Source organism: Teichococcus coralli (genome assembly GCF_009829925.1).
Lineage (GTDB): Bacteria > Pseudomonadota > Alphaproteobacteria > Acetobacterales > Acetobacteraceae > Pseudoroseomonas > Pseudoroseomonas coralli.
In genome coordinates, this window is sequence record NZ_SNVJ01000010.1 from 1 (window position 1) to 54,101 (window position 54,101).

General features: G+C 72.8%; 55 protein-coding genes, 2 tRNA genes and 1 pseudogene (1 of these 58 running past the window's edge). 41 read left to right on the forward strand and 17 right to left on the reverse strand.

What is annotated here, in order from left to right; all coding sequences use genetic code 11:
- Positions 1-123: 123 nt before the first annotated feature.
- Positions 124-197: transfer RNA gene (locus E0493_RS12660), tRNA-Gly, on the reverse strand.
- 96 nt (positions 198-293) lie between these two features.
- Positions 294-376: transfer RNA gene (locus tag E0493_RS12665), tRNA-Tyr, on the reverse strand.
- 136 nt (positions 377-512) lie between these two features.
- Between E0493_RS12665 and rlmB the strand changes: the two genes are divergently transcribed.
- The 7 genes from rlmB (at position 513) to E0493_RS23120 (ending at position 4,652) form a co-directional block, all read left to right on the forward strand.
- Positions 513-1,412 (forward strand): 23S rRNA (guanosine(2251)-2'-O)-methyltransferase RlmB, encoded by a 900-nt coding sequence (rlmB, locus tag E0493_RS12670; protein ID WP_160937318.1) that lies wholly within the window; start codon positions 513-515, stop codon positions 1,410-1,412.
- A gap of 116 nt (positions 1,413-1,528) precedes the next feature.
- Positions 1,529-1,762, forward strand: coding sequence for a hypothetical protein (locus E0493_RS12675; RefSeq protein ID WP_160937319.1), 234 nt, complete (start codon positions 1,529-1,531; stop codon positions 1,760-1,762).
- Between the two features lie 12 nt (positions 1,763-1,774).
- Positions 1,775-1,963 carry a hypothetical protein gene (locus tag E0493_RS12680; RefSeq protein ID WP_160937320.1) on the forward strand — a complete coding sequence of 63 codons (189 nt, stop codon included), beginning with the start codon at positions 1,775-1,777 and terminating at the stop codon, positions 1,961-1,963.
- Positions 1,964-2,151: 188 nt separating this feature from the next.
- Positions 2,152-2,781, forward strand: a complete 630-nt coding sequence (locus E0493_RS12685; protein ID WP_160937321.1) for a hypothetical protein — start codon at positions 2,152-2,154, stop codon at positions 2,779-2,781.
- Positions 2,782-2,963: 182 nt separating this feature from the next.
- A complete protein-coding gene (fdhD, locus tag E0493_RS12690) occupies positions 2,964-3,854 on the forward strand; it encodes a formate dehydrogenase accessory sulfurtransferase FdhD (RefSeq protein WP_160937322.1) in 891 nt (296 codons plus the stop codon).
- Positions 3,844-4,509, forward strand: a complete 666-nt coding sequence (gene mobA / locus E0493_RS12695; protein WP_160937323.1) for a molybdenum cofactor guanylyltransferase MobA — start codon at positions 3,844-3,846, stop codon at positions 4,507-4,509. Before fdhD ends, mobA begins: the two co-directional genes overlap by 11 nt.
- The gene (locus tag E0493_RS23120) at positions 4,506-4,652 is read left to right on the forward strand and encodes a hypothetical protein (RefSeq protein WP_202397101.1); all 147 of its coding nucleotides are present in this window, start codon (positions 4,506-4,508) and stop codon (positions 4,650-4,652) included. The genes mobA and E0493_RS23120 overlap by 4 nt, the downstream gene beginning before the upstream one ends.
- Positions 4,653-4,708: 56 nt before the next feature.
- On the opposite strand, the gene E0493_RS12700 is transcribed toward E0493_RS23120, so the two are convergent.
- Entirely contained in the window at positions 4,709-5,545 is an 837-nt protein-coding gene (locus E0493_RS12700; protein ID WP_160937324.1) for an extracellular solute-binding protein, read from the reverse strand.
- A 113-nt stretch (positions 5,546-5,658) separates the two neighbouring features.
- Between E0493_RS12700 and E0493_RS12705 the strand changes: the two genes are divergently transcribed.
- Positions 5,659-6,534, forward strand: a complete 876-nt coding sequence (locus E0493_RS12705) for a helix-turn-helix transcriptional regulator (RefSeq protein ID WP_160937325.1) — start codon at positions 5,659-5,661, stop codon at positions 6,532-6,534.
- A 33-nt stretch (positions 6,535-6,567) separates the two neighbouring features.
- Here E0493_RS12705 and E0493_RS12710 read toward each other — a convergent pair whose 3' ends face one another.
- Positions 6,568-6,813 carry a hypothetical protein gene (locus tag E0493_RS12710; RefSeq protein ID WP_160937326.1) on the reverse strand — a complete coding sequence of 82 codons (246 nt, stop codon included), beginning with the start codon at positions 6,811-6,813 and terminating at the stop codon, positions 6,568-6,570.
- Between the two features lie 84 nt (positions 6,814-6,897).
- Positions 6,898-7,908 carry a trypsin-like peptidase domain-containing protein gene (locus E0493_RS12715; RefSeq protein ID WP_160937327.1) on the reverse strand — a complete coding sequence of 337 codons (1,011 nt, stop codon included), beginning with the start codon at positions 7,906-7,908 and terminating at the stop codon, positions 6,898-6,900.
- Positions 7,909-7,989: 81 nt separating this feature from the next.
- Between E0493_RS12715 and E0493_RS12720 the strand changes: the two genes are divergently transcribed.
- The 6 genes and pseudogenes from E0493_RS12720 to E0493_RS23385 all read left to right on the forward strand — a co-directional run.
- Positions 7,990-10,362 (forward strand): heavy metal translocating P-type ATPase, encoded by a 2,373-nt coding sequence (locus E0493_RS12720; protein WP_160937328.1) that lies wholly within the window; start codon positions 7,990-7,992, stop codon positions 10,360-10,362.
- Entirely contained in the window at positions 10,359-10,748 is a 390-nt protein-coding gene (gene cueR / locus E0493_RS12725; protein ID WP_160937329.1) for a Cu(I)-responsive transcriptional regulator, read from the forward strand. The genes E0493_RS12720 and cueR overlap by 4 nt, the downstream gene beginning before the upstream one ends.
- Before the next feature lie 224 nt (positions 10,749-10,972).
- Positions 10,973-11,506, forward strand: a complete 534-nt coding sequence (locus E0493_RS12730; RefSeq protein ID WP_160937330.1) for a hypothetical protein — start codon at positions 10,973-10,975, stop codon at positions 11,504-11,506.
- A gap of 108 nt (positions 11,507-11,614) precedes the next feature.
- Positions 11,615-12,787 (forward strand): CaiB/BaiF CoA transferase family protein, encoded by a 1,173-nt coding sequence (locus tag E0493_RS12735; protein WP_160937331.1) that lies wholly within the window; start codon positions 11,615-11,617, stop codon positions 12,785-12,787.
- Between the two features lie 2 nt (positions 12,788-12,789).
- Entirely contained in the window at positions 12,790-13,974 is a 1,185-nt protein-coding gene (locus E0493_RS12740; RefSeq protein WP_160937332.1) for an enolase C-terminal domain-like protein, read from the forward strand.
- Between the two features lie 300 nt (positions 13,975-14,274).
- Positions 14,275-15,255 (forward strand): annotated as a pseudogene (locus E0493_RS23385) (MFS transporter); the annotation flags it as partial.
- Between the two features lie 250 nt (positions 15,256-15,505).
- Here the strand turns inward: E0493_RS23385 and E0493_RS12750 are convergent.
- Together E0493_RS12750 and E0493_RS23900 are read right to left on the reverse strand one after the other, a co-directional pair.
- A complete protein-coding gene (locus tag E0493_RS12750; protein ID WP_160937334.1) occupies positions 15,506-16,285 on the reverse strand; it encodes an SDR family NAD(P)-dependent oxidoreductase in 780 nt (259 codons plus the stop codon).
- Positions 16,282-17,988, reverse strand: a complete 1,707-nt coding sequence (locus tag E0493_RS23900; protein WP_160937335.1) for a capsular polysaccharide export protein, LipB/KpsS family — start codon at positions 17,986-17,988, stop codon at positions 16,282-16,284. Before E0493_RS23900 ends, E0493_RS12750 begins: the two co-directional genes overlap by 4 nt.
- 330 nt (positions 17,989-18,318) lie before the next feature.
- Here E0493_RS23900 and E0493_RS12760 point away from each other — a divergent pair, with 330 nt between their 5' ends.
- Genes E0493_RS12760 through E0493_RS12780 form a run of 5 tightly spaced genes read left to right on the forward strand, consistent with a single transcriptional unit; the run spans position 18,319 to position 22,981 of the window.
- On the forward strand, positions 18,319-18,672 hold the full coding sequence (locus E0493_RS12760) for a hypothetical protein (protein WP_160937336.1): 354 nt from the start codon (positions 18,319-18,321) through the stop codon (positions 18,670-18,672).
- Positions 18,669-19,469: an ABC transporter permease gene (locus E0493_RS12765; protein WP_367614510.1), complete on the forward strand. Its 801-nt coding sequence runs from the start codon at positions 18,669-18,671 to the stop codon at positions 19,467-19,469. The genes E0493_RS12760 and E0493_RS12765 overlap by 4 nt, the downstream gene beginning before the upstream one ends.
- 6 nt (positions 19,470-19,475) lie before the next feature.
- Entirely contained in the window at positions 19,476-20,123 is a 648-nt protein-coding gene (locus tag E0493_RS12770; RefSeq protein WP_160937337.1) for an ABC transporter ATP-binding protein, read from the forward strand.
- Complete coding sequence (locus E0493_RS12775; RefSeq protein ID WP_235913749.1) at positions 20,092-21,276, forward strand: capsule biosynthesis protein; 1,185 nt, start codon at positions 20,092-20,094, stop codon at positions 21,274-21,276. Before E0493_RS12770 ends, E0493_RS12775 begins: the two co-directional genes overlap by 32 nt.
- Positions 21,266-22,981, forward strand: a complete 1,716-nt coding sequence (locus tag E0493_RS12780; protein ID WP_160937338.1) for a polysaccharide biosynthesis/export family protein — start codon at positions 21,266-21,268, stop codon at positions 22,979-22,981. Before E0493_RS12775 ends, E0493_RS12780 begins: the two co-directional genes overlap by 11 nt.
- Positions 22,982-23,121: 140 nt before the next feature.
- Here E0493_RS12780 and E0493_RS12785 read toward each other — a convergent pair whose 3' ends face one another.
- The gene (locus E0493_RS12785) at positions 23,122-25,266 is read right to left on the reverse strand and encodes a glycosyltransferase (RefSeq protein ID WP_160937339.1); all 2,145 of its coding nucleotides are present in this window, start codon (positions 25,264-25,266) and stop codon (positions 23,122-23,124) included.
- A gap of 114 nt (positions 25,267-25,380) precedes the next feature.
- Here E0493_RS12785 and E0493_RS12790 point away from each other — a divergent pair, with 114 nt between their 5' ends.
- The 4 genes from E0493_RS12790 to E0493_RS12805 all read left to right on the forward strand — a co-directional run bounded on the left by E0493_RS12790 (position 25,381) and on the right by E0493_RS12805 (position 30,400).
- Positions 25,381-26,745, forward strand: a complete 1,365-nt coding sequence (locus E0493_RS12790; RefSeq protein WP_160937340.1) for a glycosyltransferase family 4 protein — start codon at positions 25,381-25,383, stop codon at positions 26,743-26,745.
- 359 nt (positions 26,746-27,104) lie between these two features.
- Complete coding sequence (locus E0493_RS12795) at positions 27,105-27,782, forward strand: class I SAM-dependent methyltransferase (protein WP_160937341.1); 678 nt, start codon at positions 27,105-27,107, stop codon at positions 27,780-27,782.
- A gap of 171 nt (positions 27,783-27,953) precedes the next feature.
- Positions 27,954-29,510, forward strand: coding sequence for a phospholipase D-like domain-containing protein (locus E0493_RS12800; protein WP_202397102.1), 1,557 nt, complete (start codon positions 27,954-27,956; stop codon positions 29,508-29,510).
- 161 nt (positions 29,511-29,671) lie between these two features.
- Positions 29,672-30,400: a class I SAM-dependent methyltransferase gene (locus E0493_RS12805; protein ID WP_160937342.1), complete on the forward strand. Its 729-nt coding sequence runs from the start codon at positions 29,672-29,674 to the stop codon at positions 30,398-30,400.
- Positions 30,401-30,452: 52 nt separating this feature from the next.
- Here E0493_RS12805 and E0493_RS12810 read toward each other — a convergent pair whose 3' ends face one another.
- From E0493_RS12810 to E0493_RS12825, 4 genes are all read right to left on the reverse strand, one after another.
- Positions 30,453-31,874 carry an amidase gene (locus tag E0493_RS12810; protein ID WP_160937343.1) on the reverse strand — a complete coding sequence of 474 codons (1,422 nt, stop codon included), beginning with the start codon at positions 31,872-31,874 and terminating at the stop codon, positions 30,453-30,455.
- Positions 31,871-32,083 (reverse strand): hypothetical protein, encoded by a 213-nt coding sequence (locus tag E0493_RS12815; RefSeq protein WP_160937344.1) that lies wholly within the window; start codon positions 32,081-32,083, stop codon positions 31,871-31,873. The genes E0493_RS12810 and E0493_RS12815 overlap by 4 nt, the downstream gene beginning before the upstream one ends.
- A 343-nt stretch (positions 32,084-32,426) precedes the next feature.
- Positions 32,427-33,392, reverse strand: coding sequence for a CAP domain-containing protein (locus E0493_RS12820; protein WP_160937345.1), 966 nt, complete (start codon positions 33,390-33,392; stop codon positions 32,427-32,429).
- Positions 33,393-33,625: 233 nt separating this feature from the next.
- Positions 33,626-34,747, reverse strand: a complete 1,122-nt coding sequence (locus E0493_RS12825) for an RMD1 family protein (RefSeq protein WP_160937346.1) — start codon at positions 34,745-34,747, stop codon at positions 33,626-33,628.
- Between the two features lie 229 nt (positions 34,748-34,976).
- Between E0493_RS12825 and E0493_RS12830 the strand changes: the two genes are divergently transcribed.
- Both E0493_RS12830 and pdxA read left to right on the forward strand, forming a co-directional pair.
- A complete protein-coding gene (locus E0493_RS12830) occupies positions 34,977-36,233 on the forward strand; it encodes a four-carbon acid sugar kinase family protein (RefSeq protein WP_160937347.1) in 1,257 nt (418 codons plus the stop codon).
- The gene (gene pdxA, locus E0493_RS12835) at positions 36,230-37,273 is read left to right on the forward strand and encodes a 4-hydroxythreonine-4-phosphate dehydrogenase PdxA (RefSeq protein WP_160937348.1); all 1,044 of its coding nucleotides are present in this window, start codon (positions 36,230-36,232) and stop codon (positions 37,271-37,273) included. Before E0493_RS12830 ends, pdxA begins: the two co-directional genes overlap by 4 nt.
- Here pdxA and E0493_RS12840 read toward each other — a convergent pair.
- Together E0493_RS12840 and E0493_RS12845 are read right to left on the reverse strand one after the other, a co-directional pair.
- A complete protein-coding gene (locus E0493_RS12840) occupies positions 37,264-37,401 on the reverse strand; it encodes a hypothetical protein (RefSeq protein WP_160937349.1) in 138 nt (45 codons plus the stop codon). The two genes, pdxA and E0493_RS12840, sit on opposite strands and share 10 nt — an antisense overlap.
- Before the next feature lie 546 nt (positions 37,402-37,947).
- On the reverse strand, positions 37,948-38,688 hold the full coding sequence (locus E0493_RS12845) for an alpha/beta hydrolase (RefSeq protein ID WP_160937350.1): 741 nt from the start codon (positions 38,686-38,688) through the stop codon (positions 37,948-37,950).
- Positions 38,689-38,901: 213 nt separating this feature from the next.
- Between E0493_RS12845 and E0493_RS12850 the strand changes: the two genes are divergently transcribed.
- Both E0493_RS12850 and E0493_RS12855 read left to right on the forward strand, forming a co-directional pair.
- Positions 38,902-39,078, forward strand: coding sequence for a hypothetical protein (locus E0493_RS12850; protein ID WP_160937351.1), 177 nt, complete (start codon positions 38,902-38,904; stop codon positions 39,076-39,078).
- Between the two features lie 113 nt (positions 39,079-39,191).
- Positions 39,192-40,061, forward strand: coding sequence for a polysaccharide deacetylase family protein (locus E0493_RS12855; protein ID WP_235913750.1), 870 nt, complete (start codon positions 39,192-39,194; stop codon positions 40,059-40,061).
- On the opposite strand, the gene E0493_RS12860 is transcribed toward E0493_RS12855, so the two are convergent.
- Both E0493_RS12860 and E0493_RS12865 read right to left on the reverse strand, forming a co-directional pair.
- Positions 39,958-40,740 carry a glycosyltransferase family 2 protein gene (locus E0493_RS12860; protein WP_160937352.1) on the reverse strand — a complete coding sequence of 261 codons (783 nt, stop codon included), beginning with the start codon at positions 40,738-40,740 and terminating at the stop codon, positions 39,958-39,960. The genes E0493_RS12855 and E0493_RS12860 overlap by 104 nt on opposite strands.
- A 7-nt stretch (positions 40,741-40,747) precedes the next feature.
- On the reverse strand, positions 40,748-41,419 hold the full coding sequence (locus E0493_RS12865; protein WP_160937353.1) for a lysophospholipid acyltransferase family protein: 672 nt from the start codon (positions 41,417-41,419) through the stop codon (positions 40,748-40,750).
- 255 nt (positions 41,420-41,674) lie between these two features.
- Here E0493_RS12865 and E0493_RS12870 point away from each other — a divergent pair, with 255 nt between their 5' ends.
- The 14 genes from E0493_RS12870 (at position 41,675) to fabG (ending at position 53,996) form a co-directional block, all read left to right on the forward strand.
- A complete protein-coding gene (locus E0493_RS12870; protein ID WP_367614511.1) occupies positions 41,675-42,430 on the forward strand; it encodes a class I SAM-dependent methyltransferase in 756 nt (251 codons plus the stop codon).
- A 9-nt stretch (positions 42,431-42,439) separates the two neighbouring features.
- Entirely contained in the window at positions 42,440-43,114 is a 675-nt protein-coding gene (locus E0493_RS12875; protein WP_160937355.1) for a methyltransferase domain-containing protein, read from the forward strand.
- Complete coding sequence (locus tag E0493_RS12880; RefSeq protein ID WP_160937356.1) at positions 43,111-43,977, forward strand: MipA/OmpV family protein; 867 nt, start codon at positions 43,111-43,113, stop codon at positions 43,975-43,977. Before E0493_RS12875 ends, E0493_RS12880 begins: the two co-directional genes overlap by 4 nt.
- Positions 43,978-44,191: 214 nt before the next feature.
- Positions 44,192-44,458: a phosphopantetheine-binding protein gene (locus tag E0493_RS12885; RefSeq protein WP_367614512.1), complete on the forward strand. Its 267-nt coding sequence runs from the start codon at positions 44,192-44,194 to the stop codon at positions 44,456-44,458.
- A gap of 4 nt (positions 44,459-44,462) precedes the next feature.
- Positions 44,463-45,086: a COG4648 family protein gene (locus E0493_RS12890; RefSeq protein ID WP_160937358.1), complete on the forward strand. Its 624-nt coding sequence runs from the start codon at positions 44,463-44,465 to the stop codon at positions 45,084-45,086.
- On the forward strand, positions 45,079-46,440 hold the full coding sequence (locus E0493_RS12895; RefSeq protein WP_160937359.1) for an AMP-binding protein: 1,362 nt from the start codon (positions 45,079-45,081) through the stop codon (positions 46,438-46,440). Before E0493_RS12890 ends, E0493_RS12895 begins: the two co-directional genes overlap by 8 nt.
- Entirely contained in the window at positions 46,437-46,754 is a 318-nt protein-coding gene (locus E0493_RS12900) for a hypothetical protein (protein ID WP_202397104.1), read from the forward strand. Before E0493_RS12895 ends, E0493_RS12900 begins: the two co-directional genes overlap by 4 nt.
- Complete coding sequence (locus tag E0493_RS12905; RefSeq protein WP_160937360.1) at positions 46,751-47,647, forward strand: LpxL/LpxP family acyltransferase; 897 nt, start codon at positions 46,751-46,753, stop codon at positions 47,645-47,647. The genes E0493_RS12900 and E0493_RS12905 overlap by 4 nt, the downstream gene beginning before the upstream one ends.
- Positions 47,644-48,243: a LolA family protein gene (locus tag E0493_RS12910; protein WP_160937361.1), complete on the forward strand. Its 600-nt coding sequence runs from the start codon at positions 47,644-47,646 to the stop codon at positions 48,241-48,243. Before E0493_RS12905 ends, E0493_RS12910 begins: the two co-directional genes overlap by 4 nt.
- A gap of 207 nt (positions 48,244-48,450) precedes the next feature.
- The gene (locus E0493_RS12915) at positions 48,451-50,817 is read left to right on the forward strand and encodes an MMPL family transporter (protein ID WP_160937362.1); all 2,367 of its coding nucleotides are present in this window, start codon (positions 48,451-48,453) and stop codon (positions 50,815-50,817) included.
- The gene (locus E0493_RS12920) at positions 50,814-52,019 is read left to right on the forward strand and encodes a beta-ketoacyl-[acyl-carrier-protein] synthase family protein (RefSeq protein WP_235913751.1); all 1,206 of its coding nucleotides are present in this window, start codon (positions 50,814-50,816) and stop codon (positions 52,017-52,019) included. Before E0493_RS12915 ends, E0493_RS12920 begins: the two co-directional genes overlap by 4 nt.
- Entirely contained in the window at positions 52,016-52,846 is an 831-nt protein-coding gene (locus E0493_RS12925; RefSeq protein WP_160937363.1) for a beta-ketoacyl synthase chain length factor, read from the forward strand. Before E0493_RS12920 ends, E0493_RS12925 begins: the two co-directional genes overlap by 4 nt.
- A complete protein-coding gene (locus tag E0493_RS12930; RefSeq protein WP_160937364.1) occupies positions 52,840-53,280 on the forward strand; it encodes a 3-hydroxylacyl-ACP dehydratase in 441 nt (146 codons plus the stop codon). The genes E0493_RS12925 and E0493_RS12930 overlap by 7 nt, the downstream gene beginning before the upstream one ends.
- Positions 53,277-53,996 (forward strand): 3-oxoacyl-ACP reductase FabG, encoded by a 720-nt coding sequence (gene fabG / locus E0493_RS12935; protein WP_160937365.1) that lies wholly within the window; start codon positions 53,277-53,279, stop codon positions 53,994-53,996. The genes E0493_RS12930 and fabG overlap by 4 nt, the downstream gene beginning before the upstream one ends.
- Positions 53,997-54,032: 36 nt before the next feature.
- On the opposite strand, the gene E0493_RS12940 is transcribed toward fabG, so the two are convergent.
- Positions 54,033-54,101 carry the 3' portion of a hypothetical protein gene (locus E0493_RS12940; RefSeq protein ID WP_202397105.1) on the reverse strand. It continues 330 nt past the right edge of the window, so only the last 69 of its 399 coding nucleotides appear in the window; its start codon lies beyond the right edge, outside the window; its stop codon occupies positions 54,033-54,035.

The following is a 54,101-nucleotide window of genomic DNA, read 5'->3' on the forward strand; positions in this document are numbered from 1 at the left end:
TGTTCCGCTCAAACTTAGCTTTCGCCATCTATCGGTCACCCTGTCGGTCCAGCGCCGATACCGGCGCACGATAACTGGTCTGGCCCATGGTTCCGCGCCCGCTCCTGTTACCCCGGCAGGGCATGGAGCGGGTGACGGGAATCGAACCCGCACAACCAGCTTGGAAGGCTGGGGCTCTACCATTGAGCTACACCCGCACTGCACGGCATCCGAAACGTACGCCGCGCCGTGGCGCCTTACAACCGGGACTTAGCCCCGGCTGCATCGCGACGCCGGTCGCGAGCAGGCCGGTATGGAGGGGGTTGGATTCGAACCAACGTAGGCGTGCGCCAACGGATTTACAGTCCGTCCCCTTTAGCCACTCGGGCACCCCTCCGCGCTTTCCCCGGCCATCGGGAGCGCCGCGCTCTATCCCGTTTTCGTGGGGGCTGTCAACGCACCCTGAACGAACCGCGCGAAGAATCCGGCGTTCAACCGCTTGCGCCCGCGCCGCCGATCCGCAGGATGCCGCCATGTCACGCCCACCTCGCCGGCCCGCCGGCCCGCGCCCCCCGTCCCGCAGCCGCGCCGAAGGCCCGGCCCTCGCCCCGCATGCCCGCATGCCCTCTCCGGCCGGCGGCGAGCGACCCTCGCCGCGCGGCCCTCGCCCTGATCCCGCCGCCGCCGAGCGCCCCGGCACCCGCGAGCGCCCCGAGGCGGGCACGCACTGGCTCTATGGCCTGCATGCGGTGGCCGCCGCGCTGGGCAACCCGCGCCGCCGCCTGCGCCGGCTGCTGGTGACCACCGAGGCCGAGCAGGCGCTGCTGGCCCGGCGCCCGAAGCCGTGGCCGGTGCAGGCCGAGCGGGCGGAGCGCAACCGCTTCCAGACCTTTCTGCCCGAGGATGCCGTGCACCAGGGCGCCGCGCTGCTCTGCGAGCCGCTGCCACCCACGCCGCTGGAGGAGGCGCTGGCCCGCTCGCGCGGCCCGGTGCTGCTGCTGGACCAGGTGACCGACCCGCGCAACGTGGGCGCCATCCTGCGCTCCGCCGCCGCCTTTGGCGCCGCCGCGGTGGTGATGCAGGACCGCAACGCCCCGCCCGAGACAGCCGCGATGGCGCGGGCGGCCGCCGGCGCGTTGGAAGTTGTGCCGGTGGTGCGGGAGGTGAACCTGGCGCGCACCATCCAGATGCTGCAGCGCTCCGGCTACTGGGTGATGGGGCTGGCCGGCGAGGCCGCCGCCGAACTGGCCAAGGCCAAGCCGAAGAACCGGCCGGTCGCGCTGGTGCTCGGCGCCGAGGACAGCGGCCTGCGCCGCCTCCAGCGTGAGACATGCGACGAGCTTGTGCGGCTGCCGATTACCGGCGCCGTGGAAAGCCTCAACGTCTCGGTCGCGGCGGCGGTGGCGCTCTACGAGCTGGTCCGGGAGAAGTAACATAACGGGGAGGACACCCGGCTTCAGGGGCCGTTAAGACCTGCGCGCCATCCTGGCCGCGCCGCCACCAAGGCGGATCCGATGCCAGGATGGCCCAGCTTCAGGACTTCCTCCCCATGTCCAAACGGTCCACCCACTGGCACGACTTCTCCGAGCAGCAGCAGCTCGCCTTGTCGCAGGAGGCGCTGCGCCGCGCCGCCGAAACACTCGCCGGCCATGCCGAGCTGCTGGCGCGCGAAATGGAGGACGGTGCCCTGCTCGATCAGGGCGGCCCCGACGCCCTGCGCCTCTTCGCCGCGGTGGTGCGCGCCACCAGCGCCGACGCCTTCGGCCCCGTGCTCCGGGCCTGAGGCGCCGCCGCCATGCAAGAGGCCACCGAGATCCGCATCCTCACGCCCGCGCAGGAGCGCCTGGCGCGCGCCATGGCGCGGCAGCACGCGCTTGATGTCCGCTTCCGGCCGCTGGAAGAGTTCCTACCCGGCGAGGGCACGGGCTCCATCGTCGCCATTGCCCATGGCAGGGCCGCGGCGGCCTGGCTGCAAACCTTCTAGCCCAGCCGAACCGAACGGGAGAACAACACAGGCCCACTCACATCTGCAGCTTGCATGCCGCGGGTTGGCGTCCTACCGAAAGCCTGACAACAGGAGTGTCGGCCATGGACCCGATCACCGCCGCCAGAATGGCGCTGCCCCGCCACGCGCGCTCCACCTCCGGCCTGCGCTGAGCGCGGTCGCCTCCGATGGCAGGGATCCGCTGGCTGCTGCGCACCGCTTTCTGCGGCGCGTCGCTCGGGCTGCTCCTCTTCCTGGTGGCGCGGGTCATGGCGGGAAACGGCGGCAGCACGCCCTTGCCGCTCGGCGCGGCGCTCGACGACCTCGCGCTTCCCTCCCTCGCCCAAGCCGCCGGCCTGGGCGCGGGGGCGCTGGTGATGGCACGGCTGCTCCTGCGCCCGGTGCCTTTCTGGGCCCGTCGCGCCCTGGCGGGAGGGCTGGCGGTGGGGGCTGTCGCCATCCCCGCCTTTCATCAGTCCAGCCTTTTCGTGCTGCACCAGGTCTTCCACCTGGTGCCGGAGCGCGGCTTCCTTTTCGCGCCGCTGGCCGGCAGCGGCCTGCCGGCGCTCTACGGGCTGATGCTGGCCGGCGCCCTGGGCGGCGGCGTGCTGGCACTGGTGCTGCGGGCGGTTCACGCCCTGCCGGACCTGCTGACCGGCTTTCTCTTCGGCGCCCTGGGCCTGAGCCTGCTGAGTTTCCTGCCCCGCGTGCCGGGCTTCGGGGATCCCTGGTGGCAATGGCTCGTCATCAACGGCGGCTGGGGCTGGGGCACTGCCTTCCTGATGCGCCCCCTGGCCCTTCGCGGCGGCGGGAAGTGAAAAAGCCCCGGGGGAATGAGTTCCCCCAGACCTCCAGCCTTTTTCTTCGAGTTGCCGCCCGTGCAGCTGGCCGGCGCGGGGCCGGACCGACAGAAAAAGAAGGGGAGTGGAGAGGGAATTCATTCATCCCGCCCTTCGCGCCAGGGATTGAGTGCCGCCGGATGCGGACGCATCTCTTCCCCATGCCCGATTCCCTGCGCGTCCGCCCTGACCCGACCGATCCCCGCCTGACCCGCCGCCTGCGCGGGCTGGATCAGCATGGCGCGCAGGTCGAGGTCAGCGTCACCGTCGAGCGGCCGCTGACGCTTTACCTGAACGGCCAGGAGATCGTCACCATGATGACGATCGGCGACCGGCCGGAGGATCTGGCGCTGGGCTATCTTCTCAACCAGAACATGCTGCGCCCGGACGACACCGTCTCGGCCATCGACCACGACGAGGATCTCGGCGTCGTCGTGGTGCGCACGGAACGGCCGACCGATCACGAGGCCAGGCTGAAGAAGAAGACGCTCACTTCCGGCTGCGCCCAGGGCACCGCCTTTGGCGACCTGATGGAGAATTTCTCCCGCTCCCGCCTGCCGGCGGAGGCGGAGCTGCGGACGTCCTGGCTCTATGGCCTGCTGCGCGCCATCAACACCCTGCCGACGCTCTACCTGGAGGCCGGCGCCATCCATGGCTGCGCCCTCTGCCGGGAGGATGCGCCCATCGTCTACATGGAGGATGTCGGCCGCCACAACGCGGTGGACAAGATCGCCGGCTGGATGTTCCGCAACGGCGAGCCGGGCGCCGACAAGATCTTCTACACCACGGGCCGGCTCACCTCGGAAATGGTGATCAAGACGGTACGCATGGGCATTCCCATCCTGCTCTCGCGCTCCGGCTTCACCGCCTGGGGGGTGGAGCTGGCGCGCGAGGTGGGGCTGACGCTGGTCGGCCGCTGCAAGGGCAGCCGCTTCATCGCCCTGGCCGGCGAGCACCGCATCGTCTTCGACGCCGACCCGAAGCGGGACGGCGAGGAAAGCCCCCGCCACTGGCGCAAGAACAGCCGGGAGGCCGAGAACCATGATGCCTGACACCCTTGGCGTCGTCCTCGCCGGCGGCCTTGCCCGCCGCATGGGCGGCGGCGACAAGCCGCTGCGCCCGCTCGGCGGCCGGCCATTGCTGGGGCATGTGCTCGAACGGCTGCGCCCCCAGGTCGCCGCCCTGGTGCTGAACGCCAACGGCGATCCGGCGCGGTTCGCCGGCTGGAGCCTGCCCGTGGTGGCGGACGGCCTGCCGGATCACCCCGGGCCGCTCGCCGGCATCCTGGCCGCGCTGGACTGGGTGGCCGAACAGCGTCCGGAGCTTGCCTGGGTGGCCTCGGTGCCCGGCGACTCGCCCTTCATCCCCGCTGACCTGGTGGCGCGGCTGCACACCGCCCGCGCGGCGGCGGCGGTTCCGCTGGCCTGTGCCCGCTCGGGGGGCTGGGCGCATCCGCCGGTCGGCCTCTGGCCGGTGGCGCTGCGCGGCGAGCTTCGCGCCGCCCTGGAGGGCGGCGAGCGCAAGATCGACCGCTGGACCGCCCGGCTCGGCTGCGCCGAGGCGGAATGGCCGGCCTCGCCGATTGACCCCTTCTACAACGCCAACACGCCCGAGGACCTTGCCGTCGCCGAAGCCCTCTTGCAGCAGGGGGCGGCGCCGCCCATAGCTTCAGGCAAGCCATTCCGGGGAACGGAGCACCCGCCATGAAAGCCTTCATCACCGGCCTCGCCGCCGCCGCCGCGATCGCCGTCGTTGCCGCCCTGGTGCTGGAAGGCGAGGTGCAGCGCAGCGCCGCGGAAGCCTTCCACACCTCCGGCGTGCGGCTCTCGCCCACGACGCAGCCGGAGTAGCGGCGCCCGCGCCAGGGGCTGAGGGGCTCAGGGGAAGGAAGTCCCCTCCTGGAGCTTCAGCCTTCAGGTTCGTCGGCGTTTGGAAAGAAAAGCTGCTGCCCGTCGATCTTGTAGCCGGCGATGGCCTGCTGGCCGGGCTCCGAGATCAGCCAGTCGATGAAGTCCCGGCCTTCCTCGGCTTTCACCTGCGGATGCCGGGCCGGATTCACCAGCATCACGCCGTACTGGTTGAACAGCCGCTTGTCCCCCTCCGTCAGCACGGCGAGGTCCCGCCGGTTGCGGAAGCTGATCCAGGTGCCGCGGTCGGAGAGCAGGTAGGCATCGGCGGCGGCGGCGGTGTTCAGCGCCAGGCCCATGCCCTGGCCGATCTCGCGATACCAGTCTCCGCGCCCTTGCGCCGGGTCGATGCCCGCCATCTTCCACAGCCGCAGTTCCGCCGCATGGGTGCCCGAGCGGTCGCCGCGGCTGATGAAGGGTGTCTTCCTCTCCGCGATGCGCCGCAGCGCCCGCACGATATCGGAGCCGGCCGCCTTCACGCCGGCCGGGTCGTCCTTCGGGCCGACCAGCACGAAGTCGTTGTACATCACCGGGTGGCGGCTGGTCGCGAAGCCCTCGTCAAGGAACTTCCGCTCCGCCACGCGGTCATGCACGAAGACGACGTCGGCATCGCCCCGTCGCCCGACATCGAGCGCCTGCCCCGTGCCCAGCGCCACCACGCGCACATGAATGCCCGTCGCCCTGGTGAAGATCGGCAGGATATGCCCGAACAGCCCGGACTGCTCGGTGGAGGTGGTGGAAGCGACGGTGATGCTGGGTTCCTGCGCCGGCGCCGGCAGCGCCACCAGCAGGCCGAGCAACAAGGGAACAACCGCAAGGAAAGGACGTCGGCGCATGGCTCTGGTTCCGGGCTGGCATTGGTGCTTGGAGCAAGATGGCACGGCAAACGCCGCACCCAACCCCACTGCCCGGACTCCATAATGCACCACCTGCCGGATTCTGCCTCCGCATGCCAGATTTCCTGACGCTCAAGGAAGCGGCGCTTCTGCTCCGCCTCTCGGAACGCGCCCTTTATGATCTTGCCCGCCAGCGCCGCCTTCCGGCGGTGTTCCTGGCCGGCAAGTGGGTCTTTCCCCGCGCGCTGCTGCTGCGCTGGATGGCACGCGAGGCGGGTCCGCAGGCCACGCGGCTCGATCCGCCGCCGATCCTCGCGGGCAGCCATGATCCATTGCTCGACTGGGCCGTGCGGCAGTCCGGTTGCGGCCTGGCGATCGCCGGCGGCGGCAGCCTGTCAGGGCTGGAGGCGCTGGCGGAAGGCCGCGCCCTCGCCGCCGCCGTCCACCTGCCCGACCCCGACGGCGGCGCCTTCAACGAGGCCAGCGTGCGCGACCTGCTGCCCGATGCGCAGGCCGTCGGCCTGGTCTGGGCCTGGCGCGAGCAGGGGCTGATCCTCCCCGCCGGCAACCCGCGCGGCCTCACCGGCATCGCCGACCTGACCCGGCCCGAGATCCGCGTCATCGGCCGGCAGTCCCGCGCGGGCAGCCACCTGCTGCTGATGCACCTGCTGGCCGAGGCGGGCATCCGCCTGGAGACCATCCGCTTCGTGGCGCCGCCCGCCTTGGCGGAGGACGAGGTGGCCGCCGCCGTCGCCGAGGGCCGGGCCGAGGCCGGCTTCGGCATTCGCGCCGAGGCGATGGCGCGGGGCCTCTCCTTCCTGCCGCTGGTGCGCGAGCGCTTCGACCTGGTGGCCCGCGCGCAGGACTGGTTCAGCCCCCAGCTTCAGGCGCTGCTCACCTTTGCCCGAAGCGGCGGCTTCGCCGGCAGGGCCGAAAGGCTGACCGGGTACGACATCGGCACCACCGGCAGCGTCGCGTTCCGCGCCTGAGCGCCGGCGACGCGCCGCCCTGGCCTTCCGCCGTCATGTCTCCAGGGCGGCACGGATCGCGGCGCGCTCGGCCGCGAGGTCGCCACGCGCCACCGGCTGGCCGGCGCGGCGGTACCAGTAGGCGGCATTGCCTGCATCGCCTTCCCATCGGTGCAGGTGCGCATGGACCCAGTCGCAGGCCGCACTGCCCTCATGGGCCTGCACCACCTGATGCGCGGCCTCCCAGTCACCGCGCTCGGCCTGCGCCAGGGCCACCAGGGCTGTCTTCTTCGCGTCCATCGAGGTTCTCCCTGACTGATGCCGGGTCCGGGGGCCGCCTGGCCCCTGGCGGGGGAGCCCGAAAGGGCGGCGCCCCCTCGGCCTTCACCGTTCGCAGCGGATGAACACCGTTCCCCGGTTGGCGATCTCGCCCGCATCCGCCGCGCTCATCTCCTCGCCCCGGCTGGCTTCGGCCTGCGGCGCCAGCCCGGCGCGCTGCAGGAACGCCTGCGCCGCGTCGCCCTTCACCGCGAAGTTCACGTTCTGCGGGATGTCGCCGATGCGCTTCGCGATATTCTGCGCATGCAGCTTGCTGACCACCACGCCCACCACATGCCCGTGCAGGTCGAGCAGCGGCCCGCCGGAGTTCCCCGGCTGCACCTCGGCGCTGATCTGATAGTGGCTGGCATTGTTGCCGAGCCCGGCCAGCCCGTTCACCTCGCCGCGCGTCAGCTTGGGGTCGGAGGAGAGCAGCCCCGGCAGCGGGAAGCCGTAGGCGATCACACCCTCCCCTCGCCGCACCTCCGGCGCGCGGCGGAAGGGCAGCACCTCGCCGGGGTTGCCCGGCACCGCCAGCAGGGCGAGATCAAGCGCGGCGTCCACCTTGGCGGGCGGCACGGCCGGCAGCATCCGCCCGTCGGCGGTGCGGACGAAGATGCGGTCGCAGCCGCCGACGACGTGCTGGTTGGTCAACACCCGGTCCGTCCCCACCACGAAGCCCGTGCCGGAGGAGATTCGCGCGCGGGGATTCGGCGTGCCGGGCGCCGGCTGGCTGGGTGCCGCACGCAGGTCGGAGGCCTCCACCACCACGCGCGGCTGGGCGCAGATGTCACGGTCGCGCAGCACGGCCTCGCGCCGGTCGGCCATCACCATGCGGATGTCGAAGCGGCAGCCCGCCTGGGCGCGGGTGCGCAGGGTGAAGGCTTTTCCGGTCGGCATCGGGCGGGGCAGCGTGTTCTGCCCCCAGTTGGCGCGCCCGTCGCGCACGGCATGGAGGGCAACGGCGTCCTGGCCGGTGCGGTTGACGACCTGGATCTCGTGCTCCCCTGCCGGCGCCTGGGCAAAGGCGGCGGCCGGGGTGGCGAGAAGGGCGAGCAGCAGGGCGGCGCGGTGCATGGAGGAGATGTTCCGCGCCACGCGAGAAGCGTCAATCCACCCACTTGACCTTCCCATTGTGGGAATCCCCATCTTCGGCCCATGCCGGACCAGCATCCACCTTCCCAGACCCTTTCCCTGCCCGTCACGGGCATGACCTGCGCGAGCTGCGCCGGGCGCGTCGAGCGGGCCCTGAAGCGCGTTCCCGGCGTCACCGCCGCGCGTGTCAACCTGGCCAGCGAGCGCGTGGAGGCCGAGGGCACCGCCAGCCTGGCCGAGCTGGCGGCGGCGGTGGAGAAGGCCGGCTACGGCGTCGGCGAGATCACGCAGGACGTGGCCGTCGGCGGCATGACCTGCGCGAGCTGCGCCGGGCGCGTCGAGCAGGCCTTGCGCAAGGTGCCGGGCGTGCTGGAGGTCTCGGTCAACCTGGCCACCGAGCGGGCGCATCTGCGCACCCTGGCCGGGCTCGACCCCGCCCTGCTGGCGGCGGCGGTGGAGAAGGCCGGCTACAAGCCCCTCAGAACCGAGGCCGGGCCTGAGGAGACCGCCCAGCCGGCCCGCGCCCGGCGCGACGTGGCCGAGCTGGCGCTGGCCTTTGCCCTGGCCGCTCCCTTTCTCGTCGGCATGGCCGGGATGCTGTTTGGCCGGCACTGGATGCCGCCGGGCTGGATGCAGCTCCTGCTGGCGACGCCGCTGCAGTTCTGGCTGGGCTGGCGCTTCTACCGCGCCGGTTGGGCGGCGCTGAAGGCGCGCACCGGCAACATGGACCTGCTGGTCGCCATTGGCACCAGCGCCGCCTACGGCCTCTCGCTCGTGCAGCTCCTGCAGGGCGAGCCACACCTTTATTTCGAAGCCTCGGCGGTGGTCATCGCCTTCGTGCTGCTCGGCCGCTTCTTCGAGGCCCGCGCCAAGCGCGCCACCGGCGCCGCCATTGCCGAGCTGCTGGCGCTGCGCCCCCGCACCGCCCGTCGCCTCGGCGCCGATGGCCGCGAGGAGGAGGTGCCGATCGGTGCGCTGCATGCCGGCGACCGCGTGGTGGTCCGTCCCGGCGAGCGCATCCCCGCCGACGGCAGCGTCGAGGAGGGCGCCGCCGGCGTGGACGAGAGCGCCCTGACGGGCGAGAGCCGCCCCGTCGAGAAGAACCCCGGCGACCACGTCGCCACCGGCACCGTCGCGCTGGACGGCCGCCTGGTGCTGCGCGCCACCGCGGTGGGCGGCGACACCCGCCTCGCCCAGGTGGCCGCGCTGGTGCAGGCGGCGCAAGCCAGCCGCGCCCCGGTGCAGAAACTGGTGGACCGGGTGAGCGCCGTCTTCGTGCCGGCTGTGGTCGGCATCGCCGCCCTCACCTTCCTGGGCTGGCTGCTGGCCGGCGGCGGGGTGGCGCCGGCCATCCTGCACGCGGTGGCGGTGCTGGTCATCGCCTGCCCCTGCGCGCTCGGCCTCGCGACGCCGGCCGCCATCATGGCGGGCACCGGCGCGGCGGCCCGCGCCGGGATCCTGGTTCGCGACGCCGCCGCCATCGAACAGGCCGGACAGATCACTCTCGTCGCCTTCGACAAGACCGGCACCCTGACCGAGGGCCGGCCGCGCCTTGCCGTCCTGTACCCGGCGCCAGGCACCTCGCGGGAGGCGGCGCTGGCGGCGGCTGCCAGCCTGCAGGCCGGCAGCGAACACCCGCTGGCCCGCGCGGTGCTGGAGGCCGCCGGCGGGTACCCGCTGCCAGCCGAGGCCTTTCGCGCCCTGCCAGGGCGCGGCGTGGAAGGCGTGGTGGAGGACCGGCGCCTGGCGCTGGGCAGCCAGCGCCTGCTGGCGGAGAGCGGCGCCGGGCCTGGCGAGCTGGCCGCCGCCGCCCAGGCCGCCGCAGCCGAGGGACAGACCCTCTCCTGGCTGATCGACCCTGCCGGCCGGCGCGCCCTGGCGCTGTTCGCCTTCGCCGACATGCCGCGCGCCGGTGCCGCCGAGGCCGTGCAGGCGCTGGCGGCGCAGCATGTGCGCACGGCCATGGTGAGCGGCGACAGCCCGGCCGCGGCGCGGGCGGTGGCGCAGCAGCTTGGCATCGGCGCGGTGGCGGCCGAGGTGCTGCCGGAAGGCAAGGCGGAGCAGGTGGCCGCCTGGCAGCGGGGCGGCGCGCGCGTCGCCATGGTCGGGGACGGCGTGAACGACGCCGCCGCCCTCGCCACCGCCGATCTCGGCATCGCCATGGGCAGCGGCACGGATGCCGCCATCGCCGCCGCCCATGTCACGCTGCTGCGCTCCGATCCGCAACTGGTGCCCGCCACGCTGGCCATCACCCGCGCCACCCTGGCGAAGATCCGCCAGAACCTGGCCTGGGCCTTCGGCTTCAACACGCTGGGCATCCCGTTGGCGGCGCTTGGCTATCTCTCCCCGGCGCTGGCCGGCGCCGCAATGGCCTTCTCCTCGGTGGCGGTGCTGTCCAACGCGCTGCTGCTGACCCGCTGGAAGGCGCGGGCATGAACATCGGCGAGGCGGCGCGGCGTTCCGGCGTCAGCGCGAAGATGATCCGCCACTACGAGACGCAGGGGCTGGTGAGGCCGCAGCGGCTCGCCAACGGCTACCGCGACTATGCGGAGGCCGATCTCGCGGTGCTGCGTTTCATCCGCCATGCGCGGGCGCTGGCCTTTCCGCTGGAGGACGTGCGCAAGCTCCTGGCCCTCTGGGGCGACCGCAACCGCGCCAGCGCCGATGTGCGCCGCATCGCGCTGGCGCATGTGGCGGCGCTGGAAAGCAAGGCGCAGGCGATGCAGGCCATGGCCGCCAGCCTGCGCCACCTGGCGGCGCATTGCCACGGCGATGCCCGCCCCGATTGCCCGATCCTGGACGAGCTGGAGAAAAGCTCATGAGCGAGACCCACACCCTGAACGCGCAGGGCAAGACCGGGCGCGTCACCACCCGCCTGCCGCGCCAGCGCCTGACGGAACGGGTGACGGAGGAAGGCTACATCGTTGCGGCGTAGGCAAAGGCCGGAGGAATTCCTTCCACCGGCCTTTTTCCTGCGGCGCCTCCTGAAAACGACTCCTTCACCATTTCCCTGCCAGAAGGGAACCGCCAGCAGGAGGCAGGGCAAATGAGTGAGCTGTGGAAGGGTCCGGCAATGCCGGCAATGCCGGATGTGGTGCCGGGCGGGCCGCGCAGCGCATCGCCCCTGGCCGACTACAACCGGACGCGCTTCACCGGCTATGGCGGCACCGACGTCCACCGCGAGGTGGCGGAGCTGCCGCCCAGCCTCAACCCCATCGTCGCCCGCCTGCGCGCCGAGCTGGAGCGGCTGGCGGAGAGCCATGCCGACTTCTTCGCCCGTCACGCCGAAATGGACCCGCGCGCGCTGACCCGCACCAAGGAGGGCTGGTCGGTCGCCTGGCGTCGCTGGGCGCTCAACGACATCGCCGACAAGGCGGCGGATATGCGTGATATCTACGTGATCCACCGCGGCGACAGCTTCAGCCACCGCCTCTTCCTGGACCGCCAGGGCAAGCAGCTCCTCGCCGTTCAGCCGCAGGAGCCCTTTTCGGCCCTGCGCTACAAGCGGCTGACGGATGCGGCGGATCTCTGCGATCTCTACGGCCCCTTCGCCCGTCTTTCCGACAGCCCGCTCGGCTGAACCCGGCAGGGGTTTTCGCGGCGGCACACAGGGCTACTCTGCCCGCACGGCTCCGGGCGCCCGTCAGGGGCGCCGCCCGGGCCATGCCAGACGGAGGAACCCCAGGCCATGCTGCCGCTCGCCCGCTTCACCGTGCTCGACCTCACGCGGGTCCGCTCCGGCCCCACCGCTGTCCGCCAGCTCGCCGACTGGGGCGCCAACGTCATCAAGATCGAGGCGCCCGAGGAGATCGACACCGGCAAGGGCCTGGGCGGCGACACGCACGGCCCGGACTACCAGAACGTCCACCGCAACAAGCGCTCCATCACCCTGAACCTGAAGTCGCTCGACGGGCTGGCGGTGTTCAGGCGGCTGGTCGAGCAGGCCGACGTGGTGGTGGAGAACTACCGCCCCGACGTGAAAAGCCGCCTCGGCATCGACTACGAGTCGCTCGCCGCCATCAACCCGCGCATCGTCCTCGGCTCGATCTCCGGCTTCGGGCAGGACGGCCCCTACGCGAAGCGCCCGGGCTTCGACCAGATCGCCCAGGGCATGGGCGGGCTGATGAGCGTCACCGGCCTGCCGGGCCAGGGCCCGGTGCGCGCCGGCATCCCGGTGGCCGACCTCACCGCCGGCCTCTACACCGCCATCGGCATCCTGGTCGCGCTGCTGGAGCGCGAGCAGACCGGCAAGGGCCGCTGGGTGCACACCTCCCTGCTGGAGGCCATGGTCGCCATGATGGACTTCCAGGCGACCCGCTGGACCATGAAGGGCGAGGTGCCGAAGCAGGCCGGCAACGACCACCCCACCACCATCCCGACCGGCCTGTTCCGCACCAGCGACGGCGTCATCAACATCGCCGGCGGTGGCGGCGAGATGTGGCGGCGCATCGTCGCCGTGCTCGGCATCGAGCAGGAGGCGGCCGACCCTGAGCTCGCCACCGACGCGCTGCGCTCCAGGAACCGCGCCAGGACCAACGCCGTCCTCCAGGCCAGGCTGGAGACCGACACCGCGGCCAACTGGGTGGAGAAGTTCAACGCCGCCGGCGTGCCCTGCGGCCCGGTCTACAGCATGGACCAGGTCTTCGCCGACGCGCAGGTGCGGCATCTCGGCCTCGCCTGGCCGGTGCCGCATCCGCAGCTCGGCGAGATCACCCTGGTGCGGCCGCCGATGCAGCTCGAAGGCGTGGAACCGCCGCGGCGGCCGACGCCGGAGCGCGGCGAGCACACCACCTCCGTGCTGCGCGAGTTCGGCTTCGCACCCGAGGAAATCGATTCGCTCCGCGCCAGGAAGGCCATCTAGCCATGCGCATCACCGCCATCCGCGACGGCGTCGCGCCGATCAGCAGCGACATCGCCAACGCCTATATCGACTTCTCCAAGATGACGGCGAGCATCGTCGCCGTCACCGTGGAGGACGGCAACGGCCGCAGCGCCACCGGCTTCGGCTTCAACTCCAACGGCCGCTACGCGCAGCCCGGCCTGCTGAAGGAGCGCTTCATCCCGCGCCTGCTGGAGGCGCCGGAGGCCCTGCTCGCCACGCCCGAGGGCGGGCTGAACCCGGCCGGCGCCTGGTCCGCCATGATGCGCAACGAGAAGCCCGGCGGCCATGGCGAGCGCTCGGTCGCCGTCGGCGTGCTGGACATGGCGCTGTGGGACGCGGCGGCGAAGCTGGAGGGCGTGCCGCTCTGGAAGCTGCTGGCCGCGCGCTACCGCCAGGGCCAGGCGGACGAGAGCGCCTGGATCTACGCCGCCGGCGGCTACTACTATCCCGGCAAGGGCGTGGACCAGCTTGTCGAGGAAATGCAGCGCTACCTCGACATGGGCTATTCGGTGGTGAAGATGAAGATCGGCGGCGCTCCGGGCGTGCCGGTCAAGGAGGCGCTGCCGGGCGACCTCAAGCGCATCGAGGCGGTGCTCAAGCTGCTCGGCGGAGATGGTTCCCGGCTCTGCGTGGATGTCAACGGCCGCTTCGGCCTGCACGCCGCGCTGGCCTATGCCGCCGCCCTCGCGCCCTACCGCCTGCGCTGGTACGAGGAGCCGCTGGACCCGCTGGACTACAGCACTCACGCGGCGCTCGCCGAGCACTACAGCGGCCCGATCGCCACCGGCGAGAACCTCTTCTCCATGCAGGACGCGCGCAACCTGATCCGCCATGGCGGGCTGCGGCCGGACCGCGACATCCTGCAGTTCGACCCCGCCCTTTCCTATGGCCTGGTCGAGTATCTCCGCACGCTGGAGATGCTGGGCAGCCACGGCTGGTCGCCGCGCCGCTGCGTGCCGCATGGCGGCCACCAGTTCGCGCTGAATATCGCGGTCGGCCTCGGCCTCGGCGGCAACGAGAGCTATCCGGAGGTCTTCGCGCCCTTTGGCGGCTTCGCCGACGACACGCCGGTGCAGGACAGCCGCATCCGCATGCCCGACGCGCCGGGCATCGGCTTCGAACGCAAGGCGGCGCTCCACGCCGTGCTGAAAACGCTGCTGGACTGAAAAAGCCTGGGGGGAGTGAACTCCCCCCAGACCCCCCTTCTTCGGTCGGGTTCCGGTCCCGGCCGTGGCAACGGCCGCACTCGACCACTCCGGTGGTCGCGGTCGCCGGGGCTGCTCCAGCCCCGGCGCGAGCGCGTGCCGGAGGCGCGGCACGACGGACAGGAAAAAGAAGAAGGGGCCTGGGGAGAATTCATTCTCCCCCGGTTCCGTCCGCCGCCTTGGCGCCGTGGCGCGGTTCCGCCACAGTGGCGAAGGAGCGGGGCGCGCAAATCCCCGCCGGAGGAAGCGGAACCCGGATTGATGCTGCCTTTGTGGGCCAGCGCGCTCATTGCGACGCTGATCGTTCAGACTGTGAGTTCCTTCGCCTCCATCGCCATCCCGCTGCTGGGCCCGCCGCTGATGGCGCGTGCCGGCCTGCCGCCGGAAAGCATCGGCTTCGTTTCCGCCCTGCTGTCCGCCGGCATCTGCTGGTTCCTGGCCTGCGGCGGGCCGATGCTCGGCAATTTCGGCGCCATCCGCGCCCTGCAGATCGGGCTGGGCTGCATGGCGCTCGGCCTGTTCCTGCTCTCCCAGCCGCTTGGCCTGCTCAGCTTGCTGGGCGCGCTGGCCATCGGCTTCGGCACCGGGCCGAACACCCCCGCCGGCAGCCAGATCCTGATCCGTGCCGCGCCGCCGCGGCACCGCACGCTGATCTTTTCCATCAAGCAGGCCGGCGTGCCGCTGGGCGGCGCGCTGGCCGGGCTGACCATCGCCCCGCTGGTGGTCAGCCAGGGCCTCACAGCCACGCTTTGGAGCGTGGTCGGCATGGTGCTCGCCACCATCCTGGTCGCGCAGCCCTTCCGCCGCCTGCTGGACAGCGAGCGCGGCGCCGGCCGGCCGGGCTGGGGCCGCGCGCTCTTCGCCCCCGCCGCGCTGCTGCGCTCGGTGCGCATCCTGCGCACCCATCCCTCGCTGCCGCTGCTGACCGCGCTCGGCGCCTCCTTCTCGGTGATGCAGGCCTGCCTGATGGCCTTCATCGCCACCTACATGGTGGCGGCGCACGGCGCCTCGCTGGCCGAGGCCGGCCGCATCGTCGCGGTGATGCAGGGCGCCAGCATGGTGGGCCGGGTGGTGCTGGGCTGGGCCGCCGACCGCATGGGCAACGCGCTCCGCCATCTCGTCGTGCAGTCGGTCGTCTCGGCGCTGGCCGTGGCGCTGCTGCTCGCCGTCGGCGGCGCCGGGCCCTCGGCGCTCCCTTCCTGGGCCCTCTACTTCTGCGCCGCGCTGGTTGGGTTCACCGCCATCGGCTGGAACGGCGTGCACATCGCCGAGCTGGCGCGCGTCGCCCCCGCCGGGCTGGTCAGCGATGTCACCTCCGCCGCCAGCCTGTTCGGCTTCCTCGGCTCGATCTGCGGCCCGCTGGCCTTCACCGCGCTGGTGGGCTGGAGCGGCAGCTATGCGGCGGCCTTCCTCGCCGCGGCCGGGCAGCTCGCCGCCTTCGGCTTGCTCAGCGTGCTGTTCCTGCGGCGCGGAGCGGAGCCAGCCATGGCCGTCACTCCCCCCGCACCTGAAAGGCCATTCGCCGCACCACGGCATCCACCGTCCGTGCCGGCAGCAGCGGCGCCAGCCGCAGGGCCCAGCCGAGCGGCCAGGGAAAGACGCATTGCGCCGCGCCACGCCGCAAGGCGCCCTCCACCCGCGCCGCCGCCGCGTCGGCGCTGAGGGAAAGCGGACGCGGCCCCACCCAGCGCGCCCCCATCGCGCTGTCGAAGAACCCCGGCGCCACCAGCGTGACACGGACCCCCTCCGGCGCCAGCCCCGCCCGCAGCGCCTCGCCATAGGCCCAGAGCCCGGCCTTGCTGGCGCAGTAGCCCGGGCTGTCGGGCAGGCCGCGAAAGGCCGCCAGCGAGGCCACCAGACCGACCGCCCCCGTGCCGCGCCGCCGCATCCCGGGCAGCAGCGGGTCCAGCAGGTTGAGCGCGCCGAGCAGGTTCACCTCCACCTGCGCCCGGGCGGCGGCCAGCCCTTCCGGCGCGCCGTCCGGCCGGGTGCCGGCGGCGATGCCGGCATTGGCGATGGCGAGGTCCACCGGCGCGGTCCTCTCCCACGCTTCCAGCAGCGCGGCCATGCCGGCGGCGTCCCGCACATCCCGCACGCCGGTCCGCGGCGCCGCGCCGCGTGCCGCGCAGTCCGCCGCCACTGCCTCCAGCGCCGCGCGGTCGCGGCCGATCAGGCCCAGCGTCACCCCCGGCGCCGCGAAGCGCCGCGCCAGCGCGGCCCCGAGGCCGCGTGAGGCGCCGGTGATGACGACGCTGCGGAACACACGCCTCATCGCCGCCGCCGCAGCCGCGCCAGCCCGCCGCGCAGCCAGCCCTCGAAGCCCCGGTGCAGGGTGAAGGGCGAAAGCTTCCAGGCCGTGGGATCGTCCAGCCGCTCCAGGATGACCTCCGGCGGGCAGGGCAGTTCGGTCACCGGGTCCACCTGGCGCGGGAAAAGGATCAGCGCGGCGGCGACCAGTTCATCCAGCGAGAGCGCGCGGCCGCGGCGCGGCGGCGGGTTGCGGTCCTCGGTCAGTCCCCAGCCGGCATAGAAGGGCTGCCCCCAGGTGACCACCGGCACGCCGCGCAGCAGCGCCTCGAAGCCGGAAAGCGAGGTCAGGGTGTGCACCGCCTCCACCTGGGGGAAGAGGGCCGTCAGCGGCGCTCCCGTCACCACCTGGTCGGCCAGCGCGTCGAGTTCCATGGCCTGCAGGCGGCCCTTGCGGAAGCCCGCCTCCAGGTCGGGGTGCGGCTTGTAGATCAGGAAGGCCCCGGGATGGGCCGCGCGCACCGCCTTCAGCAGGGCGAGGTTGCCGCCGATGGCGCCGCCGCCGAGCCGCACCGAGGCATCGTCCTCCACCTGCCCCGGGACCAGCAGGCGCGCCCGGCCGGGCGGCGCGGCAATCCTGGGGGCGGCGCCGGTCAGGTTGTACTTGGTGACACCGCGCGCGACGATGGCCTGGCGCAGCGCGGCCGCACGCGCCAGCAGGCGGGGCGGAAAATCGGCGGTGGTCAGCAGGTGCTCCAGCGCGCTGGGGCGCGCGGGATCGTAGTAGACGCCGTGCTGGTCCACCGCATAGGCCGCTCCGGGCAGGAAGCGGGCGCCAAGCCCGCGTGAGCGGACAAACCCGTCCTCCACGGTCAGCAGCGGAACCCCCGCGCGCGCGCAGTCCTCGCGGAAGCCCGGCGGCATGGCGCCGGCCCAGGCGGCGACGGCGCCACCCTGCCGCTTCGCCGCGGCGATGGCCCGTTGCGGTCGCCGCACAAAGGCGGGGGCTCCTCCGGCATGGGCGAAGAGCGCCGCCACGCGGCGCCGCTTCCAGGCGGCGATGCCCAGGCAGACAGCGACGCGCCGGTTCTCCCGCTGCGCGGCCTGCCAGGCGGCGAGCTGGTCGAGCGCCTGCTCGATGCGCCAGGGGCGGTGCAGAAAGGGATCGGCGCAGCGGGTGGCGGCGATCAGCTTGGCCCAGCGGGGTGCCGGGTCCAGCAAGGCTCCGCCGACCGGCACCCCGTTGGCGGATGCGAGGAGCGTCATCTCGGGCGACGCGCCGTAGAGGTCCGCAGCCAGGTCGAGCAGGGTCCAGGGTGCGAGGCGCTGCGGCAGCGCCGTTGCGCCGGCGGGCGGCACGAGCTGCGGTGGCGCCGCGGCGCGGGCGGCGGGATCGCGCGCCAGCAGCACCGCCCGGCCCCGCGCGGCGGCTTGCGCGGCGGCGAGCGCGGTGCGCGCCGCCGGCACGCCGGCGGGGTCGCATGGATCCATCACCAGCACGGCGCCGCGCTGCGGCAGCTGCAGTCCCGCGGCGCCCGGATCGGGCAGGCCGGGCTCGCCGCCCAGCCGCTCCGCGGCGACGCGCGCGGCCACCGCCCGGGCACGGTCCAGCGCCGCCGCGTCCGCCAGGGGTGGCGCTGCCGGATGCACCAGCAGCGCCACCGGGGCGTGCCGCCCGTTGAAGCAGGGGGAGCGCAGCGGGCCGGGTGCATAGCGGAGAATCGGCACCCCTCCCGCAGGCGCCGGAGCCGCCTCGGGGAGGATCCAGGCTGTCGCATGTTCTGGGGATACGAGCCGGTGCCCGGGCCAGAATGCCATCAGCCGCGACGCGTCGCATAACGCTGCCCCGGGAAAGGCGATGTCGCGGTCCGGCAAGGTCTCGCAAGACGCGAAAATCATCTTTAAAGATATTTCTCCCACGCGATCACGGGATGTTTTGCCAGAGGGGTTCCAGTCGGTTAGGTTCCGCCCATGCAAGACCGTGTGCAAGCCTGCGTGATCGGGAAGCCAAAACTTGGCCTTTTCTCGTTCGCCGCCCGGATGCCGCTGATTGGACTGATGCTCCTGGCGTTGATGCTGGCGGGCTGCGGCAGCTTTTCCCGCCGGAGCGACGTGGGCGCGGAAGCAAGCCCGGCCACGGCGGTCCTGCCGCCCGCGCGGCCGGCCGATCCCTTGGCGGCCTTTGCGGCGCAGGCGCAGCCCGGGCAGCAGGCCATGCTGGCGCCCGCGCCAGGCGCCTTGCCCGTTCCGGTACGGGTGGCGCGCAGCTATTTCGCGGCAAGCGGCTATCCCTGCCGCGCGCTGGCCATCGGCGGCGCCGGAGTGCCGCGTGAGGCGCTCTATTGCGGCGAACCCGCAGGCTGGGCGGCAGCACGGCCGTTGTTGCGCGGGGGAGCGGTGGGCCGGCCGTGATCGGCGATGTGCCCCGCCGCGAGCAGACGGGCGCTGTGGCGGCGCAGGTCGGCGTCATCAGCGCGCTGTTCATCCGCGAGATGCTGACGCGTGTCGGCCGCAGCCGGCTCGGCATCCTGTGGCTGATGGCGGAGCCGATCATCCTTTCCAGCCTGATCTCGCTGCTGCACTGGCTGAGCGGCTCCGATCTGCCGAACGGGCTGCCCGTCTTCCTGTTCTACGCGCTGGGCTATGTCCCCTTCATGATGTTCCGCTCCATCGTGAACCGGGGCGCGCACGCCATCCACGCCAACATCTCGTTGCTGCACCACAGCCGGATCACGCTGCTGGACGTGATGGTGTCGCGCAACCTCATGGAAGCGATGGTCTGCAGCACGGTCATCGCGCTCTACATGGTGATCGCCACCCTCTTCATGGGCGAGCCGCCGCATCAGCCGGCGCTGTTCATCTTCGGCCTGACGCTCAGCGCGCTGCTGGCCCACGGGCTGGCCATGGTGCTCGCATCAGCGCAGGTGGTCTGGGAATGGGTGGAGCACCTGGTGCATCCCTTCACCTACCTGATGCTGCCGATCTCGGCCTCCTTCTTCATGCTCGACATGATGCCGCAGGAAACGCGCGAGCTGCTGCTGTGGAACCCGCTCGTGCATGTGCACGAGATGAACCGCTGGGCCATGTTCGGTGATCGCGTCACGCCCTACTACGACGTCAGCTACGTGCTGCTCTGGATCATCATGCTGAACCTGCTGGGAATGGCCGGGCTGCGGGTGGCCCGGGTGCGCCTGAGCATCTCCGACTGAGCCGCCATGCTCGAGCTCCACAATGTCTGGAAGGTGTTCGAGAGCCGCCAGGGCCGGAAGGCTGTGCTGCGTGGCATCCACGCCTGCTTCCGGCGGGGCCAGCATGTCGGCATCCTCGGCCGCAACGGCGCCGGCAAGTCGACGCTGATGCGCATGCTGGCCGGCGTCGAGGCGCCGACGCGCGGCTACATCCGCCGCACCATGTCCATCTCCTGGCCGCTCGGCGGAGCCTATGGCCTGCACACCAGCCTGACCGGCATCGCCAATGCGCGCTTCATCGCCCGGCTCTACGGCCTCTCGCTGCAGCGCACGGAGGAGTTCGTGGCCGACTTCTCCGAGCTGGGCGCCTACTTCCACGAGCCGGTGAAGAGCTACTCCTCCGGCATGCGGTCGCGCCTGCTGATGGCGCTCTCCTTCGCGGTGGACTTCGAGTGCTACTTGGTGGACGAGGCGCTCTCCACCGGCGACGCCCGCTTCGCCAACAAATGCCTCGAAGTGTTCGAGGTGCGGCGCCGGAGCGCCGGAATGATCATGATCTCGCACAATGCCTCGCACGTGAAACGCTACTGCGACACGGCCGCGATCCTGCGGAACGGCATGCTGGAATTCTACGAGGACGTCGATGAAGCTATCGCCGCCTACCAGGGCCTCTGACGCGGGCCTGGCCGGCATTCCCCCGAGCGCCTCCGCCGGCAGGCGGCGCCGCTCGCCGCTGGTGCGCGCCCTGTGGCGGCGCCGCTTCTACCTGTTGCTCGTGGTGCTGCCGACCCTGCTGACCGCGGCCTATCTCTACCTCTTCGCGACCGGGCAATATGTCTCCGAGGCGCGTTTCCTCGTGCGCGGCCGGCAGGAGAACGGCGCCGCGACCGCGCTCGGCCAGATGATCGGAGCGGCGGGCTTCAAGCAGTCGGGCGAGGAATCGCTTGCCGTCCGCGACTACCTGCATTCGCACGACGCTCTCTACGCGCTGGAGCGGAACATCGAGCTGACCGGCCTCTACCGCCGCCCCGAGGCCGACCCCCTCGCCCGGCTGTGGTTCGCGGATCCGCCGATCGAGTTCCTTGAGCTCTACCACTCCAGCATGACCACGGTGAAGAACGACTCCACCTCCGGCATCACCACCCTGCGTTCGCGCGGCTTCCGGCCCGAGGATGCGAAGCTGATCGCGGAGGAGCAGCTCCGGCTGGCGGAGGCCTTCGTGAACCAGCTCTCCGCCCGCGCCCGCGAGGAGACGCTGCGCGTGGCCAACGAGGAGCTGCAGCGCGCCGAACGCCGCGTGCTGGAGTCGCAGGCGGCGCTCACGGCCTGGCGGCAGCGGGAGCAGGCGGTGGACCCGACCCGCAGCGCCGCCATCGGGCTGGAGGGGCTCGGCTCGCTGGAAGGCTTGCTGACCGCCGCGCGGGCCGAGCTGCAGGAGAAATCGGCCTTCATGCGGCCGGACAACCCGGCGATCAACAACCTGAAGAACCGCATCAGCTCGCTGCAGTCGGAGATCGCGGCCCAGCGCCAGCGCATGACGCAGGGCAGCGCGGCCCTCCCCGGACAGCTCGCCACCTACGAGCGGCTGCAACTGGAACGGGAGTTCGCCGACAAGCAGCTCGCCTCCGCCACCGCCTCGCTGGAAACGGCGCGGCTCGACGCCCAGCGGCAGCAGCTTTTCCTCTCGCGCGTGGTGGAGCCGAACCTCGCCGAGTACCCCCTCTATCCCCGCGCCTCGCTGATCGTGCTGAGCGTCTTCGTGGTGCTGTCGGCCCTTTACGGCATTGGCTGGATGCTGGTTGCAGGAATCCGTGAACATGCCCTCTAGTCGCGCGCTGCTCTCCGCCGCCCTGGTCCTGCTGGCGGCCAGCGGGGCACCGGCCCGGACCCAGAACCTGTCGGCGCCGGTTCCCGCCCTCATGGGCCAGCCGCAGCAGGTGCCGCAGCTGCTGCCGGACAGCAACATCGTCAACCGCGCCGGCACCGCCACCGAGGCCGAGGCGGGCGCCATCGCGGAAGGCCCGCTGGCCGATCCGCTGCGCCCCGAAGGCCCGAGCCGCACGGTGTTCGGCTCCGCCCTGTTCACCCGTGGCGCTCCCACGCCGTCGGAAAGCGCCAACCCCAACTACCGCCTCGGCCCGGGCGACCGCGTCAGCGTGCGCGTCTGGGGGCCGGTGGAGTCGGAGGTGGTCGGCGCGATCGACCCGGAAGGCAACCTGTTCCTGCCCTCGATCGGGCCGCTGCGCCTGGGCGGCGTGCGGGCGGGCGACCTGCAGCGCACGGTCGAGGGGGAGGTGCGGCGGGTCTACACGCAGCAGGTGCAGGTCTATGCCGTGCTGCTTTCGGCCAGCCAGATCGGCGTCTATGTCACCGGCTTCGTCAAGACGCCGGGCCGGCACATGGGCTCCGGCTCCGAGACAGTGCTCGACTTCCTGCTGCGCGCCGGCGGCGTGGACCCGGTGCGCGGCTCCTACCGCAACATCGTGGTCAACCGTGGCGGCCGCGCGGTGGTGCGGATCGACCTCTATCCCTTCCTGCTGCGCGGCCAGCTCCCCAAGCTGACCCTGCAGGACGGCGACACCATCGTGGTCGGCAAGCAGGGCGCGACGATCTCGGCGGATGGCGCCGTGCGCAACAATTTCCTCTTCGAGGTGGATGGCCGCGCGATGAGTGGCAGCGAGTTGGTGGACCTCGCCGGACCGCTCCCCTCGGCCACCAACGCCGTGATCCGCGGCACCCGCAGCGGCCAGCCCTGGTCGCGCTACGTGGACGTGGCGCAGCTGCGCAAGCAGTCGCTGCTCGATCAGGACGTCGTCACCTTCATCACCGACGCCCCTGCCCCTACCGTGCGCGTGTTCGTCGAGGGCAGCCGGATCGGCCCCTCGGTGCTGGTGGCCGACCGCGACATCACCCTCTGCCAGGTGCTCGACCACGTGGCGGTTGACCCGGCGCTGGCGGATACCAGGTCGGTCTACCTGCTGCGCAAGCGCATCGCCGCGCAACAGCGCCGCGCCATCAACGAGGCGCTGGACCGCCTGGAGCGGCAGCTCTTCACCGCCACCTCCGCGACCACCGGCGTGGCCGAGATCCGCAGCCAGGAGGCGCAACTCGTCTCCAACTACATCCAGCGCGGCAGGCGCATCCAGCCGGAGGGGCGCCTGGTGGTGATGGACAACGGCGGCCGCTGCTCGCCCGTCCGGCTGGAGGATGGCGACACCATCGTGATCCCCGAGCGCTCCGACACCGTGCTGGTGGCGGGCGAGGTGATCGCGCCGCAGGCGGTGCTGTGGCAGCCCAAGATGACGATCGACCAGTATGTCGAGAAGGCCGGCGGCTACACCCAGCGCGGCGACAGCGGCGGCGTCATGATCCGGCGCGCCAGCGGCCAGATCATCCTTGACCCGCGCGAGGGGCCGCGCCCGGGTGACGAGCTGATCATCCTGCCGCAGCTCGGCGCCAAGAGCTTCCAGATCACGCGGGACCTGCTGCAGCTCATCTACCAGTCGGCACTCTCGGTGCGGATCTTCCAGTAGTCCGCCGGAAAAGGGCGGGGGAAGGAATTCCCCCGCCCACCCGTCTTCTTTCCGTCAGCTCTGGCGCACGCGTTCCGCCAGCACGGGAACCGGCGGAAAAGAGAACGGGGTCCTGGGAGAATGCACTCCCCCAGGCTTCCTCACACCTCGTGCAGCGGCGTGGCTGCGACGAAGTGGCGTGCCTCCAGCAGCGCCAGCCGCTCGCCGGGCTCCTGCAGCCGGGCGAAGCCGAAGGCCCGCACGCCGATGCCGACGGCGCGGCCCGCCGCATCCTGCCCCGGCGCCCGGCACAGGATCTCCAGTTGCCGCGCCGCGCCACCGGCCGGAACGTCCAGCCCGGCCGGGATGCGCTTGCGGGCCGGCACGGTCACCGCGAGCGGCGCCCCCGCCGGCACCCCGTCACGCAGGGCCTGCAATTCGACCTGCTGGTCCGCCTCGGCTCCCTCCAGCTCCAGCTCGAAGCGCAGCGCCCCGTCATTCCCGTCGCCCGGCGGCAGGGCGAGCAGGGCCGCGCCAGGACGCGTCCAGCAGCCCCAGTCCTCCAGGGGATACCACCCCTCGCCCGCGCGCACGGTTTCCGCCACCGCCATGGCGAGGCCGGGGCGGCGCGCGGCCAGGCGGCGCAGCGGGTGCAGGCGGCCTGCGGCCAGCGGCAGGCGGGGCGGGCCGCCGCCGCGCAGGGCCAGGCGCTCCGCCTCGGCCTGCAGCTGCGCCGCGACCGCCGCCCAGTTCCGCAACGGTACTGCGGCGGCTCGTGCCTCCGCCTCCGCCCGGAAGGCGGGTTCGGTGATGAGCCGCTCCAGCTTTTCGGCGAGGTCCGGCTCGCTGCCCGGCGTGAAGAACACGGCGCCGCCCTGGCCGGATTCGAGCAGGGCGGAATGGCCGGGCGCCAGCACCGCGCGGCCATGCGCCAGGCTCTCGGTCACCGGCAGGCCCCAGCCCTCGTGCAGGCTGTTGTAGAGGGTGAACAGGCTCCTGCCGTAGAGCGCGAACAGCAGCGGGTCGGCCACTTCCTCCAGCACCCGCACACTGGCCCGCAGCTCCGGCGCCTGCTCCAGCAGCATGAGCGCCGCCTCCGCCCGCCAGCCCGGCTGGCCGACGCAGACCAGCAGCGGCACCTGCCGCGCGCCGAGCCGGCGCAGCAGGGTCAGCCAGGCGCTGAACACCGTGCGGTGGTCCTTGCGCCCCTCGATGGTGGAGACGAACAGCACGAAGGGCAGGCGGCCCTGGAGCAGGGCATGGTCCGGCGCAGGGCCGGGCGGCAGGGCGCGGGGAGCCGCGTCCATCCGCACCACCGCTGCGGACGGCACCGGCAGTTCCGGCAGCAGCGCGGCGTGCAGGCGGCGCATGTCGTCGCGGGTGGAGCGGGAAACCGTCAGCACCCCGTCGGCATGCAGCGCGAGGCTGGCGAACCACCGGGCGTAGCCCCGCACCGTGCTCTCCTGGCAATGCTCGGGCAGCAGCAGCGGCACGCAGTCGTGCAACAGGGGCACGTGGCGCAGCCCGTCCCGCGCGCGCGCCTCCCGCAGGCAGGCCAGGAAGCCCTCCATGCCCCAGGTGCCGCCCAGCGTCACCAGCACGGCACCCGGCGCGAAGCGGAGCGGCGGCGCCAGGCTGAGCAGCGTGCCCAGCAGGCCGGCCGCCTCCTGCCAGGCCGCCTCCGAGGCCGCGGTGCCGCTTGCCATCAGATGGGCCAGCCGGTGCAACAGGGCGGGCGGCAGATCGCGCCAGCCGTCGGCCGCCGGCGGCATGGCGCAGAGGCGTGGCGGCCGCGGCCCGGCCAGCGCCGCCAGCGCGATCCCGAGCTGCACCCGCTGGATGCCGCTCGGCACCCGGCGGCCATGGTGGATCCAGTTCGCCAGATCGGTCAGGTCCAGCACGATCCCGCCCGCGGCGGGTGCCGCATGGTGCGGTTCATGGGCCGCCAGCGCCAGCCATTCCACCCAGGGCGCCTCCGCCGCCGGATCCAGCGCCAGCGCCCGCGCATAGGCCTCCCGCGCCGCCTCCCGCTCGCCCAGGAGCTTCTCCGCATGACCGATCTGCAGCGGGATGTCGGCGTCCTCCGGGCGCAGGCGCGCGGCGGAGCGGTAGAGCGCCAGCGCCTCGGCCACATGCCCGGATTCCTTGAGGCAATGGGCCTGCTGCACCTGCATGCCGGCGTCCTCCGGCCGCAGCCGCAGGAAGGCGGCGTAAGCCGCCGCCGCCGCCTGCCAGGCACTGCGGTCCCGCAGGCTGTCCGCCTTCCGGCGCAGTTCCTCGGCCTGCCGCTCCGCGTCCTCGTCCATGGCCTGCCTCTTCTGCCTGCCTCTGTCTTACGGCCTCCGGCCGGCCTCGGGTCAAGAGCCGGGGGCAGCGGCTTTCGCTTTCTCTGCGAAGCGCGACTCGGCTAAATTCAACCCATGCAGCCCCGCATCTATCTCGATGGCTACAATCTCGCGCTCGATCAGGGCACCGGGGTTGCCACCTATGCCCGCAACCTGAGCTTCCGCCTCGGCGCCATGGGCGCGGAGGTGGGCGTGCTCTACGGCACCCGCGCCAGCCCCAGCCGCAACGCGCTGATCCGCGAGATCGCCTTCTTCGACAACCGCGTCGGCGAGGCGCCGCCGCTGCTGCGCTGGATGCGCAACGCGCGGCGCACCGTGCTCGGTCCCTTCGGCGAATACGCCACCGGCGTGCCCGTCACCGGCCGCGTGGTGGCCACCACCTTCGAGAGCCGCCTGCCGCATTTCGACCACCTCTGGAACGTCGAGAACGGCTTCGTCCAGGCGATCAACCACTTCAAGCTGTTCAAGAACCGGCTGCGCGTGCGGATGCCGCGCCCGCCCGAGATCATGCACTGGACCTATCCCCTGCCGATGCAGGTGGTCGGCGCCAAGAACATCTATTGCCTGCACGACCTGGTGCCGCTGCGCCTGCCCTACACCACGCTGGACCACAAGCGGCGCTACTTCCGCCTCAACCGCATGCTGGTGCGCAAGGCGGACCACATCGTCACCGTCAGCGAGGCCTCGCGGCGTGACATCATCAACCTGCTCGGCGCCGACCCGGAGAAGGTGACCAACACCTACCAGTCCGTCGAGCTGCCGCGGAAGTTCACCGACAAGCCGGAGGCTGAGGCGCGCGACGAGATCCGCGGCAGCTTCGGCCTGGACTGGAAGGGCTACTTCCTGTTCTTCGGCGCCATCGAACCGAAAAAAAACGTCGGCCGGATGATCGAGGCCTTCCTCGCCTCCGGCTCCGACCTGCCGCTGGTGCTGGTCGGCAAGCAGGCCTGGAAGAGCGAGGAGGAGCTGCGCCTCCTGTTCGACGACCACATCCGCTACCAGGTGCAGGAGGGCAGCATCCTGCGCACAAAGCGCAAGATCATCCTGCTGGACTACGCGCCCTTCCGCCTGCTGGTCTCGCTGATCCGCGGCGCCAAGGCGGCGCTTTTCCCTTCGCTCTACGAGGGCTTCGGCCTGCCGCCCCTGGAAGCCATGAAGCTCGGCACGCCGGTGCTGACCACCAACACCTCCTCCCTGCCGGAGGTGGTGGGGGATGCCGCCCTCACCGTGGACCCCTATGACGTGCGCGGCATCGCCGAAGGCATCCGGGCGCTCGACTCCAACGCCGATCTCTGCGCCTGGCTGGCGGATGCCGGACCGCGGCGGGCGGCCCTGTTCAGCGGCGCGGCCTATGAGAAGCGGCTGGCCGAGGTGTATTCCCGGCTCGGCGTCCGTTGCCCGGAGCCGACGCCCGAGGTGCAGCCCCTGGCGGCGGAATAGCGGCGCGGCCGGGAGCCGCGCCTCGGAGAAGCGGGCGGGAAAACCTTGGGGGGAATGAGCTCCCCTCTCCTGCCGGCGGTTCCCGGTTCTGTTCTTCGCCAGATGCACGGCCTGGCCCGGGCGCCCTCCCGCCCCGGCCATTGTCATCGCCTGCCCGGCTGTTCTAGGCTTGCTCCGCTCTGGCGGAGCTGAACGGCCTGCGGCCGGAAAACTACTTGCCCCGTGCGGAACGGGTTTCCGCCAGGGTCGAACATGTCCAGCCGCCAGCAGCCTCTCCCATATTCTTCACCCGTGACCCGCCGACGCGCGGCATGGATCGCGCGTCCGGTGTCACGGCGCCCGCGAGGGAATGCCGTAGCATGAGCGATTCCAGCACCTTCCTGCCGGTTCCCGCCGCCTATGACCGCTGGGCCGGCAGCTATGACAACGACGAGAACCCGATGGTCTTCGCCGCCCGCCGGGCCATGGCCGGGCTGGCGGCGGCCGCCGCGGGCCTCGATGTGGTCGAGTTCGGCTGCGGCACGGGGCAGAACCTTTCCCTGCTGCGCCGCCACGGCGCCCGCAGCCTGCGCGGCTGTGATCTTTCGGCGGGAATGCTCGCCCAGGCGCGGGCACGCGACCCGGCGCTGCAGCTCTGGCGGCAGGACATGGCGCAGCCCCTGCCGCTCGCCGACGCCACGGCCGACCTGGCGCTGTTCAGCCTGTCCCTGGAGCATGTCGCCGCCCTGGCGCCGCCTCTGGCCGAGGCGCGGCGCCTGCTGCGGCCCGGCGGACGGCTGGCCGTCCTCGAGATCCACCCCTATCTGACGTTGGGCGGCATCGGCGCCCATTTCCGCGACGCCACCGGAGAGGTGCGGATGCCGAGCTTTCCGCATGGCTTTGCGGACTATCTCAACACCTTCGCCGCGCTGGACCTGCGGCTGCTCCGCTGCAGGGAATGGCGCCCGCGCGACCTGGGCGACGGGCTGCCGCCCAAGGTGCTGAAACGGGGGCCGGACTTCCCGCTGCTGGTGGAATTCGCCCTGACCAGGGAATGACCGGGCGGCCCACGGGCGGGGCTTTCCGGCGGCAAGGCCGCCAGCCAGGCGAGGCGCCGGAGGGTCATTCCCCTGCAGGGCCATTCCCCCAGCCCGGCCAGATTTTTTCGAACTGTCGCAGAACGCAAGACCGGGATTTGCGTTTGGGCGGGCTGGAGGGAGGATACGAGAATGCTCATGCACAGCGACTCGCCCGATATCGGCCCTCGTCCGGTCTCCGCAGGCCAGGCCGAGGAACGCGGTACGAACCCGGACACCAAGACGGGCCTGCTCGAGCCCGGCGAAACCTGCTGGGCGATCGAGCGCGCCAACCGCTTCGCGGTGATCATTGATGGGGCAGACTATTTCCGCGCGGCCAAGTCGGCCATCCTGAAGGCCCGCCACCATGTGCTGCTGATCGGCTGGGACTTCGATGCCCGCGTGGCGCTGGAGCCGGAGCCGGAGCAGCAAACCTTGCCCGGTCCAAACCGCATCGGGCGCTTTCTCAACTGGATCGCCCGCGAGCGGCCCGACCTGCGGGTGCGCATCCTGAAATGGGACCTCGGCTTCCTGCGGACCCTCGGCCGGGGCGAGACACCCTTCTTCCTGCTGAACTGGCTGATCGGCCGCAAGATCCGGCTGAAGCTGGATGGCGCCCATCCGACCGGTGCCGCGCACCACATGAAGCTGATGGTCATCGACGACACGCTGGCCTTCTGCGGCGGCATCGACATGACCGTCGGCCGCTGGGACACGCGCGCGCACCGCAAGGATTGCCAGGCCCGCCAGACTCCGCACGGCAGCCCGCTCGGCCCCTGGCACGATGCGACCACCTGCGCCGACGGCCCGCTGGCACGCCGCCTGGCCGAGTTGGCGCGCGAGCGCTGGCAGCGCGCCACCGGCGAGCGGCTGGAAGCCCCGCCGCTGGACAACGACCCGTGGCCGGACGGGCTCGAGCCGGACTTCCGCGATGCGCAGATCGGCATCGCCCGCACCCTCGCCGCCTTCAAGGACTACCCGCAGGTCTGCGAGATCGAGGCGCTGACCTTCCGAGCCATCGCGGCGGCTCGCCGCACGCTCTATATCGAGAGCCAGTATTTCGCCTCCCGCCGCGTCGCCGAGGCCATTGCCGCGCGGCTGCGCGAGCCGGACGGGCCGGAAGTGGTCATTATCAACCCCGATTCGGCGGATGGATGGCTGGAGGCCAAGGCGATGGACTCGGCCCGCAGCCGGCTGCTCCGCCTGGTGCAGCGGGCCGACCGGCACGGCCGCTTCCGCGTCTACTACCCCGTCAACGAGGCCGGCCAGCCGATCTACGTGCATGCCAAGATCCTCTGCGTGGACGACGCGCTGCTGAAGATCGGCTCGGCCAACCTGAACAACCGCTCCCTCGGCTTCGATACGGAATGCGACGTCGCCATCGAGGCGGCGGCCAGCGCCGACCCTGCACAGGCGCGCGCCTTCATCCTGCGCCAGCGGAACGAGCTGCTGGCCGAGCATCTCGGGCGGAGCACGGACGCGGTCGCGGCGGCGCTGGAGGCCGCGGAAGGCTCGCTGATCGGCGCCCTGGATGCGCTGAACACCGGCCCCAAGCGGCTGGTTCCGCTGCAGCCCAGTCCCCTGACCGCCGACGAGGAAATCATCGCCGAATCCGACCTTGTGGACCCGGAACGGCCGGCCAGTCTGCGGCACGAGGTCCGCGCCCGGCTTCCCGGCTGGGGCGCGGAACGGAACGCGTCCTCTGCTTGACCGGCCATCCCGGCTTGCGGCGCAATGGCGAGGCGGCCGGCGCGCCGGATCCGGAGCGCCGGCCGTCGTCAGAGCAGGTTCCGCCCCGGCGGAGGGAGGGTCGTCCCTCCCGCCTCCTCAGCGCCTCGCCAATGCCGCCAAGCAACGGAGGGACCCGGCCGATGGCTCAGAACATTTACGACGATCCGGACTTCTTTCAGGGCTACAGTCAGCTGGGCCGCTCGGTGCAGGGGCTGGCCGGCGCCGCGGAGTGGCCCGCCCTGCAATCCATGCTGCCGGCCTTGCGCGGGCGCCGCGTTGTGGACCTCGGCTGCGGCTTCGGCTGGTTCTGCCGCTGGGTGCGCGAACAGGGCGCATCGGCGGTTCTGGGCCTCGACCTCTCCGAGCGGATGCTGGCGCGCGCGCGGGCGACGACGTCCGACCCGGCGATCACCTACGAGCAGGCCGACCTGGAGCAGCTTCGGCTTCCCGCGGCGGCCTTCGACCTCGCCCACAGCTCCCTGGCCCTGCACTACGTGGTGGCGCTGCCCGCGCTGCTGGCGCAGGTGCACGATGCGCTGGCGCCGGGCGGGACGTTGGTCTTCTCGGTGGAGCACCCGATCTACACCGCGCCGCGCCGGCCCGGCTGGACCACCGACGCGGAGGGCCGCAGCACCTGGCCGGTGGATGCCTACCTCCACGAAGGGCCGCGCAGCACGGACTGGCTGGCCACGGGCGTGATCAAGCAGCACCGCATGATCGGCACCTATGCGAAGCTGCTGATCGGGCTGGGCTTCACGCTCGCCCATCTCGAGGAATGGGGGCCCGCGCCGGCGCAGGTCGCCGCCCGCCCCGAGCTCGCGCTGGAATGCGAGCGCCCCGCCTTCCTGCTGGTGGCGGCCCGGCGCTGAGCCGTGCGAAGCAGCCGGCCCGCCGCGGCCGCCCGGGTCGCGGCGGGAAGGATCAGGCGGCTTCCAGCGCCATCGGCGGCGTCCGCGCCACGCCCCAGCCCTCGATGATCTTCTCCACCGCCCGGCCCGCACGCAGCAGCAGGGCCTCCTCGAAGGGGCGCGCGACAAGCTGGGCCGAAAGCGGCAGCCCGTCATCGCTGAAGCCCACGGGCATGGAGAGCGCCGGGTTGCCGGTGACGTTGAAGGGGATGGACTGGATGTTCATCGGCCCTGCCCGATCCGCGGGATACTCGTCGAAGCGCGGTGCCGGGCCGAGCGCCATGGCGGTCAGCAGCAGGTCGTGCCGCCGCAGCGCCACGCGGTTCACCGCCTCCGAGAGTTCGCGCCGCAGCCGTTGCGCCTGGATGTAGTCGGCCGCGCTGATCGTCGCGCCGATGGCGACGCGCGCCAGGAAAAGGGCGCCGTAGTCCAGCGGGCGCTCGCGCAGGTCGGCCTCGTGGATCGCATAGGCCTCCGCGATCATGAGCACGCGGCCGCAGGTGCCGAACAGGTCGTAATCCGGCAGCACCACCTCCTCGACAATGGCGCCCTGCGCGGCCAGGGAGTCGGCCAGCCGCTCCAGCGCGGCGCCGGTGGCCGGCGTCAGCCCCTCCGCGTTGCAGTAGAGGTTGCGCGGCAGGCCGATGCGCAGGCCGGCCACTCCCTGCTCCAGGCCGGCACGGAGGTCCGGCACGGGGCGGTCGGCGCTGGCCGGGTCGCCGGGATCGTAGCCGGCGATGACCTGGGTGGTGATCGCCGCGTCCTCCACGCTGGCGGCGAGCGGCCCGCAATGGTCCAGCGTGTAGGACAGCGGGAAGACGCCGCGCCGGCTGACCAGCCCATAGGTCGGCTTCAGCCCCACCAGGCCGCAATAGGCCGCGGGGCCGCGGATCGAGCCGCCGGTGTCGGAGCCCATGGCCATCCGCACCAGTCCGGCCGCCACGGCGGCGCCGGAGCCGGAGGAGGAGCCGCCGGTGACATGCTCCAGGTTCCACGGGTTGCGCGCCGGCGGGAAGGGCAGGTCGAAGCTCGGGCCGCCGAGGGCGAATTCATGCGTCGCCAGCTTGCCGAGCAGCACGCCGCCGCCCTCCGCCAGCTTGCGGGCCACCACACTGTCCTGCTGCGGCACGTTCTCCGCCAGCAGCTTGGAGTGGCAGGTCGTGCGGATCCCGGCGGTGTCGTAGATGTCCTTCAGCGCATAGGGGATGCCATGCATCGGGCCGCGGTCGGTGCCGCGCGCCAGCTCGGCATCGGCGCGCGCGGCGTCCGCCATGGCGCGCTCCCCGGTGAGCAGCACGAAGCTGTGCAGCACCGGATCGAGCGCGGCGATGCGGTCGAGGTGATGGCGCGCCAGCGCCACGGCAGTGAGGCTTCCCTCGCGCAGCCGGCGGCCGGCCTCGGCGATGGGCAGGCCGTGCAAGGGCGCCTCGCTCATGGCGTCCGCTCCCGCGTCACCGTGTCCAGCACAAAGGTGCCGGCCGGCTCGGCGGCGGCGGTGCGGGCGCCGCGCAGCTGCGGCAGCACGGCCTGGAGTTCGCGATAGCCGCTCAGCACGCCGGCATAGCGTTCGGGGGGAATGGTGATGCCGGCACGGCGCAGCAGCAGATCCAGCGCCGCATCGGGCTCCTCCTGGGCTTGGCTCATCCGCATTTCCTCTGCATCGGATTCAACGGGAAACGCTAGAGCCTGAGGCGCAACAAGAAAAGTTCGGGAAAGCATTTTCCCGGCCGTTCCTCACCTGCCCGAGGACCCGGCATCCGAGAGAATCGAGGCGGAGCGGTCTTCCAGGAACAGCCGCCCGCGCGCCGGCCGCAGCAGGCGGATCGGCGCGCCCTTTTCCGCCGGACGGCGTTACGGCAGCAGCAGCCGCCGCGTTTCCCGGCTGTCCTTCAGGTCCGGCAGGCGCAGCGCCGTGCGCGCGGTTTCCGCCCGCTCAGCCCCGCCTCCTCCGCCTTGCCGGCGCCGGCGGCCCGAGGCCGCCTGCCTCCTACCGCGCCGTGCCCAGCACAAGGAGCGCCACCTTGCGCCCCTGGCCGTTCGCCTGGAGCGCGAAGCCGATATCGGTCACGACCGGGTCGAGCAGCTGCTGGCGGTGCTGCGGATCGTTGAGCCATTGCTGCCGGAAGAAGCGGAGATCGGCCTGGGTCGGCTGTGTTCCGCAGCCGCCGCAGGCACCGGCAAGCACGGCCAGGGAGCGCCATCGCTGCCGCTGGTCTTCCGGCACGGCATCGCGCAGCTGCTGGGAGGAGCCGAGCGAGATCGTTTCCGAGCCGGGGTCGGGCAGCAGCGCCTGCGCCGCCGTGTTGAGGGCGACGCTGGGCTGCAGCTTGCCAACGCCCTCCTTCGCGCGCGCCTCGTTGATCATTCGCGCGGCGCCAGCGGCCAGCGCCTCGCCGGACAGCGCCTCGCCGGACAGGGCGTCCGAGGTCGCCTCCGCGCCGCCGCCGCGCGAGGTGCCCGGACCGGCGAAGGTCTGGACGGCATAAAGCCCCCCGCCGGCCTCCACGACGATGCCGAAGCCGAAGCGGCGGAGCCCTTCGCGCAGGATGTTCTCGCGGTGGTGCGGGCTGTTCATCCAGCCTTGCTGCAACTGCCCGACCGTGGCCGCCGTCGCGGGCGGGCCGCAGTTCTGGCAACGCGCGATGTTCTCCTCAACAAGATCCCAGCGGCTGCCGCCGGCCTCCATATAGCGGTCCCTGACGTCATCGCCCTCGGGCGAGGTGTGGGAATAATAGTGGCGCTTCAGCATGTCCCGCGCATGGGACTGGGCCGCCTTCTCCAGGTCGGCGCCGGTTTCCAGGGGTGCGCGGCCTTGTGCCTGCCGGGCCTGGTTCACCAGCTCCAGCGCATGCCGGCGCAGCCCGGCCAGATCCTCGCCCTCAGCGGCCCCCGCGCTCGCCGCGAGGGCAAGAAGCAGCGCCACAAGGGCCATGCCAGGCATCTGCTTGATCATGCGCGCATCCCCTCTCCCGGTGCTGCCGCAGGGGAATGCCCGCTGCCGGCTCGCAGTTGCCGGAGGTTCAGGGACAGGGATTGAAATGCCTCCCGACCCTTTTCCCGTTTCTCGGATTTTCCCCGCCTTCTCCCGGCCCGCGCTGGAACTGACAGAAGAAAGCAAGGGGATCTGGAGGAATTCCTGCCCCCGGCCGTTCTCCACCTTCCACGGCGGCATTCCGTCCGGCTTCTTCAGTGCCGCAACAGGGAGAGCACGATCTCCAGCGCGATCAGCGCCAGGATGGCGATTTCCAGCAACTCGGCGCGGGCGCCGGCGGCCTCGCCATGCAGCGCCGTGTAGGTTTCCCGGATGATCGCCAGCTTGCGATCCACCGCCGCGCTGACATCGGAGACACGGAACAGGTCCATCGCGGCGGCGTAGACGCGGGCGAGGTAGACGTCCTCCGTCACCTGCAGGGCGTTGTCCACCCGCTCGGCCAGTTCCGTCACCTCGGCCACCAGCGTGTGCAGCCGCCGGGCAAGCCCCCCATAGCGCCGCGAGGCGAGCAGGGGGATGCGCCGGCGCGCCGCCTCGACGAGGTTGCGCATGCGCGGCAGTTCCTCGTCCAGCATCTCGTCGTAGGTGCGCATCTCCAGCAGCTGGGCGTTCGCCATCTCCAGCACATCGGCCACGTCCGGCTCGCGCTGCGGCTCGTAGATGAAGGCACGGTCCCAGGTGAGCACCACCAGGTCGTCAGGGTGGTAGGAGAAGCGGTGCCGCAGCAGGTCGCGCCGCGCGCTCTCGGAAAGCGGCCGCGTCTCGCCCGAGAGCAGCGGCACCAGGTCCACCTGCGCCAGCAGCATCTCCGCCGTCACCGGCCTGTCGAAGGCATCCGCCACGGCGATCAGGTAGTCCTCCTGCAGCGGCGCCGTCGTTGGGCGGTCCAGCGCCTCCCCCAGCAGGTCACGCAGCCCGCCGAGCAGCCGGTCCCACAACGGTGCTTCCGCCGCCGGCCCCACCGCCTGGTCGATCTGGTTCACCAGCGCGGCGAAGTCATGCCAGGCCAGGTCGCGCACCGGCAGCCGCAAGGCCAGGGCGGCGATGCCGAAGTCGTAAAGGCGCACGGTCGCGGCGGCGCGCACCGTCTGCCCGCCGACCGGCAGCGACACGGCGCCCAGTTCCAGCGCGAGCGGCGGCACCCCGAAGGAAACCGCCTTGGCCGGCGTGCCGACCAGCCGGCTCCGCGCGCTGCTGCCTTGCGTGCGCTGCGCCCAGAGCGCCTCGGCGCGCTTCAGGTCGATCTCATAGGCCAGGTCGAAAAGCCGCAGGGCGACCACCTGCCCCGTGTGCACCCGTGGTTCGTCCGTTGCCATGCCCTGCTGCCTGACCCTTTCCGTTGCCCGCCGCCAAAAGGAAGCTCGTGAACCCGGGAGTTTCGATCCCGATGCGGGCTTCCCGGCGAAGCCAAGCGCATCCTGGGCCGGAGCGCACGGAACGCGGAATGAAGATTCGAAGCGGCGCCGCGGCCGCTTTTGCCGGGAGGGGGGGTTTTCCCTCGCCTGGCCTGTCCGCCGGCGGGAATGCGGCTATGCTGCCGGCCCCATGCAGCGCTGGCTGATCCTCGCCGACGACCTGACCGGGGCGAATGATTGCGCGGTCGCCTTTGCCCGCCACGGCCATGCCGCCGCGGTGGTCTGGGGCAATGGCGCGGCCGAGCCCGGCGACAGCGTTGTCGCCGTTGATGCCGACAGCCGGCGCCTGCCGCCCGATGCCGCCGCGGCCCGCCACCGCGCCCTGCTGGAGGCCTGGCGCAGCCCTGGCGCGGCCCTGTTCAAGAAGATCGACTCCACCCTGCGGGGGCAGCCGGCGGCGGAGCTGGCGGAAACCCTGGCCGTGCTGCGCGAGGCCGGCCAGCCGGCGCTCGCCATCGTCGCACCGGCCTTCCCGGCCACGGGCCGCACCACCGAAGGCGGCCACGTCCGGCTGAATGGCGACCCACTGGAAGCCACGCCCCTCTGGGCGCGCGACCACACCTATCCCACCGCCGAGCTCTCCGCCGTGCTGGCCGCCGCCGGCCTCGATGCCGGGCACCTGCCGCTTGAGGCCCTCCGCGCGGGCGATGCCCCGCCCGCCGCCGCCCTGCGCGGGGCGCTTGCCGCCGGCACGGCCGCCATGGTCTGCGACGCCGCCACGGCGGAGGACCTCGCCGCCATCGCCCGCGCCACCCTGCCGCTTTGGCGCCGGGTGGTTTGGGTCGGCACCGGAGGGCTGGCGGCGGCGCTGGCGGCGGCGGCCCCGGGCGGCCGTGCGGAGCCTCCGCCCCTCCCCTCCTTACCAGCTTCCGGGGGCCTCCTGCTGGTGGTGGGCAGCGTCGCCGAGGCCTCGCGCGCCGCCGCCGAGCGGCTGCTGCGGGCGGGCGGCGTGCACTTCTTCCCGATCGCCCCCGCCTTGCTGCGCGCCGGCCCGGGCGCGGAGTGGCATGCGGCGGCGGAAGCGATTGCCGGCGTGCTCGCGCGGGGGGAGGATGCACTGGTGACCATTGGCACCGAGCCGGCCGCCGACCTGCGGCAGGGCGCCGCCCTGACGGAGGCGCTGGCGATGCTGCTGCGCCCCGCCGGGCGGCGCATGGGCGGGCTCTTCGCAACCGGCGGCGAAACCGCCCGCGCGGTGCTGGCCGGGCTCGGCATCGGCAGCATCCGGCTGCTGGACGAGGTGGAGCCGGGGGTGCCGCTGGGCCTGACGCGGGGGCGAGCCGGCGTTCCCGTTGTCACCAAGGCGGGCGCCTTCGGAAACATGGACACGATCGGGCGCGCGCGGGACCGGATGCGCGCCCTGCTGCAGGGGAGAGACCCGGAATGAGCGCACCGGATACGCGGCCGATCGTGGCCATCACCATGGGCGACGCCTCCGGCATCGGCCCCGAGATCATCATGAAGGCCCTGGCGCGGCACGAGGTCTATGACCTCTGCCGCCCGCTGGTGGTCGGCGACGCCAACCGCCTGCGCGAGGCGGGCGCGATCACCGGGGCCGGCCTGGAGGTGGCCGCGCGGCCTTCGCCGGCCGAGGCACGCTTCACCCCCGGCACGGTGGACTGCATCGACCTCGGCCTGATCCCGCCCGGCCATCCCTGGGGCCAGCTCTCCGCCCTCTCGGGCGAAGGCGCCTTCCGCTTCATCGAGCGCGCCACGCGCCTCGTCGAGGCCGGCGAGGCGGATGCCATCTGCACCGCGCCGCTCTCCAAGGAGGCGCTGCATGCCGCCGGCCACAAATATCCCGGCCATACCGAGCTGCTGGCGCACCTGACCGGCACGCCGGAAGTCTCGATGATGCTGGTGGCGCCCAGGCTGCGCGTCATCCACGTCACCACGCATATCGGCCTGGTCGACGCCATTCGGAAGATCGAGCCCGCGCTGGTGCGGCGGGTGATCGCCCGCGGCCGCGCGACGCTGCGGAAGTCCGGCATCGCCGAGCCCCGCATCGGCGTCTGCGGCATCAACCCGCATGCCGGGGAGAACGGCCTGTTCGGCCATGGCGAGGAGGCGGAGAAGATCATCCCCGCCGTGCGCGCCTGCCAGGCGGAGGGCTGGAAGGTGGAAGGGCCCTTGCCGGCGGACACGCTGTTCTACCGCGCCGCGCGCGGCGACTTCGACCTCGTGGTGGCGATGTACCACGACCAGGGCCATGCCCCAGTGAAGGTGATGGGGCTGGAGGCCGGGGTGAACATCACCGTCGGGCTGCCGGTGGTCCGCACCTCGGTGGACCACGGCACCGCCTTCGACATCGCCGGCAAGGGCCTGGCGGACGAAGGCAGCCTGATCGAGGCGCTCCGGCAGGCCGCCGAGCTGGCGCCCGGGCGGGAGCGCGCCGGCGGCCGGGCGGACCCGCCGTCTCACCAGTAGGAGAACAACACCAGCAAGGCCAGAACGGCGATCACCAGCGGAGCGATATAGGCCCAGCGTCGCCTGGGCCGCCGCACATCGATGTAGCCGAGCTGCGCCTTCTGTTTTGGGTCCCCCTGCTTCTGCATCGCTCCTCCACTCTCGCCCGCCAGAACAGTGGCCGGCGGGATGCGCCTGGTCCACGCAACCGGCGAGCAAGGCGGAGGTTCGCACCCCGCGACCTGGGCGTGCGGGAGTGGTCCCGACAGGGATTGCAGGAGGTTTCCCCAGCGAAGGCTGGGCCATGCGACCACCCGGCATCCAAACAGCCGCGGTTCTTGCAGGCGCCCTGGCGCTGGGCGCCTCCGCCTGGAGCCTCGCACGAGCCGCGAAGGACGGGCGGCAGGGCCGCCACCGGGCCGCCACCGGGCGTCCCGGCCGCGAGCAGCGGCGTGCCCTGCCGACCCAGGCTCGGCTATGCCGCCGACCGGCCGCCTCGCCGCACTGGTCGATGCGGCAGGGCGCGATATCGCGCGGGCCCGGGTCATGACGCGGGAGGGTGTTCTCCGGCTGCGAGGTCCGCACCCGCTGCGGCGCGTGGTCGGGCGGCGCCGGGGACGCCGCGGTCCCGGCGAGAACGGGCGCAAGTGATGGCACCCCTGAGCGGCGGTTCCGGGGAAGGCACTTTCCTGGCCTCAGCCGCCCGCCATCCACCGCACCGCCTCGGTGGCCAAGTCCTCGGGAAGGTCGTGGCCGCCGGCGAACTCGCGATACTCCACCGCGTAGCCGGCCTGGCGCAGGCGCGGCACGATCCGCCGGCTGCAGGCGCCGATCGGCAGGACGTCATCCTTCACCCCGTGCGAGATGAAGATGCCCGGCCGTCCTAGCGCCGGTGGGGGCGCGGCGAAGCCGGGGGAAAAGGCCAGCACATGCGTGAAGAGGTCGCCATTGCCCAGCCCCAGGGACAGGGCATAGGACGCACCGTCCGAGAAGCCCGCCAGGGCGACACGGCGCGCGTCCACCCGGTGACGCTGGAAGACTTCCCGCAGCGCGGCGTCAAGAAAGGCGACGTCGGGCCCGAATCCGCCCATGATAACGTCCCATGTCGCGGCACGGCTTTCCGGCAGTAGCAGCAGCACGCCGGGAGCGGCCTGCTCGATCAGCCGCAGCGCGCCGGCCGCCTGTCCTCCCGCCCCATGCAGCATCACCACGAGCGGCAGGGGCCTCTCCCCCGCCGCTTCCGGAACGCGCAGGAACCCGTCCCGGCGGCGGCCGAGGCCGAGGCCGTGCAGGCCGGGCGGCAAGGCAGGCCGCTCCGGCAGGGGCTCGGGCAGGGGCTCGGGCAGGGGCTCGGGCAGGGGCTCGGGCCGGGGCTCGGGCCGGGCCAGCAGCCGGCCATGCTTCGCGCTGTCCCGATCGGTGCCGTAGGCGCTCATGCCGGGCGCCCGGACGGGTGGCGCTCCGGCTTCATTGCGGCGCCGGCTGTGATCGGCCGTGCCATTTCTCGCCCTCCTCGACACTTCCAGGCCACGCCGCTGGATAACGGTCCAGCGGCGCGCCGTTTGCGGCGGCAGGCAACCAAATCCGCCCGGCAGGCGCTTTTCCGCCAGGTGCTTTCCCCGCCGCATTCCTGGATAAGGAGCAGCCCCATGGCAGGACCAAGTGACAGCGGGCGCCACGATCCCGGCGACGCCGTGCCCGAGGGTGTCGCGCCCGAATCGCCCCCGCCCCCAGGGGCCGAGGACCTGAAGGTGAAACACAAGCTGGAGGAGCTGGGGCGCAAGCCCGGTGGCGCACCGCAGCCCCAGGAGCAGGGCAGCCGCTGAGGGCCGGCCCGCGGCATGCCGGCCGGAGCGCTTGACCGGCAGGGTGCCGCACCCTCTTAACTGCGCCCTCCACATGACGAAGGAGGGCGGCGATCGCCCCGGAACGCGGCCTCTTGACGGCCCTGCCGCGCTGGCGGCCAACCCCTTTGGTGCATGCCTCCGTCCTGCTGCATGCCGGCAGCCTTGGCGCCCTGGGGCTGGCGCCTGCCCTCTGGCCCTGGGTGCTGGGCGGGCTGGCGGCGAACCATCTGGCGCTGACCCTCGCCAGCATGAGCCCTCGGTCGCAGTTGCTCGGAGCCAACCTGAGCCGCCTGCCGGAGGGTTGCCGGCGGGCCGGACAGGTCGCTCTCACCTTTGACGACGGCCCCGACCCCGAGACGACCCCCCGGGTGCTCGACCTGCTGGACGCCCATCAGGCCCGCGCCTCCTTCTTCCTGATCGGCCGCCGCGCCGCGCGCCATCCGGCGCTGGTGCGGGAGATCCTCCGGCGCGGCCACAGCGCCGAGAACCACTCGAACAGCCACCCCCTGCATTTCGCGGCGCTCGGACCCGGCGGACAAAGGCGGGAAGTCCTGCGCGCGCAGGCGGCGATCCTGGAGGCGGGCGGCGCGCCGCGCTTCTTCCGCCCCCCGGTCGGCTTGCACAGCCCCTTCCTGGCCCCCGTGCTGGCGGGCACCGGCCTGCGGCACGCCTCCTGGACCCGCCGCGGCGCCGACGGCGTCATCGGCGACCCGGCACGGGTGCTGCACCGCCTGCACCGGGCGGACGCAGGCGACATCCTGTTGCTGCATGACGGCAACAGCCGCCCGGACGACGGCGGGCGCCCGGTGGTGCTGGCCGTGCTGCCCGCCCTGCTGACGCGGCTGGTTGCCGCCGGGTTCAGCCTCGTGCCGCTGCCGGAGGCCGTGGACGGGCACGCCGCGCCAGCAGCCGCGGCAGCCGCACAAAAAACCCCAGCACCAGCCGCGCGTGCATGCCGGTGAGCAGGACGTTGTCCCGCCCGTAGCGGAAATGCGAGATGCCGCCCTCCTCTGGCGTGAGGTAGCGGACGGGCACGGGAATGCCGACCGGCGGCAGCCCCGCCCAGCAGAGCCGCACCGCCGCCTCGGCATCGAAGTCGTAGCGGCGCATCCAGCGGGTGCGGCGCATCACCGCCACCAGCGGCGCCACGGGATAGACGCGGAAGCCGAACAGCGAATCGCCCAGCCCCACCCAGAGCGTCTCCAGATTGGCCCAGAAGTTCGAAAGCCGCCGTCCCCGGACGCGCAGCGCCGGCGCTTCCGGCCCGAAGACGGGCTGGCCGAGCACCAGCGCTTCCGGCTGCCGCGCCGAAGCCGCCATCAGCATGGGGATATGCCCGGCCGGATGCTGGCCGTCGGCATCCATGGCCAGGGCATGGGTGAAGCCCGCCGCCTGGGCCGCTTCCAGCCCATGCAGCAGCGCCGCGCCCTTGCCGGCATTGCGCGGCAGCCGCAGCACCCGCAGCCCAGGGTCCGCCGCGGCCATGGCGTCGAGCGGCGCGTCGCTGCCGTCCGTGCTGCCGTCCACCACCACCCAGACCGGGTTCCAGCAGGCGCGGGCGGCGCGCACCGTCTCCACCAGGATCGGGCCGGTGTTGTAGGAAGGGATCAGGACCAGGTGGGTCCGCGAGGGCGGGATCATGCCGCCTTCAGGCCACATCCTGGCGCGGCGCGCCAGGGAGGGCGGCGCGGAGGCTGCATTCCACCGCGCCGCTGAGTTCCTTCGCGCGCTCGCCGGGAAGAAAGCGCGGGCCCAGCCGGACCCGGCAGCGCAGCGGCAGCGGCGGCCGGCGCAGCGGCGGCCAGCCCTTGCAGAGGTAGGGCGTCTCGGTCTCGATCACCACCGTCTGCACGGGAACGCCGGCGCGCTGGGCGATCACCGCGAAGGAGCGGCTGAAGGGACCGGGCGCCGGCGTGGCCGGGCCGGCGCCCGGCGGGCTGCGCGTCGCCTCGGGAAAGATCAGCAGCTGCCGGCCCTCGCGCAGCGCCGCCGCCGCGTCCCGGATCATCCGCTGCGTGGCGTCGTTGCGCACATAGCCGGCCAGCCGCACGCCGCCTCCCAGCAGCAGGTTGTCCCACAGCGAGGCCTTGGTGATGCAGACCACGCGCGGCAGGCGGGAGGTGACGAGCACGGCGTCCAGCATCGAGGGATGGTTGGGCGTGATGACCAGTCCATGCTCGTCGCGCAGCGCGTCGAGCGCCGAAAGGTCGCAGCGCAGCGCACCCGTCAGCCGCATGGCGCCGAGGAACAGCCGGAAGCCGCGCGAAATGCCCCATTGCCCGAGCGGCCGGCCGACAGAGGCGGGCAGAAGCCTGTGCAACAGCGCCGCCGGCAGGCTCCAGAGCAGGCACATCACCGCGAACAGCAGCAGCAGCCCGTAGAAGACCGCCGCCTCCCAAGCCCCGCGCAGCGGGGCCCAGAGTCCCTGCGGGGGAGAGGAGGGGTGGATGGCGGAGTCGTTCAGCGGTGGCCTCCCGGGTTTTCCGGACCCTAGCCGAGCGCCCCGGAGCCGGTCTATCGGTTGTCACCTCCGCTGTGGCCCGCCCGCGCGGGAGCCGCTTCTGGGAGACCGCCCGTGACCGAACCACAGCCGCGCCAGGCCGCCCCGCACCCCGATCTGCCAGCCTACTACCCGGAGGCGGGCCAGCGCGCCGGCTTTGTCCGCCGCCTGTTCGACGACACCGCGCCGCATTACGACCGCATCAACCGCGTCTTCTCCCTCGGCACCGGCGCCTGGTACCGCCGGCATGCGCTGCGGCAGGCCGGCCTCGCTCCGGGGATGCGGGTGCTGGACGTCGCCACCGGCACGGGGCTGGTGGCGCGCGAGGCGGCGCGCATCGCCGGCCCTTCCGGCCTGGTGATGGGGCTCGACCCCAGCGCCGGCATGCTGGCCGAGGCGCGTCGCGGCCTTGCGCTCCCGCTGCTGCAGGGCCGGGCCGAGTCGCTGCCGCTGGCCGATGGCAGCGTGGACTTCGTCAGCATGGGCTACGCATTGCGCCACGTGGCCGACCTCGCCGCCACCTTCGCCGAGTTCCTGCGCGTGCTGCGGCCGGGCGGGCGGGTGCTGCTGCTGGAGATCGGCCGCCCCGGCAGCGCCTGGGGCCATGCCGCCGCGCGCGCCTATCTCGGAGGGGTGGTGCCGGCGCTCTGCCGCCTGACCGCGCCGCGCGGCCGCTCCGGCACGCTGATGCAGTACTACTGGGACACGATCGAGGCCTGCGTCCCGGCCGAGACCATCCTGCGCCACCTGGGAGAGGCCGGCTTTGCCGCCGTGGGCTGCGAGACTTCGCTGGGTCTCTTTCGCGCCTATGGCGGCCGCCGCCCCGGCTGAAGCTTTCCCGTGCCCACTCCCCCGGCCGCGCCGGCGGCCCTGCTCGCCGAGGTGTCGCGTCGCTATGCGGCGGCCTCGCCTTTCACCCGCCATTATGTCCGCCTGAAGCTGCGGAGCGACCCGGCAACGGCCGCCATTCTCGCCCTGGCGGCAGGCGAGGGCTTCGGCCATGTCGCCGATCTCGGCTGCGGGCGCGGCCAGCTCGCCCTGGCACTGCTGCTCGGTGGCGCGGCGGCGCGCGTCACCGGGCTGGACGGCAATGCTGTTCACCTGGCGGAAGCGCGGCAGGCCGCCGCCGGGCTGGCGGCGCATTTCGCCGTGGCGGACCTGCTGGCCGCGCCGGTGCCGGATTGCGACACGGTGCTGCTGGTGGACGTCCTCTACCAGCTTCCCGAGGCGGCGCAGATGGCCCTGCTGGGCCGCGCCGCCGCCGCTGCGCGGCGCCGCATCGTGATCCGCGCCTTCGACCCGGGGTGCGGCTGGCGCAGCCGTTTCGGCTGGGCGATGGAGGTGGCGAACCGCGCCCTGCGTGGCGCCGGGCGGCAGGCGAGCATCCGTCCGCTGCCCCTGGCCGCGATCGCCGGCCCACTGGCGGCGGCCGGCTTCGACGTCACGGTGCGCCCCTGCTGGAGCGGGACGCCCCTGCCCAACGTGCTGATGCTTGCGAAAAGGACTGATGGATGAGCCGGCTTTTCTCCGGGCTTCTGCTTGGCCTGGCGCTGCTTGCGCCCGGCACGATGCACGCGCAGGAGGCCGCCGATGCCCGCCTGCAGCCGAAATTCGAGGCCGGCCTCGCCGGCGGCGGCGGCTGGCTGCCCGACTATCCGGCGGCCGGGCAGAACCACGTCCAGGGCCTGTTCTTTCCCTACGTGATCTTTCGCGGCGAGATCCTGCGCAGCGACTCGCAAGGCGTGCGCGGGCGCTTCTACAACACGGAGGGCCTCGGGCTGGACCTCAGCCTCTCCGGCTCCTTTCCGGCCTCCTCCGCCGACAACGATGCGCGCGAGGGCATGCCGGACCTGGACTGGCAAGGCGAGATCGGCCCTGCCCTTCGGCTGACGTTGTGGCAGGACCGCACGGTCCGCCAGCGGGTGAACCTGGAACTGCCGGTTCGGGCGGTGTTCTCGACCGACTGGTCCTCGGTGCACTACCGCGGCATCGTGGTGGCGCCGGAACTGGCCTATGAGCGGCTCAACCTGCTCGCCGCCGGCGCACGCCTGCGCGTCGGGCTGGGGCCGATCTTCGCCACCAACCGGATGATGGACTACTTCTACCGGGTGGAGCCGCAATACGCGCGCCCGGGCCGCCCTGCCTATGATGCCGATCCCGGCTACCTCGGCACGCGGCTGCAGTTCTCCTACCGCATGCCGCTGACGGAACGGCTTTCCATCGTGGCGGGCGGAAGGCTCGAATCCTTCCATGGCGCCACCAACGATGACAGCCCGCTGTTCCGGGAGAAGTGGAACACCTCCGTGGCGCTGGGCTTCGCCTGGTCCTTCTACCAGTCGGAGGCGCGCGTGGCTTCCACCTCCTCCCCCTTCGACTGAGCGGGAAAAGGAATTCCCCGCCCCCCCTCTTCGTTCGTCCAGCTCCGCGTCCCCAGGGTCAACCGCACGGGAACCCGGAAACTGCCTCCTCAGCCGCGGCGCCCGCCCCGCCGCGACGAAATTCGGCGCCAACCCGGCAATTCTTCTTGTGCAGGATCCGTTTTAACGCCCTATGTTCCGCGGCCCAGCACCGGTTCAGGCGAGGAGGTTTTGCGTGAGTTCCCAGTTGGCCATCGAAGCGGAGGTGGCCGCCCTGATCGTCGAAGCCCTCCATCTTGAGACCAGCGCCGACCAGATCGACCCCGAGGCCCCGCTCTTTGGCGAGGGCCTGGGCCTCGACTCCATCGACGCGCTGGAGATCGCGCTCGCCATTTCCCGCCGCTACGGCTTCCAGCTCCGCTCGGACGACGAGCGGAACGGGCAGATCTTTGCTTCGCTGCGCAACCTCTCCGCCCATATCGAAAAGCATCGCCAGCACTGAGGGGATGGTGCGGGCCGCGCGGCGCTTCGCTCCCATGCTGCTGGCCGGCGCCGTCATCGGCGGGGTCCGGCTGGCGGGCCATGCCGAGCTGGCCCTGCTGCTGGGCCTGCTGGCCCTCGCCATGGCGGCAGGCCGCGACCTCCCCCGGCCGGCGCGGCTGGCCCTGGCCGTCGCGGCGGCGGCGTTCGCGCTCACCTGGCCGCTGCTCCGCCCGCTGGCGCCGCAGCGGCTCGCCGGATTGCTCCCCGCCGCCGGGGACCTGCTGCTCTGCACGCATTTCGGCGCCACCCTGCGGCCGGGCCGCGAGCCGCTGATCAGCCGCTACACCCGGCACGATTTCGGCCACCTGCCGCCGGAATGCGCCGGCTATACCCGCGTGCTGACGCTGCTCTGGGCCACGCTCTTCGCCGTCCTGGCGCCGCTGCATACCCTGCTGCTGCTCGGCCTGCCGCCGCTCGCCGCCCCGCTTGGCAGCGGCACGGTGCTGGGCGGCACGGCGGCCTTCATGCTTTTCCTTTTCCTTGGTGAGCACGTGATCCGCACCCTGCGCTTCCCGCAATTCGGCCTCGCCACCCCGGCCCGCACCCTGCGCGCCATCCTCTCGGCTCACCTGTCCCGCCATGCTTGAAGGCACCCCAACGGCTCCCCTGACCTCCCGCGCGGCCGGGGCGGTGATGTTCCGCCGGGGCGCGGAGCCCGTCACCTGCGGGCGCTTCCTGGCCGATGTCGCGGCGCTCGCCGCCCGGCTGCCGGACCGCCCTTATGCGCTTGGGCTCTGCGCCGACCGCTACAACGCGCTGGTGAGCTTCGCCGCGGTGGTGAGCCGGGGCCAGGTGATGCTGCTTTCCAGCGACCGCTCGTCCCGGCGGCGGCGCGAGATCGCCGCCGACTATCCCGACCTCTACGTGCTGGCAGATACCGGGGAAGACCCGAGCTGGGAGGCGCCGCCGGACGCGGTGCGCGTCGCCCCTGCGGCGCCGGCGGGCGCGATCGGTCCCAACCCGCGCATCCCCCTCGGGCAGGTCGCCGCGATCGGCTTCACCTCCGGCAGCACCGGCGTGCCGGGCGCGCATCCGAAGCCCTGGGGCGCATTGGTCGCCGCCGCCGAGGCCGCCGGGGAGCGCTTCAACCTGAACCACCCGGACGGCCAGGAGACCACCGTGGTCGCCACCGTGCCGCCGCAGCACATGTACGGTTTCGAAACCACCATGGTGCTGCCGCTGCACGCCGCGACGGCCAGCCATGCCGGGCCGCATTTCTTTCCCGTCGAGGTGGCCGAGGCGCTGCACGCCGCCCCGGGCCGCCGCGTGCTGGTGACGACGCCGCTGCAGATGCGCGCCCTGCTCGGCTCCGGCCAGCCGATGCCGAAGCTGCAGGCGGTGATCTCCGCCACCGCGCCGCTGGAGGCCAGCCTCGCCGAGGCGGTGGAGCGGGCCTGGCAGGCGCCGGTGCTGGAGATCTACGGCGCCACCGAGATGGGCTCGATCGCCAGCCGCCGCACCGTGGAGGGACCGCTCTGGCGGCTCTACCGCAGCGTTGGCCTGCGCCGCAGGACCGAGGACGTGGTGGCCGCCGAGGTCGCGGGCCTGCCGGAGCCGGTTCCGCTGGCGGACGCGGTGGAGCTGGAGGGAGAGGAGTGCTTCCGCCTGCTCGGCCGCAGGACGGACATCGTCAAGCTCGGCGGCAAGCGTGCTTCCCTGGCCCGCCTCAACGCGCTGCTCAACGGCATCGAGGGCGTGCAGGATGGCGTCTTCGTGGTGCCGGAGGACCTGGACCGCAATCCCGCCGCGCGGCTCGCCGTCTATGCCGTGGCGCCGGCGCGCAGCGCCGAGGCCATCCTGGCCGCCTTGCGCCAGCAGGTGGACCCGGTCTTCCTGCCGCGCGCCGTCACGCTGGTGCCGGCCCTTCCGCGCGATTCCGTCGGAAAGCTGCCGCAGCAGGCGCTGGCGGCCCTGCGGCGCCAGCTGGCCGGCACCGCATGATGATCGCGCCCGCCCCCTGGCGCCGGCGCTTCGCCGTGCCGGCCAGCCATCCCAGCCTGCCCGGGCACTTCCCCGGCCGGCCGGTGGTGCCTGGCGTGGTGCTGCTCGACGCCGTCTTCGCCGCGCTGGCCGAGGAAGGCCATGGCACCGCCACGCAACTGCTGCGCGCCAAGTTCACCGCCCCCGTGGCGCCGGAGGAAGTGGTGGAGGTGGAGTTCCGCGGCACCGCTCCGGGGCGTGTCGCCTTCCAGTGCCATTGCCGAGGCGCGCTGGCCCTGAGCGGCGAGGCCGCCCTGGGGTCACCCGGCGCATGACCTGGACCACGCAGCGGGAGCGCGGCAATGCCGCCGCGCTGAAGCTGATGGGCTGGATCATCACCCGGCTCGGCTGGCGCGCGGCCTGGCTGCTGCTCTACCCGATCACCGCCTATTTCTTCGTCTCCTCGCCGCGCCAGCGCGCCGCCTCCCGGCGCTTCCTGCGCCGTGCGCTGGGGCGCGAGCCCGGCCTCGCCGACCAGTTCCGGCACTACTTCACCTTCTCCGCCACCCTGCTCGACCGCGTCTTCCTGCTGGATGGCCGGCGCGAGGGCTACGACATCCGCATCGTCGGGCTGGACCTGCTGAAGGAGCGCATCGCCCGGGGCCAGGGCTGCATCCTGCTCGGCGCGCATCTCGGCAGCTTCGATGCCATGCGGGCCGTGGCCGATACCGGATGCCCGGTCGAGGTGGTGGCGCTGATGCACGCGCAGCATGCCGCCATCAGCATGAACTTCTTCACGCAACAGGCGGCGGGGACGCGAACCAGCACCATTCCGCTTGGCCGGCCCGACGCCATGCTGCGCGCCAAGGAATGCCTGGAACGGGGCGGGCTGGTCGGCATCCTGGCCGACCGCACGCCGCACCAGGACAAGGTGGCGCGTGCGCCCTTCCTCGGCCACCCCGCCGCTTTTCCCGAGGGGCCGCATATCCTGGCGGCCGTGCTGGGGGCGCCGGTCATGCTGGCCTATGGGGTCTGGACCGGGCCACGCCGCTACGAGGTGCATTTCGAGCCCTTCGCCGAGCGCATCCTGCTCGACCGCACCCGGCGCCGCGAGGATCTCGCCGCCGCGATCGGCCACTATGCCGTGCGGCTTGAGGGAATCGCCCGGGCTTTCCCTTACAACTGGTTCAACTTCTACGACTTCTGGCAGGAGATGGAGGCCGGATGACCCTACGCCCCTGCTCCCGCCGGGCCGCGCTGCGGTTGGCCGCGCTGCTCGCCTGGCCCGGGGCCGCGCAGGCCCAGCCCGCTCCGACGCTGCAGGCCGTGATGGCCGCGCTGGCAGCCCGCCGCAGCGGCCAGGCGGACTTCATCGAAACCAAGCAGATCCCCGAGCTTGACGCACCGCTGGGCAGCACCGGCACCCTGGCCTGGCAGGCGCCGGACCGGCTGGAGAAGCACACCCTGGCGCCGGTGGAGGAAATCCTGCGCGTGGAGGGCGACCGGCTCACCCTGGCCCGCCCGGCCCAGAACCTTGAGCGCAGCATGGGGCTGGACGACGTTCCGGAGATCCGCCCGCTGGTGGAATCCATCCGCGCCACCCTGGCCGGGGACCTCGCCACCCTGCAGCGGCACTTCGAGATCGAGTTCCGGCCGGAGGCGGCGGGCTGGCGCATGTGGCTGAGGCCGCGCTCGCTCCGCGTGCGCGCGGCGCTGCAGTCGGTGGAGGTCACCGGGCTGGGGGGCGAACTGACCTCGCTCGTCACCCGGGGCAACGAAGGGACGACGCGGCTGCTCATCACGCCCCGGCCCGCCGGGCGCTGAGATGGCGCGGCCGGAGCGGCTTGGAGGGGCCTCCCCTGACGCGGCGGAACCGGGCGAGAATGAATTCTCCTTCTGGCCCCCTCTTCTTCTTTCTGTTCGCCTCGCCGCGCTGGCGACCGCGGCCCGCCCTCGTCCTCCGCGCGGCCCAAAGCTGGCAAGAAGAAGATGGGGGTTCGGGGGAATTCCTTCCCCCGACCTTTTCCCGGCATGAGCCGGCACCCCGCCGCCCGCGTGCTCGGCGCGCTGCTCCTGCTCGCCCTGCTGGGCGCCGCGCTGCTCCGCGGCGTGACCTTCCGCGCCGAGATGAGCGACCTGCTGCCCCCTGGCAGCACGCCGGGCGCGGAGTTCCTGCTGCGCGAGCTGCGCAGCGGCGCCGCCACCACCCTGCTGCTGGCCGGCATCGAGGGCGCGCCAGAGCCGGAGCTGGCGCGGCTCAGCCGCGCGGTGGCGGACGGGCTGCGGGCCTCCGGCCGCTTCGCCTTCGTGGGCAATGGCGTGCAGGACCTCGATGAGGCCGAGCGGGACCTGCTGTTCCGCTACCGCTACCTGCTCTCCCCCGCCACCAGCCCGGCCCTGTTCGAGGCACCGGCGCTGCGCGACAAAATGGTGGCGCTGCTGGACGGGCTGCGCTCCGCCGCCTCGCCGCTGCTGGCGCGCTTCGGCTTCGCCGACCCGGCGGGCGCCTTTTTCGCGCTGCTCGGCGCCTGGATGGGCGAAAGCCATGTGGCGCTGCGCGAGGGCGTCTGGTTCGCGGAGGGAGCCGCCGCGCCGCGCGCCCTGATCATCGCGCGCGCCAAGGCCTCGGGCACGGACCTGGATGCGCAGGCGGCAACGGTGGGAGCTTTCCACGAGGCCTACGAGGCGGCAAAGCCGGCCGAGGGGGCGCGGCTGCTGGTCAGCGGGCCCGGCGTGTTCAGCACCGCCGCCGCGGCCGCCGTGCGGGCCGACGTGCAGATGATCTCCGTGCTCTCGGGCCTGCTGATCGCCGCCTTCCTGTGGTGGCGCTACCGGTCGCTGCTGATGCTGGCCGCCGTGGCGGTGCCGCTGCTGGCGGGGACGCTCGCCGGCACTCTGGCGGTGGCGCTGGCCTTCGGCGCGGTGAACGGCGCCGCCTTCGGCTTCGGCATGACCATGCTCGGCATCATCGCCGACTATCCCGTGCTGCTGGTGACGCAGCGCCGCCCGGGGGAACGGCTGGAGGAGACGGCGCGGCGCCTCTGGCCCACCCTGCGGCTGGCGGCGGCGGCGGCGACGCTCGGGCTCAGCGCCATGCTGGCCTCGGGCTTCCCGCTGCTGGCGCAGCTCGGGCTGTTCGGCGCGGCGGGGCTGCTGACCGGGGTGGCCGTCACCCGCTGGGGGCTGCCCTGGCTGCTGCCGGGCCAGGCGATCGGGCCGCGGCCGCTGCCCCTGCCGCTGGCGCGTGCCCTGGCCGGGCTGCGTGGCGCCCGCTGGCCGCTGCTGGCGCTGCCGCTGGCGGCTCTCGCGCTGCTTGCCACGGGCGGCCCGCGCTGGAACCAGGACCTCAACCGCCTCAGCCCGGTGCCGCAGGCGCAGCGCGACCTGGATGCCGAGCTGCGGCGCCAGCTCGGCGCACCGGATGTTGGCACGCTGATCGCCCTGGGGGGCGAGGACGCCGAGAGCGTGCTGCGTGCGGCGGAGCGGGTCGGGGCGGCGCTCGGGCCGCTGGTGGCGCAGGGGGCGATCGGCGGCTTTGACAGCCCGGCGCGCACCCTGCCCAGCGCCGCCACCCAGCGCGCCCGCCAGGGCATGCTGCCCGATGCCGAAGCGCTGCGCGCGCGGGTGGCGACGGCGGCGGCGGGCCTGCCCTTCCGCGCCAATGCCTTCGACCGCTTCGTCGCCGGCGTCGCGGAAAGCCGGGCACTGCCGCCGCTCACCCCGGCCGGGTTGGCGGAGGCCCCCGCCCTCTCGGCGCGGCTGGCGCTGCTGCTCTCGGAGCGGGGCGGCACCTGGCAGGGGCTGGTGGTGCCGAGTGGCGTGCGGGACATGCCGGCGCTGCGCAAGGCGGTGGACGGCCTGGGCGATCCCGGCATCCTGCTCGTCGCGGTGAAGGCGGAGACGGAGGGCGTGGTGGCCGCCACCACCGCGCAGGCGCTGCGCTGGGCGGCGCTGGGGGGGCTAGGCGTGTTGGTGCTGCTGGCCGCAGTTCTCGGGCGGCAGCGCGGCGGCGCGATGGCCGGGCTGCGGGCCGCGCTCCGCACCGCCACGCCGATCGGGGGCGCGCTGCTGGTCACATTGGCATTGCTGAACCTCGGCGGCCAGTTGCTGACGCCCTTCCACCTTGTCGCGCTGCTGTTGTCGGCGGGGGTGGGGATGGACTATGCCCTTTTCCTCGGCAGCGCGGCGCCGGCCATCCCTGGCGACGCGGCGGCCGAGGCCGAGCGCACCCTGGGCTCGGTGCTGAACTGCACGGTGACGACGCTGCTCACCTTCGGGCTGCTGGCCTTCTGCGGCACCCCGGTCCTGCGCGGCATCGGCCTGACCGTCGCCCTCGGCGTCGCCGCCGCCTTCACCCTGGCCCTTGCCCTGGCACCCCGCCTCCGGACGCATCCTTGACCATCCATCCTTCCTTTCCCCCGCTGGTCCTTTCCGCCCTCACCGCCGTCAGCGCCATGGGCGCCGGCCTCGCGGCGACGCGGGCGGCGCTGGAGGAACGGCGCAGCGGCCTCGCCCCATCGCTTCCCGCGGACGATCTGCCCGGCACCTGGACCGGCCGCGTGGCCGGGCTGGAGGCAGTCCGCCTGCCCGCGGCGCTGGAGCGCTTCGCCTGCCGCAACAACCGGCTGGCCGAGCTGGCGCTGCAATGCGACGGCTTCGCGGAGGTGGTGCTGGCGGCGCGGGAGCGGCTTGGCGCCGCGCGGATCGGCGTCGTGCTCGGCACCAGCACCGCGGGCATCGCCGAGACCGAGGCGGCCTACCGGCGCCGCGGCCCGGGCGAGGTCGCGCTGCCCGCAGATTTCGACTTCGCCGGCACGCATGACCTGTTCTCGCTCGCGCGCTATGTCCGCGCCCGGCTCGGGCTGCGCGGACCGGCGATGACGCTGTCCACCGCCTGCACCTCAGGAGCGCGCAGCTTCCTGGAGGGCGCGGCGCTGTTGCGCACGGGGCAGTGCGACGCCGTGGTGGTCGGCGGGGTGGACACGGTCTGCCGGATGACGCTGCAGGGCTTCAACGCGCTGGCGCTGCTGGCGCAGGGCCCCACCCGCCCCTGCGCCGCCGACCGTGGCGGCATCTCGATCGGCGAGGCCGGCAGCTTCGCCCTGCTACAGCGGGCGGAGGAGGCGCCTGGGGCACCGCTGCGGCTGCTCGGCGCCGGCGCCAGCAGCGACGGGCACCACATGTCCTCGCCACATCCGGAGGGGCTGGGAGCGGTGGGCGCCATGCGGGCGGCGCTGGACGCGGCGGGGCTGGCACCGGACGCGATCGACTACGTCAACCTGCACGGCACCGGCACCCGCGCCAACGACGCGATGGAGGACCGGGCGGTGTCGCATCTCTTCGGCGCGGCGGTGCCGTGTTCCTCCACCAAGGGCTGGTCGGGGCATACGCTCGGCGCCTCGGGGGCGCTGGAAGCGGCCATCGCGGCGATCTGCGTGCAGGCCGGGCTGGTGCCCGGCTGCCTCGGGGTGGAGGCGCCGGACCCGGAGTTCCGCGCCGACGTCGTGACCGCCAACCGCCACCGCCCGGTGCGGCGGGTGCTGAGCAACTCCTTCGGCTTCGGAGGCAGCAATTGCAGCCTGATCATCGGCCGCGCATGAGCGGCGCCCCGGAGACCGCGCCGCCGCCGGTGCGCTGCGGGATCGGCGGGATCGGCCTGCTCGGCCCCGGCCTGGCGGGCTGGGCGGCGAGCGAGGCCGTGCTGGCGGGCATGGCACCCTGGCAGGAGGCGGCGCCTGCCGTGCCGCCGCCCGCCATGCTCGCGCCGGCCGAACGCCGCCGCGCCAGCCTGGTGGTGCGGCTGGCGCTGGCCGCCGCCGGGGAGGCGGTGGCCGGTTCCGGCCTCGCCCCGGAGGCGCTGGACACGGTCTTCGCCAGTTCCAACGGGGATGGCGCGGTGGTCGGCGCCATCCTGGACGCGCTGGCGACGCCCGGCGGCGATGTCTCGCCGACGCTGTTCCACAACTCCGTGCACAATGCCGCCGCCGGCTACTGGGGGATCGGCGCCGGCTCGATGCGGCCCTCGGTCAGCCTGGGCTGCCATGACGACACCTTCCCCCTCGGCCTGCTGCAGGCGGCGACCGGAGTGGCGGCCTGGGGACGCCCGGTGCTGTTCTGCGCTTATGACGCGCCGCTGAACCCGCCACTGGACGCATGCCGCCCCACCGCGGTGCCCTTCGCCCTGGCCATGCTGCTGCTGCCCGAAGGGGCGGACGGTGCCCGCGCCACCCTGGGGCTGCGCCACCGGCCGGAGGCACCCGCCACCGAAGCCGCCCCGCGCAGCGCTCTCCGGACCACGCTGGAGGAGGCCAACCCGGCGGCGCGCGCCCTGCCGCTGCTGGAGGCACTGGCCGCCCGGAAGCCGGCGCGTCTGGCCTGGCCGCTGCTGGACGGGATGGGGCTGGAGGCGGAGCTTTCACCATGCTGAAGCCGTCGCTGGACCATGCGGCGATCGCCGCGCGGGTGCCGCATGCCGGTGCCATGTGCCTGCTCGACCGCGCCGAGCGCTGGGAAGACGACAGCATCGTCTGCCATGCCGTCTCGCACCGCGATCCGGCCAACCCGCTGCGGCGGGCCGGGATGCTGCCGGCCGTCTCGGGCGTGGAATACGCGCTGCAGGCCATGGCGCTGCACGGCGCGCTGACCGGGGACGGCGCGGCGCAGCCGGCGGGCTACCTGGCCAGCCTGCGCGGCGTGACGCTGGCCGTCGCGCGGCTCGACGACCGGCAGGCCGACCTGCGCATCGTCGCCACCGCGGTGGCGCGCGAGGCGCGCTCCTTCATCTATGCCTTCCAGATCTCGGCGGCGGGCCAGGTTCTGCTGTCCGGCCAGGCGGCGGTGATCCTGCCGGAGGCGGCGTGAGGCGCGCGCTGGTCACCGGCGGCGCCAGCCCGATCGGTGCCGCCATCGCGCGGCGGCTGGCGGCCGAGGGGGTGCATGTCATCCTCCACGCGCATTCCGGCGCCGCCCGCGCCGAGGCGCTGGCGGCGGAGATCGGGGCGTCCGGCGGCAGCGCCGAGGCGGTAGCCTTCGACCTGACGGACGCCGCCGCCACCGCCGCCGCCCTCGGGCCGCTGCTGGCGGGCGGGCCGGTCCAGATTCTCGTGCACAATGCCGGCACGCATGACGACGCACCGATGGCCGGCATGTCGGCGGCGCAGTGGCACGCCGTGATCGACGTCTCGCTGAACGGCTTCTTCCATGTCGCGCAGCCACTGCTGCTGCCGATGATCGGCACGCGCTGGGGGCGGATCATCGCCATCTCCTCGGTTTCCGCCATCATGGGCAACCGGGGGCAGGCGAACTACGCCGCCGCCAAGGCGGGGCTGACGGGAGCGGTGCGCAGCCTGTCGCTGGAATGCGCGCCGCGTGGCGTGACGGCCAATGTGGTGGCGCCCGGCATCATCGAGAGCCCCGCCATCGCCGCGGCGATGAACCGCGAGCAGATCGCGAAGCTGGTGCCGGCACGGCGCGCCGGGCAGCCGGAGGAAGTGGCCGAACTGGTCGGCTTCCTGGCCTCCGACCGCGCCGGCTACATCACCGGGCAGACCATCTCGATCAATGGCGGGCTGGCCTGAGGCCGGCGCGCGCGGCGCCGGCGCTCCCTCCGCCGGCTAGACGGCGGATTGCGCGATGATGTGCTGCTCCAGGCGCTGGATCCAGCCATTGTAGTTCCGGTGGAT

Coding starts and splice junctions, on each gene's coding strand:
- E0493_RS12930 (WP_160937364.1), top strand. CDS start 52,840: ATGCTGAAGCCGTCGCTGGACCATGCGGCGATCGCCGCGCGGGTGCCG.
- E0493_RS12785 (WP_160937339.1), bottom strand. CDS start 25,266: ATGGACGAGGACGCGGAGCGGCAGGCCGAGGAACTGCGCCGGAAGGCG.
- E0493_RS12790 (WP_160937340.1), top strand. CDS start 25,381: ATGCAGCCCCGCATCTATCTCGATGGCTACAATCTCGCGCTCGATCAG.
- E0493_RS12800 (WP_202397102.1), top strand. CDS start 27,954: ATGCTCATGCACAGCGACTCGCCCGATATCGGCCCTCGTCCGGTCTCC.
- E0493_RS12905 (WP_160937360.1), top strand. CDS start 46,751: ATGACCTGGACCACGCAGCGGGAGCGCGGCAATGCCGCCGCGCTGAAG.
- E0493_RS12860 (WP_160937352.1), bottom strand. CDS start 40,740: ATGATCCCGCCCTCGCGGACCCACCTGGTCCTGATCCCTTCCTACAAC.
- E0493_RS12685 (WP_160937321.1), top strand. CDS start 2,152: ATGGCAGGGATCCGCTGGCTGCTGCGCACCGCTTTCTGCGGCGCGTCG.
- E0493_RS12830 (WP_160937347.1), top strand. CDS start 34,977: ATGCAGCGCTGGCTGATCCTCGCCGACGACCTGACCGGGGCGAATGAT.
- pdxA (WP_160937348.1), top strand. CDS start 36,230: ATGAGCGCACCGGATACGCGGCCGATCGTGGCCATCACCATGGGCGAC.
- fdhD (WP_160937322.1), top strand. CDS start 2,964: ATGCCCGATTCCCTGCGCGTCCGCCCTGACCCGACCGATCCCCGCCTG.
- E0493_RS23120 (WP_202397101.1), top strand. CDS start 4,506: ATGAAAGCCTTCATCACCGGCCTCGCCGCCGCCGCCGCGATCGCCGTC.
- E0493_RS12825 (WP_160937346.1), bottom strand. CDS start 34,747: ATGGCAACGGACGAACCACGGGTGCACACGGGGCAGGTGGTCGCCCTG.
- E0493_RS12845 (WP_160937350.1), bottom strand. CDS start 38,688: ATGAGCGCCTACGGCACCGATCGGGACAGCGCGAAGCATGGCCGGCTG.
- E0493_RS12895 (WP_160937359.1), top strand. CDS start 45,079: ATGCTTGAAGGCACCCCAACGGCTCCCCTGACCTCCCGCGCGGCCGGG.
- E0493_RS12890 (WP_160937358.1), top strand. CDS start 44,463: ATGGTGCGGGCCGCGCGGCGCTTCGCTCCCATGCTGCTGGCCGGCGCC.
- E0493_RS12730 (WP_160937330.1), top strand. CDS start 10,973: ATGAGTGAGCTGTGGAAGGGTCCGGCAATGCCGGCAATGCCGGATGTG.
- E0493_RS12810 (WP_160937343.1), bottom strand. CDS start 31,874: ATGAGCGAGGCGCCCTTGCACGGCCTGCCCATCGCCGAGGCCGGCCGC.
- E0493_RS12805 (WP_160937342.1), top strand. CDS start 29,672: ATGGCTCAGAACATTTACGACGATCCGGACTTCTTTCAGGGCTACAGT.
- E0493_RS12760 (WP_160937336.1), top strand. CDS start 18,319: ATGCTCCTGGCGTTGATGCTGGCGGGCTGCGGCAGCTTTTCCCGCCGG.
- E0493_RS12775 (WP_235913749.1), top strand. CDS start 20,092: ATGAAGCTATCGCCGCCTACCAGGGCCTCTGACGCGGGCCTGGCCGGC.
- E0493_RS12675 (WP_160937319.1), top strand. CDS start 1,529: ATGTCCAAACGGTCCACCCACTGGCACGACTTCTCCGAGCAGCAGCAG.
- E0493_RS12880 (WP_160937356.1), top strand. CDS start 43,111: ATGAGCCGGCTTTTCTCCGGGCTTCTGCTTGGCCTGGCGCTGCTTGCG.
- E0493_RS12840 (WP_160937349.1), bottom strand. CDS start 37,401: ATGCAGAAGCAGGGGGACCCAAAACAGAAGGCGCAGCTCGGCTACATC.
- E0493_RS12740 (WP_160937332.1), top strand. CDS start 12,790: ATGCGCATCACCGCCATCCGCGACGGCGTCGCGCCGATCAGCAGCGAC.
- E0493_RS12780 (WP_160937338.1), top strand. CDS start 21,266: ATGCCCTCTAGTCGCGCGCTGCTCTCCGCCGCCCTGGTCCTGCTGGCG.
- E0493_RS12795 (WP_160937341.1), top strand. CDS start 27,105: ATGAGCGATTCCAGCACCTTCCTGCCGGTTCCCGCCGCCTATGACCGC.
- mobA (WP_160937323.1), top strand. CDS start 3,844: ATGATGCCTGACACCCTTGGCGTCGTCCTCGCCGGCGGCCTTGCCCGC.
- E0493_RS12715 (WP_160937327.1), bottom strand. CDS start 7,908: ATGCACCGCGCCGCCCTGCTGCTCGCCCTTCTCGCCACCCCGGCCGCC.
- E0493_RS12750 (WP_160937334.1), bottom strand. CDS start 16,285: ATGAGGCGTGTGTTCCGCAGCGTCGTCATCACCGGCGCCTCACGCGGC.
- E0493_RS12910 (WP_160937361.1), top strand. CDS start 47,644: ATGACCCTACGCCCCTGCTCCCGCCGGGCCGCGCTGCGGTTGGCCGCG.
- rlmB (WP_160937318.1), top strand. CDS start 513: ATGTCACGCCCACCTCGCCGGCCCGCCGGCCCGCGCCCCCCGTCCCGC.
- E0493_RS12925 (WP_160937363.1), top strand. CDS start 52,016: ATGAGCGGCGCCCCGGAGACCGCGCCGCCGCCGGTGCGCTGCGGGATC.
- E0493_RS12680 (WP_160937320.1), top strand. CDS start 1,775: ATGCAAGAGGCCACCGAGATCCGCATCCTCACGCCCGCGCAGGAGCGC.
- E0493_RS12735 (WP_160937331.1), top strand. CDS start 11,615: ATGCTGCCGCTCGCCCGCTTCACCGTGCTCGACCTCACGCGGGTCCGC.
- E0493_RS12820 (WP_160937345.1), bottom strand. CDS start 33,392: ATGATCAAGCAGATGCCTGGCATGGCCCTTGTGGCGCTGCTTCTTGCC.
- E0493_RS12770 (WP_160937337.1), top strand. CDS start 19,476: ATGCTCGAGCTCCACAATGTCTGGAAGGTGTTCGAGAGCCGCCAGGGC.
- E0493_RS12700 (WP_160937324.1), bottom strand. CDS start 5,545: ATGCGCCGACGTCCTTTCCTTGCGGTTGTTCCCTTGTTGCTCGGCCTG.
- E0493_RS12915 (WP_160937362.1), top strand. CDS start 48,451: ATGAGCCGGCACCCCGCCGCCCGCGTGCTCGGCGCGCTGCTCCTGCTC.
- E0493_RS12815 (WP_160937344.1), bottom strand. CDS start 32,083: ATGAGCCAAGCCCAGGAGGAGCCCGATGCGGCGCTGGATCTGCTGCTG.
- E0493_RS12900 (WP_202397104.1), top strand. CDS start 46,437: ATGATGATCGCGCCCGCCCCCTGGCGCCGGCGCTTCGCCGTGCCGGCC.
- cueR (WP_160937329.1), top strand. CDS start 10,359: ATGAACATCGGCGAGGCGGCGCGGCGTTCCGGCGTCAGCGCGAAGATG.
- E0493_RS12850 (WP_160937351.1), top strand. CDS start 38,902: ATGGCAGGACCAAGTGACAGCGGGCGCCACGATCCCGGCGACGCCGTG.
- E0493_RS12710 (WP_160937326.1), bottom strand. CDS start 6,813: ATGGACGCGAAGAAGACAGCCCTGGTGGCCCTGGCGCAGGCCGAGCGC.
- E0493_RS12720 (WP_160937328.1), top strand. CDS start 7,990: ATGCCGGACCAGCATCCACCTTCCCAGACCCTTTCCCTGCCCGTCACG.
- E0493_RS12705 (WP_160937325.1), top strand. CDS start 5,659: ATGCCAGATTTCCTGACGCTCAAGGAAGCGGCGCTTCTGCTCCGCCTC.